Here is a 57,671-nt window from a genome sequence, read left to right on the forward strand (position 1 = left end):
TTCTTGCAAAAGTCTACTCAACTTTTAGCAAGAAGCTTTTTTTATTCGTTTGATTTCAAAGCATCAATCATATTGATGTGTTTTAGTTTGAAGTGGGTCACCACCATGACGATAACTGTAAAGACAATAGTCAAAACAGCAGAAAGAGCATATGCTTTCCAAGTGATCACTAATGGGAAGATCACCGTCTCCATTGAAGCCTGTTGTAAAATAAAGTCAGTTAGGACGTAGCCGATGCCAAATCCACCTACAATACCAACTAAAGTAAAAATAATATTCTCCCTCACAATATACATCGTTACTTCTTTATCAAAAAAGCCTAGTACTTTGATCGTTGATAATTCCCGCACTCGTTCAGAAATATTGATATTGGTTAAATTATACAACACGATAAACGCTAAGAGTCCTGATAAAACGACAAAAATCACAACGATTGAATCGAGGTTCGCAAGTGATTCTTCTTGGGTTTCCATTTGTTTCGAAACAAATGATGTATTTGTTACTGCATTGGTTCCCAATAGCTTTTCTGACAAAGCATTCTCTTGTTTTTTAGACATTGGGTCAGCTTGAACTAAATAAGCATTTGTAGAAGCTTCGTTTCCTGATACTTTTTGATAATAGGCAGGGCTCATATAAACAAAGTTTCCTAAATAGTTTTGAGCAATGGCTTTCACCGTAACCGATAACTCTTTTTGGTCATCCGTGTACAATGAAAGGCGGTCTCCTTCAGATACATCAAACAGTTCGGCAGCTTTTTGTGTGAGGACGATTCCTGAATCATTCAACTCCATGTTACGTCCTTTTAATGAGATCAAGTGAATAAACGGTGATAGACCTTTTGACGTTTCCGGTATGATCATCGTAACGCTTTGAGTCGCTTGTCCTTGTTGCCGAAGCTCGATCGTTTGCATGTTTACTGCTAGCAAATCAGTAATTTTCGGATCGGATTCTAACTGTTCCTTTGCTTTTGTTTCACTGTTTTCTGTTTCTCCATCTAAAGTGACAATTGCTTGGTAATTCGTAATTGGGCCAAATTGTTTATCAGAAACAGAGCTTAAAGAGTCTTTCAATCCTACGCCTGCTACCATTAAACCAGCACAACCAGCAATCCCAACGATTGCCATAAACATTCTGGATTTATAACGGAACAGATTTCGATAACTGATTTTCTGATTAAAGCTTAATCTTGACCACAGTGGTGTGATATATTCCAATAATATTCTTTTGCCTGGTTTTGGCGCTTTGGGTTGTAATAAAGCTGCCGGTCTTTCTCTTAAATCTTTGAATAAGACAATCATCGCTGCACCAAATGCAGCGATAAAAAACGCCACTGCCGCTTGTAAAATCGGAGACCAATCATAAAAAATGACTGCTGATCCGATGTCATAGCGTTCATTCGATAGTTCAAAAATAATTCTTGGTAATAGATTGGTTCCTAAGACGGTTCCTAAAATAATTCCTAGACCAGAAGCTAAACTTGCATAAATAGCATATTTTTTTGCAATTTCAAATTTAGTATAGCCTAATGCTTTCAACGTACCGATTTCTCGTCGGTTTTCTTCGACCATCCGTGTCATCGTCGTAAAAGTGATCAATGCTGCAATAAAGAAGAAGAAAACAGGAAAAACATTAGCAATGGCTGCGATCCGTTCAGCTAAATCACCAAATTCTTGAAAGCCCACATTATCGGAACGCTCTTGGAAACGATAGGTTGGTTTTTCCAAACGATTGATCTTTTCTTCATTTTCGGTAATTTGGGCCTGTGCATCATTCAGTTTTTCTTGTTGTTCAGCGACTTGCTTTTCTTGCTCAGCTAGCTGTGCTTCTTGCGTAGCTAGTTCATTAGTTGCTACTGTTCGTTGTACTTCAGGCAATTGTTCGATCATTGAACGTTGTTGCTCTAGTTGGGATCTGGCAGCTGCCAATTGACTTTGTGCCAGACTAATTTGTTCTTGACCAGCACTCACCTTTTCTTTTTCTGGTTGTAAAGACTCCTTAGCTTGTTCCCTTAGTTCAGTTAAACGTGCAGCTGGTCGATCTTGAAAAAGTTTCTCCACGCTTTTTTGGTTTTGTGCCATTTTGTCCCGATATTCTTTACTATAAGTATCAAAGGATGAAACATTTTTAAACGTTAAGTAAATAACCGATTGAATGTCTGTGTTAAATTCTGTTTCAGGTAAATAAACAAAATAATCGATCGTGCCGTTCCCGACATTGGCAAAACCACGTTCTAAATTATTGATGAAAAGTGGCGATCGTACAAATCCAACAATTTGATAGTCTTTCTTTTTCACGTTGTCAGAATCGATCGTATACGTTTCGCCTATTTTATAGCCTAGACTTTTTGCTTTTTCATCTAGTACGAGTTCGTCTTTATTCTTTGGTAAATGCCCATCTACTACTTCTAAAAGGTTTTGTTTATTTGATTTTTTATAAGAAAAAACTTGCACAACTTCGTTTTTACTTGAGCTGGAATAATAAAATTGTTTTCCCGTTTCCAGTTGTGCATCAGGGATTTTTTCGGCTCTAGTTACGTCTTGTTCCGTTAAACCACCAGTTGAAATGATTTGTAAATCCGATAGATTGCCTTTTTCAACATAGTGATCCATCGTTTTTTGCATAACCGGCCCCGCCGTTTTAACGCCTACGAATAACAAGGTCCCTAGCAAAATGATCAATACAATGGCAATAAATCTGCCTTTCGATTGTTTGATTTCTCTAGCACTTGCTTTAAGATATGTTTTTGTTTTCATAGCCCCTCCTTACCACACAATCTCATCAATGGTTGAAGGATGATCGTTTGTTTCAATCGAACGGACTTTCGCATCGTTGATATGGATGACACGATCAGCAATCGGTGCTAAGGCAGAATTATGAGTAATGATCAACACCGTATTTCCATGTTCTCTACTCGCATTTTGTAATAACTTCAACACCTGTTTCCCTGTTTCAAAATCCAACGCACCTGTTGGTTCATCACATAGAAGTAATTTCGGATTTTTTGCTAATGCTCGAGCAATGGAAACACGCTGCTGTTCTCCTCCTGAAAGCTGTGAAGGAAAATTGTCCAGCCGATGTGCCAGACCTACTTGTGTCAATACCTCCACTGGATCTAACGCATCTGGTGAAACTTCTGTTGCCAACTCGACATTTTCTTTTGCTGTTAAATTCGGTACCAAATTATAAAATTGAAATACAAATCCGACATCTGTTCGACGATAGGCGGTCAATTGTTTATCGTTGAACTGAGCGATGTCTGTCTGATCAATGATGATTTGCCCTTCATCTGGCTTATCCATCCCGCCTAATATATTAAGAACAGTTGACTTCCCTGCACCACTTGGACCAAGTATAATGACTAGTTCTCCTTTTTTGATCGCAAATGAAATATTATCATTTGCGGTAATCGTTGTTTCTCCCATTTTGTACCGTTTACATTCGTTGATTACTTCTACATAGCTCATCCTTCTTCTCTCATCTCCATCTCTTTACGAATAAAGTCGCTACTTTTTATTTTACCATTGAAATGAATCAGACTAAAGATTTGATAGACGATTCATTGACAAATACAGAAATTATGTTTTACTTACATGGAAAACGATCTATTTATTGAAAGAAGGAAAACCCATGACTACTACAAAATCACCTATTCCACTCGAATTAGCAAAAACAGCTTTTTTACCGATCGATCTCCAAAAAGGAATTGTGAATTCTGGGCAATTATTCCCTTATGATGCAACCACCATCCTCTCAAACAATCAACTGATTGCTGAGCAGTTAAAGCATACACCTGCTTGGAATATACTAGTCAATGTCGATATTACCAGCTTTCAGTATTTGAGTGCTAAAAATGACCGAGCACAAGCAGGTGCTTTTTATACCCCCCCTAAAGAATTTACTGATTTATTACTTGAACCTACCACCAAAGGAACACAAAACACACTCACGATCACTAAACATAATCCAAGTGCTTTTTTTGGAACGTCTTTAGATGCCCAACTTCGTCGAAGAAAGATTGATACGCTCATTCTTTCAGGTGTAGCAACTTCAAACGGTGTCTATGCCACCGCTTTAGATGCTTTTCAACATGGTTACCATGTTATTGTTATCGAAGATGGTTGTAGTGATCGAGATCTAGAACTTCATACGCTCTTTTTTGAAAAAATGTTTCCAAAAACAGCACGGGTGCGTACAACCAAAGAAATCCTTCAAGCAATCGAAGAAGCCAGATAAAGGAACCAAACACGCCTTGTTTTTCATTTACATTGCTGGTTTTCCATGGGAAAATAAAAGTAACCGTTAGATAGGAGTATCAGAATGAAGAAAAAGAAAATAACGATTAAAGACGTGGCAAAACATTCTGGTGTTTCCATTGCCACTGTTTCATTGATTTTAAATGGTAATGAAGAAAAATTCAGCGCTAAAACAGTTGAAAAAGTGCTTGCTTCAAAAGACATTCTCGGCTATCAACCTGACTATGTCGCTCGCCAAATGATTACGAAAGAAACAAAAACGATCGGTGTCCTCGTGCCGGATATCACCAACCCTTTTTTTAATACGCTAATGCGTGGAATTGAAGATGTGTTATACAAACAAAACTTCGTGACGATTTTATGTAACGCTGATTCTGACCATCAAAAAGAAATTGAGTATTTAGCCGAATTAGCACGACGAGGCGTCGATGGGTTTATCATAGCTACTTCCGCTGTTTCGACTACAGCAATCAATGAAAATCTCAAGAAACAAAATCGACCTTTTATTGTGTTGGATCAAAAAAAGGCTGAAGGATTTAGTGATGCGATCAGCACAGATGATTTTCGTGGAGGATACTTGGCTGGTACACACTTACTTCATTTAGGTCACCAATCCATTGCGCTCGTTTATCCACAAAATCCCCCTGAAAACGTCTATCGTAGGATCGAGGGTTTTAAACATGCACTAGATTTTTATCAGCTCTCGCACGACAATTTATTGTTACTACCTACTCATTTTTCTAAAAATGGTGGGTACCAGGTCGTTCCGACGATTCTTAATTCCTCTGCGACCGCAATCTTTGCCTTAAACGACGAGCTCGCTTTTGGTATTTATCGTGGGTTGGAAGAACATGGAAAGAAAATCCCCGAAGATTATAGCGTGATTGGATACGATAATGTGGATATGTGTGAATATGTCAAACCAAAATTAACGACGATCGCTCAACCAATTTTTGAATTAGGACAATCTGCTGCTCAATTATTATTAGCCCGTATCCAGTCGCCTGAAAAAGAATGGAGCGAAAAATTATTACCAGTAGAATTGAAAAAAAGAGCTTCAACTAAGCGTGTAAGTAGCATTTGTGAATAAATTATGAAGAAAAAAATAAAACATGATGAAGTATTTTTGTGTTTTATTTTTTTTTTTGTTTTTTACGGTCGTTATTTTTACAAATATTTTGTAGAAATCTATCTCCTTTGGTACAATTTAAGTAGTATGACCATTTCCCCCAAATTTGTTCTCCCCCAACAAATTAATGGCATGCAGAATAATTAAAATGTTAAAGCGAAGCGACTTATTAGAAAAAAGAATCGTAGCTTATTAATCAAAAAAATCAGATCTTTGTTATGTATTAACAACAGTTGCATGAGCATAGAGACTCGTCACAAGCAAAAAGAAAAGGAGTACCGTATATGAACAAAAATAAAGCAATACGCCTACTTGCTGCATCTTGGCTGATTGCTCCAACGATTTTATCGACTCAAGCTGTTTTTGCAACAGAAAACCAACCAACAACTACAAGTAGCTCACTTGTTTCGGGAAGTGATTCTGTAACTTCAACAGCCTCAAGTACAGACACAACTGAATCGTCCACCACAGATTCATCAGCCACAACTGGCTCAACGGGTGAATCATCAACCACTGATTCATCAACGACTGAAACAGGTGAATCAACTGAGAAACCTGCGGAAGAAGTTGCGACACATACACTGACGGTTAATCCCGAATTACTGGGAAAAATTAAGCTGTCTGTTATCAGTAACGCCCCTCGAGAAGAAAAAGAGTTGACCATTCAACCTAATGGCACGGTCAGTGGATTGAAAGAAGGAACGAAAGTGTTCTATGAAATCACCCCTCCTAAAGGTGAAAAATTACTTTCTTTCCAAGTAAATGGTGCCCAAGAAGTGAATTATCAAAAAAGATTCTTTGTCGTTGGTGTAATGGATCTATCATTGACTGCTTCATTCAACACACCAACTGTTCCATCTGAAGACTCTTCTACTCAGGATACGACTAATTCAGCTGGAAATACTCAAGATTCTTCTCAAACGACAAAACCTAATGATACAACGAAACCTAGCACAGATAAAAATAAACCAACTGATAGTTCAAAAGAACAATCGAAACCGTCAACGTCAACCAGTAACGATTCAGTTGTTTCAGCAAATACCAATAATTCTTCCAATCACCAAACAAATGACAAAAATAAAGGTCAACAGGCAGGAATTGAAAATCCTGTAGACGGGTCCTCCGATTTTGTCAGCAAAACACCGATTGAAACAACTTTACCAACAAACACGACAGCAGTTCAAAAAGAAATCGTGAAAGAAGCCTATAAATATTTAGGCAGACCCTACGTTTGGGGAGCAAAAGGACCAAGTACATTTGACTGTTCGGGTTTAGCTTATTATGTTTACATGAAAGCCACTGGTCATTATATCGGTGGATGGACAGGTGAACAACAATACGCTGGAACACAGATTCCAGTAGATCAAGCACAACCAGGTGACTTAGTATTCTGGGGACCTTCCTCAGGTGTCACTCACCACGTTGGGATTTATATTGGTAATGGACAATTTATTCATGCCCCTCAACCAGGTGACAAAGTTCGGATTACTTCAATTGCTGATTTCAGACCAGATTTTGCAGTACGTGTCAATATCGCAGGTCTACCAAGCGTGACTGACCAACTGAAAAACCAGTCGATTTTAGATGGTTTAAATGATTCATTCAACTTTACAAAAAATCAAACAACGGATCAGTTTTTGAAAAAAATTGCTACAAGCGCGCAAGAAATTGGTCAAAAAGAAGGCATTTACGCTTCTGTTATGATGGCTCAAGCGATTTTAGAAAGTGGTTCTGGCAATAGTTTGTTGGCAAGTGAACCAAACTATAATCTGTTTGGCATAAAAGGAACTTATGAAGGAAAAAGTGTTTTGTTCAATACTTTGGAACAAGACAGCAACGGTGCAAATTACCAAATCCATGCAACCTTCCGTAAATACCCTTCTTATAAAGAAAGCTTAGAAGACTATGCGAAATTGATCAAAGGCGGGTTGTCCAATAACAAAGATTTCTACAAACCAACTTGGAAATCTGAAGCCAAAAGTTATAAAGAGGCAACGAAGTATCTGGAAGGCCGCTATGCTACAGATAAACAATACGCCAAAAAATTGAATGCGATCATTGAATCGTATGATTTAACTAAATACGATGAACCGAAAAAAGAAGATAATAAAGAAACCAAAGTTAAAAATGTTTCAAAACCTTTGGTAGTACCTGTGTCTTGGGATAAAAATGAGATGTCGCTAGTTGATGTAGACACTTGGTCTTTAAAAACAATTACGAAAAAACCAGAATATCTTTCTACAATGAAAACACCAAATTACTGGGAATTGTACTTGCAACTATCTGCCAGAGAAATTCCAAAAACGACTGTCATTAAAGTCAAAGCCGACACCATTCCTTTATTGAAAAACTTAGCGATCATCCATCCATCATGGAGTAGATTAACTTAAAAAAAGCTATGACAGAGGTGTCTAGCTCTGAAAACAAGCCGGAGAAGAGGTTGAGACAAGTTTTGTCTCAGTCTCTTCTCCGGCTTATTCATGTTTAGAGTGAACGTGTGATGTCTCAGATGTTTCTTGTTTTAGCGTACACAAAAAGCACACAACCTTGTAAGATTCAAGTAACGAACAAAAATCAAAGGAGTGTGCCTTTTGTTTAACTATTGGATCGTCCATCAAACCACTTCAGTAATCCATATGGAACAATTTATTCCAGAAGCTGATATTACCTAGTCAATACCTCAGATGAACCAATGCTTCTTTTTCGTCTCTTTAACAAGTGCTATCGATGAAACCAACCAATTTCACCTATTTAGAGTATTTTTATTTCTCTCTTTTCAAAACAATACTTGTATATAACCAAACAGTCAATACATAGTAAATAAAGTACATGACAAAGAAAATTCCGAATGGTATCAACACATCTCGATATGGATCATTCATTAAAAATTCAAATAATCTTAAACCAAATAAGACATGGATCGCTCCTAAAATACCAGGCGCTAAGAATAAAACACCAATTTCTCGTCGAATCGATTGTCTTAATAAACCACGAGTCGCACCGATTTTTTCTAACATCGTATATCGACCAATATCGCTCTTACTACCTGAAAGAATCTTAAACATCAAGCAACTTGCTAACATCGCTAAGAACGCAATTCCTAGGAAGAAGCCCATAAATTCCATCCCTGAGAAAATACCATTCACTTGTTGATACATTTCATATTTTTGTCCACTCATGGCTTGGTAATCTTTCAACTCTGGATTGACTTGATTATTTTCTTTTACTAATGTTTCGATACCTGGTAAACTTGCTTCAAAATCTTTGACTGTAATTAATTGTAACGTTGTTTCTGGCAACGCTAATTGATCGAATTCACTCGCACGAACTAATTTTATTCCCTTCGCTTGTTGCGTAGGTAATTCGTTTTGTCTTAATGTCTCTTGCAACTCACTTGAATTTGCGATTTCTTCAGCAGTTGCTGTCTTTACTTTGTTATCCGCAAAATTGTTCCCACTATATGCAATATATCTAAGCGGCTCTTTTTCCCATTCATCATAATTGTAATAAACGTATTGTTCATCTTCTTTTTGAGCATAGATGTTATTTGACGTTGGATTTAGTTCTCTGACTTTTCCTTGGTCAATCTTTTGTGCATTGTTTAGAACTAAATCATAAGCGTTTGATGAATTGGTCAATGCGGAGATTTGATTTCTGAATCCTAAACCAACTGTTAACGCTCCTAAAGCTAAAGCAAATAAGATCGCTACCATTGAAAGCATTTGCGTATAGTCCCGAATCCTAAAGCTTAATTGTGATAAGGTAAAGTTGTTCAACTTTTTCAATGAGATACCTTCTGATTTTTTCAGTAAAGACAAGAAGAAAATAATCACTGAATGGAAAATGAAATAGGTTCCCAGACAAATCGTTACGAGGGAAATCCCTAAACCAGACAATCCGATACGTACAATTTCTGATAGAACGTAATAACCAACGCCTAATAAAACAACCCCTAATACAACTTCAAGTAAAAATAAAAATTTATTTTGTTTCATTCGTGTTGGTGTAGCTTCCGCACGAATCAATGTAAGAATTGGCTTTTTCACAATTGAAAAAGCATTGGTGATTGCTGCTAATAAAAACAAAACAGCAAAAAAGAAAAGAGTGATCAGAATACCCTTTATACTAAATGGTGTAAAATGCGTAATTGAAATGTTTAATTGTTCAACGAGTACTCGTTCCACAATACTTGTTAGCCCTACACCAATCGCAGAGCCGACGACGGTCGCCGTTGCACCCACAACAAATGTTTCGGTAAAAATCATTTGTGCAATTTTTCTGCCCTTAGCCCCTAACATCATAAACATTGCATAATCTTTCTGACGCATCGCCATTAAAAATGAATTAGCATAAAGGATGTACACAAAAGTAATGATTGCTAATAATACCGAGCCAAAATGAAAAATTAAAACAGTTGCGCCAACGGTAGAATTACTTTCTAAAAACGCTTCATTGCTTGCAATTGACTCGAACATATAAAAAATAGCTGAAGTCATAACCAAACCTGAAAATAATACAATATAATCTCTTAAACGCCCTTTAATCCCAGTAAGCGATAATTTCCAAAGCATGTTTTTTCCTCCCCTTACTGTTCTAGATTTCCTAAGATCGTTAGAATATGACGATAAAACTCATCACGGCTTTGCTCGCCACGTTTGACTTCTTCGTGGATACCGCCATCTTTGATAAATAAGATTCGTTCACAGTAGCTGGCAGAAAACGGATCATGTGTTACTAATAGAATTGAAACATCATCTTTTTGATTCAATTCTTTCATCGTATCTAGCAAATCACGCGCACTCTTAGAATCTAAAGCTCCAGTCGGTTCATCACCTAATAAAATCGTTGGTTGTGTAACCAAGGCACGAGCTGCTGCTACCCGTTGTTTTTGACCACCTGAAATTTCAGAAGGATAACTTCCCATGATATGAGAAATCGATAAACGTTCTGCTACTGCTTTGACCCGTCGCTTGATTTCTTTAGGTTTAACGCCTTGTAAGGAAAGTGGTACTGCAATGTTTTCTTGTGCAGTTAAGTTTTCTAGTAAATTAAAATCTTGGAAAATAAAGCCAATCTCTTTCGCACGAAAGTCTGCTAATTGGTTTCCTTTTAACTTTGTTACATCGTTTTGATTGATTCGGATATTTCCGTCTGTGGGTTTGTCTAATGTAGATAAAATATTTAACAACGTTGATTTACCAGATCCAGAAGCCCCCATGATTCCGATAAATTCTCCTTTTTCTACTGTAAAGCTAATCCCACTTAAGGCTTGTGTCTTCTTCTCATTATTCTTACCGTAGATTTTTGTTACATTTTGAACCTCAACAATTTTTTCCATTTTCATCTATCCTTTACTTAGTTTTTCTTGTGCTAACTTAGGTATATCGTTTTGTTTGACTTCTTCATAAGAAGTGACACCTTTACTTTTATTCCATGTAATCTCTAAATAGGCTCCTTTTCTTAAAGGACGCGGTTTTTGTCCATTAAATGTTAATATTTTTTCACTTCCCTTTTCATCATATCCGGGAAGAGTATATTTATATTGGATGGTTATTTCATTACGATTATCTTTTATTTCCTCTTTTTCTCCATCTGTCGTAATTTTGACATAGTAGCTATCGCCACCCATGATCATTCGATCCGCAATTTTTAGGCCCCCAAAGATAAAAACTACCGAACCTAATACCAACGCTGCAATGGAAATGCCAATCCCGACCAGTAGTTTCTTCATTTCCTCTCCTTCTTTCACATATGATAGGGCAATTATAAAAAAAAAGACCGTATTTTACCTTTGATTTAACTGTCAAATATCTTTCAATATTGTCATTTATCTATCACAAAGCAAAAGAGTGATTCGCAAGCTTGAATCGAATTGTTTTTTATTTAGATGATAGTTTGATGAATTTTATAAAAAGAAGTTGAGATAAAAGTGTTTAGCATCAAGAAATAAGAAGGAATTTCCGAAAACTGCTTCTCAAATTTTTTTAAGATGCTGCTTTGATTTTACCGTGAACAAGAGGTCAGCTCTTTGAACGCCGTGAATCAGAGGTCGTGAAAACATCGGGTAGCTCTGATGACAATAAGAAAGAATTTTTTGAAACAGCTTCTCATGTTTTGAAAAATTCAGGCTTATTTCAAGGAGCTGATGTTTGAACACCGTTTAAAGCAAGAGGCTGTGAAAGAAGCGTTCAACTCCGAGCGAATAAGAGAGGATTTTTTAAAATAGCTCCTCATATTTTAGAAAATCATCGCTTATTGTTGAGGAGTTGCTTCTTGAACGCCGTTTAGCAAGAGGTCGTGAAAAGAGTGACTTGACCTGAGCGTTAAGGATGAAAATCTTGAAACAGCTCCCCATGTTTTGAGATTTTTGACTTATCGCCGAAGGTCAGCTCTTTGAACACCGTTTATTCGTTTTTAGAAATACTAAAAAAGACTGAGTTTTGGCTCAGTCTCTGACTACTCTACTGTTCTATTATAGAAAAAATACAGTTGAAAAATTCGTTACAATCATACGATATTTACTCAATAATAGCTATTTTTCTTTCACTGTCCCTGTATTAATGACTGGTTGTGTTCCTTTATCTGTAATAATCGAAACAAGTAGGTTATTGATCAATTGGACTTTCCGATCATCTGTGAAATTGATTTCTTGTCCTGTTTCAATTTGTTCCAATGCCATTTGTGTCATCGTAACTGCTCCTTCAACGATCGTTTGCCGAGCAGATAAAATAGCTTTTGCTTGTTGTCTTTGTAACATTGCACTAGCAATTTCAGTCGCATACGCTAGATGATTCAATCTCGTTTCAATCACCTCGACCCCAGCAACAGATAACCGCTCTTGTAGCTCGTTGGCTAATTCATCAGAGATGGCAGTCGTATTGCCTCGCAAAGTCAAATCTTCTTCATTGAAAGTATCATAAGGGTATTGGCTGGCAATATGACGAATCGCTGTCTCACTTTGAATCTCAACAAAGTCTTGGTAATACGCCACATCGAACAACGCCTTAGCCGTATCAACAACTTTAAAAACTACGACGGCAGATATTTCGATGGGATTGCCATCTAGATCGTTCACCTTTAAAACCGAACTGTTAAAATTTCGTACTTTTAAAGATAAGTTGATTTTTTGTGCAAAAGGAACCGTTAAGAAAAAACCACTTTCTCGTATCGTCCCAATGTACTGTCCAAAAAACAAAATAACTTTTGCTTGGTTGGGACTAACAACCGTTGCGGAGCTTAGTAGTGCAATAGCAATCAACCAACAAACGAAACCCATGACCGTCTGGAAGATCGCTCCACTTGTCATGCCAAAATAGAATAAGAAGCCGCCGATACCAACTAATAACACCAAACCGATCAATCCAATATACCCATTTACATAAACCGCTTTCTTTTCACTCATCACTTAGTTCCTTTCTTAGACCATTCCTACATGATTGGTTTCTTTCTAATCCGTGCCATCACTCCCTCTAATTCTAATTCCTTATCTTCTGTGATATACCAACCGCTCACTTGTGGTCCCCCGGAAGTTTGGGGTAGATATTCTAATCTTGTGCGTACCCAATGTTTTTCTTCGGTAAAATAATCTTCCACTAAAATCTCTAAATCAATTCCTGCAGAAAGAATCAAATTCTCTCGAACCGATTTGAAAACAAAACGCTCTTTTTCTTCGTCGTACTTTAAGATCCCTGTATCTAAAATCGGCAAAGAGTAATAGTCTAATTCCCTCTTTACTTTCAATAAATGATGGAATACTTCATTGTAAACTTGTTCTAATTGCCGACCTTCTGAGTTATTCGGGTAATCGATCATCACACGTTCTTTTTTTGTATCATAATATTTATGATTAAGTTCCGTGAGATAATTATGTAATTTTGTTATTTCTAACTGTAGCTCTTCTCGTTTCGCTTCATCTATTCTCATCTATTTTTCCACCTTATTATCTCAGCTGTGTTTTCTCTATTTTCTCTTATTTTACTACAGATTTGTAAGTTAAGCGATGAAAAAAATCGTTCTTCCCCATGATACTCCCGATGTCTTAGCTAATATAACAGTCATGTCTGTTATATTAGCTAACCTATCTGAGAAACTATCTATCAAACACCTATCCGAGATAAAAGATGTAAAATCGTTATCTAAATGTGAATAAACCGTTATTCGAAAAAAACTTTTACGTGGATCATCATCCATAATCAACGTCCGTCATTCAAAATCTTTTGAAAAAAATCACTTAATCAAAAAATCGAAAAGTTCCAAAAATAGTTGCACCTATCTTTGAACCTCTTCGATTTATTTCTCTTTACTTACTCTTAATGAAAGACTTTATCCTTTTTAAACATCATATTGATGGTTTTCGTCAGCTATCACCACACTGCTATCATAACCAGTGATTTTTATATTGTTTTCTCCTTTGATCACTGTTTTGATTGGTAATTCTTCATTATTTTTTGTGACAGTTGACATCCCTAATAGATCAATATCTAATCCAATCTCTTCATTATCAAGAAAGTCTACATAGCAATTTTCTAACATAACTGTTCCTTGGGTATTTTTGAATCCATTTAAGAATAGATTCCCATACTTGGCATTCAATTCGATGTTTGAAATATCTGAATTATCAATATTTACATAACTTTGCACAGAATTTACTTTGACTTTTTTTCCATCAACTTTATTAAATGTAATGTATCCACCATTATTTGTAACGGAAACATTCTCACTCACTACGTCATTTAATAACAGTTGTCCTTGCTCTCCTTCTAACACAAGTTGATCTAAAGGAAGTTCGCTAGGAACTGTCAGAGTGATTTTGGATGTGTTATTCATTACATGAAACAAGACGTTTTGTTCACGACCATTTCCGTTAATCGTCAAAGTATCTCCTTTAGTAGTGACTTGAGGTTTACTTGCTTTTTCATACGTAGAGTTAACTTCAAAATTTTTGCCACGTTTGATCTCAACTTGTTGGTATTGTGCATTGACCACTATTTTGTTGATTTTTTCTTTTGTCGATATCACTTGTGAGTCATGGTTCATTTCGACCAATTGAGGGCCATTTTCCCAAGCAAGGCTTCGGTGCGTCCCAAACGCATAGGTTGTCCCAGCAAGTAAGCCACCACTAACCATCAAGCCTAGACCAGCCATTAAAAAATATTTTAATTTCATCTTCACACCTCTTTTTCTTATAACTTCGACGAATGAATCGCACGTCTCGTTACAAAACGACGTCCAACCCACTTCACAAAATTCATCATCATTTTAAATATCCATTTTGTCATTTTCAGAAGGAGCGGCGCACAGAAGACGACGGTTCCAGTAGCGAATAGCCCTAATCCAACGTAAAATAATCCACTTTCTATCGACTGCCCCAACACACCAATACCCGAAACAACTGAAAATAATCCAAGCCCTAAAACAGTAATACAACCGACATAACCACCTACCAGCAAAGCGACTAATAGACATAATAACCCCACGATCACTGCAACAAAACCAATCGCCAAAGGAATCAACAGAGGGGAGGCACATAAGCCAATCACGATCATCCAAATCAATCGAATTTGTCGTTTAGAACTTCTTGGGTTGACTTCATCTGTTGCTGAATCATCTTGTTCAGAGAAATAATTGATTTTCAATTTAAGCGCAAACTGTTTAGGCGTACCATATTCTTCAATGATTTGATCAATTGTTTTGCCAGAATCTAAAAAATATTCTTCATAATATTGAATCAAATCGAATCGGTCATCTTCAGGAATCTCTTGGATTTCCTCTATTACCTCATCTAAATATTCATTCATGTTTATTATCCTCCAATAATCGATTTAAGGAATCTCGAAAGACGATCCACTCATCAATAATATCTTCTAACCGATTATACCCCGCTGGTGTTAATTGATAATATCGACGATTTCTTCCTTCAAAGGGTTCATCATAAGTATCTAAAAATCCTTCTTTTTTTAACCTTCTTAAGACGGGATACATCGTTGACTCACTTACCGACAGGCTTTCCTGTACGATTTTAGTCAACGCATAGCCATACATATCTTCTTTACTCAATGCAGCTAATACCGTGCCATCAAGTAATATCGTTGGAACTTGGATGTGCATTCCTTCACCTTCTTTTATACAATATCTTCTTTCACAACATATTATACTACATATAATATTGTTTTAAAATATAAATGTTGATTATTTTTAAATAAAACAGCATAATACTTAGATCTAAAATCTATAAATAACGCTCCGAAATCAATTGCTGCTTCAGATTATTAGAGTTGAGCCATTTGAGAAAGACAAAAACATACTAAGATGAGTGAGCAAGATATTCGACGGAATACCTTACCCACTCATCTTAGTATGTTTCTTTTATCACGTAATTGATCTGGTTTTAGTTCATAATAAAACAATTGAACAGAACAACTACTTCATCATTAAAGTTTAGCTTTTTATTTTTTCAAGCTGATCACAGCTGTGGTTCCTACCTCAGGAATGCTGTTATAGCGTATCGTACCCTCATGCAATTCAAGGATTTTTTTTACCAAAGACAATCCCAAGCCATTGCCAGCCATCTGACGGCTTGTGTCTCCTTGATAAAATTTTTCAAAAATGCGATTTTGAGTTTCTTCGTTCATCCCTACACCTGAATCCGTTACTTCCAATAAAATATCTGTAGCATTTTGAGTCAAACGAATTTCGATCTTGCCATCAGGTTGATTATACTTGATCGCATTATCCATGATATTCAACCACACCTGGTATAAAAATTCTTCGTTTCCCTCATAAAAGACCGTATCCAAATCGATATGCAACTTCAACCCTTCCCATTTAGGTTGCAAAAACACGATGACTTCTCGTATTTGTTCATCTAAACGAAATTTATGCTTTTCGATTTTGACACTTTGGTTTTCTAACTTATTTAGTTTCAAGATATTTTCAGTCAACTGTGAGAGCTGAGTAATATTTTCAATCAATCGTTGCAAAAACACTTGCTTCTCTTCTTCTGGAATATCTGGTGCTTGTAACAATTGGACATAGCCTTGGATCGTCGCTAGTGGTGTTTTAAACTCGTGTGAAACACTCGAAACAAAATCATTTCTTAGCGTTTCGATGCTATTGAGTTCTTGGACCATCACGTTGAAATCTTTATATAACTGTTGGACTTCTGCGACTTTGGGAGGTTCCTCCATTCGAATAGAAAAATCACCTGTAGCTACTTTACTCATATTTTTACGTAGTTCACTGATTGGCTTCAAGATCCTATGACCGACAAAGCCAGAGATTACCGTGCCGACGATCATGCTAAAAAAAGCAAAAACGAATAACGGATAGAGTGTTGGTCGTTCAGATGGCGTAACGTTTTGATGAGAAAGCAAAAAAATAAAGCCTAAGAAGCACAGTAGAGTCACTAATATTGAAACAAACACAATGCTAGCAAAGTAGATCCACAGTTGAGAGTATAATTTCTTTTTCATCTTTTGACCTCCGCTTTATACCCGAGTCCTCTAACGGTGATGAGCTGAAAATCTTCACTTGCTTCAAAACGTGTCCTTAATCGTTTGATATGTACATCGATCGTTCGTTCTTCTGTATTTGTATCCAACCCCCAAATATCGTCCATCAATTGTTGTCTCGTAAAAATCTTATTCGGATAAGCTAACAGTTTGTAAAGCAAAAGAAATTCTTTCTGGGGTAGCACACTGACCTTTTCATTTTGTCTTACTTCATACGTTTCCTGATCTAAGGTAGTATTTCCAATATTCAATTGATTACTATGATTGATTTTTGCTCGCCTTAATAACGCTTCCACACGTAAAACCATTTCATTGACATCTACGGGTTTCGTCATGTAATCATCCGTTCCTAACTGGAAACCGCGTTTTTTATCTTCAAAATCGGCTTTAGCCGTGATCATCAGCACAGGAAGCTCTATTTTTCCATCTCGTAAACTTTCCAACAATTCATAACCATCCATCTCAGGCATCATGATATCGGTAATAATCAATTCTACATGAAAATTTTCCAATCGTGCTAGTGCTTCTGTTCCACTACTAGCTGTGACTACCGAAAAACCAGCATGTTCTAATACTGAACGATAAAGCAATTGTAAATTTTCATCATCTTCTACTACTAATATACGGTTCATTTTATTCCCTCGATTTTTTGAAAAATTTCTTGTTTCTTTCTGATTGTTCATATTGAGTTAACATTCATTGATTATACTGCGTTTATTGTTCTGATATACTTTTAAGTATACCGAATATTCTAATAAGAAAGAAGGACGAATATGCTACAACTTAAAGATATAAAGAAATATTATAAAGTTGGCGAAACAACGACTAAAGCATTAGATGGCGTATCTGTTGCCTTTAGAAAAAAAGAATTTGTTGCCATTCTTGGTCCAAGTGGTTCAGGAAAAACAACGATGTTGAATGTCATCGGTGGCTTAGACAACTATGATTCCGGAGATATGGTGATCAACGGAAAGTCCACAAAAGACTTTAAAGATAGCGATTGGGATGCTTACCGAAACAATTCGATTGGTTTTATTTTTCAAAGTTATAACTTGATTGGACATTTAGGAATCATCGAAAATGTTGAATTAGGGATGACACTTAGCGGTGTGGCAAAAGAAGAAAAACGCCAAAAGGCTGAGGAAGCCTTACGCCGTGTCGGTTTAACGGATCATATGCACAAAAAACCAAACCAATTATCTGGCGGACAAATGCAACGGGTCGCAATTGCTCGTGCTTTAGCCAACGATCCAGATATCCTCTTATGCGATGAACCAACTGGAGCTCTAGATACCGAAACAAGTATCCAAATCATGGAATTGATCCAAGAACTATCTAATGAGAAGCTAGTAATCATGGTTACCCATAACCCTGATCTTGCTCATCAATATGCAGATCGAATCATTGAATTTTCAGATGGTAAAATCTTGGCAGATTCACATCCTCATATCGAACGGCCAAAAGATGATCAATTCAATTTACGTCGGACAAAAATGAGTTTCTGGACAGCCTTGAAACTTTCATTTAATAATATCCGCACGAAAAAGGGGCGAACATTTTTGACGTCCTTTGCTTCAAGTATTGGGATCATCGGGATTGCAATCGTCTTGGCATTATCTTCAGGCTTCCAAAAACAAATTGATAAAACACAGTCTGAAACGATGGCAAAATTCCCGATCACTATCTCCAAAGTGACAACTAATCGTTCAACAGATTCTGCTTCATTGGGTACTAGTAAAGCGGATTATCCAAATACAAAGCAGGTAACTGCTAAAATCAGTGATGAAGATAAAGCACAGCACACCAATAAAATCGACCAATCTTATGTAGATTATGTCAAAGATATCGATCCTAATTTAAGTAATAATATTGGCTTTACTCGTGCTACTGGTATCAATATGCTTCGCCAAGTTGATGGTAAAGTGCAACCAGTAAGTTTCTCTAACCAAAACCCTGAAAACGAATCATTATCAAGCACGATGTCTGCTATGACGGGTGTCGGTGTTTCCAGTTTTCCAACACAGTTAGACAATCAAAAAGAAAACTTTTTAAAAGCGAACTATTCACTGCTTTCAGGCAGTTATCCTGCTTCTGCAAATGACGTGGTCTTAATCGTAGATGGTAACAACAATACAAATATCAATGCTTTGAAAAACCTAGGATTTGACGTAAAAGACGGTCAAAAACTAGACTTTGATCGCATTGTTGGGACAACTTTCAAAGTGATCAACAACAATGATTACTACACGAAATTACCTACTGGCAACTTTATTCCAAATACTGATTACGATACGATGTATGCTAATTCAACGAGTGAAGTAAAGATTGCAGGGATTTTACGAGTAAAATCTTCTTCAACAATGAATCTTCTTTCCCCTGGAATCGCATATAGTGATCAATTAACGACACAAATCGTTAACGAAAATAAAGATTCTGAGATTGTAAAAGCGCAAAAAGATAGTGATACGAATGTGATGTCCAACGAAAAAGTGGATGAAACAGCTAAACAATCACTGATCAGCTATTTAGGCGGTGACAGCATTCCAACTAGCATCATGATCTATCCAAATAACTTTGGTGACAAAGAAAAAATCCTTGATTACTTAGATGCTTACAACAAAGGAAAAGCAGAAGAAGATAAAATCATTTACTCTGACTTAGCAGGAACAATGACTGAATTGACTGGTGGTTTGATGGATGCCATCACTTATGTATTGGTTGCTTTTGCTGGTATCTCACTAGTGACAAGTATGATCATGATCAGTATTATCACGTATACTTCAGTCATCGAACGTACCAAAGAAATCGGGGTGTTAAAAGCATTAGGGGCTCGTAAAAAAGATATCACTCGTGTCTTTGATGCAGAAACTTGTATCTTAGGAATCTCTTCGGGCTTATTAGGTGTTTTGATTGCTTGGTTAGCAACGTTCCCAATCAATCATTTACTCTATCAAATGACTGATCTAAAAAATGTGGCTCAACTGAACCCACTCCATGCACTGATCCTCGTGATCGTCTCTACGATCTTAACGATGTTAGGTGGACACATCCCAGCAAGAATGGCTGCTAAAAAAGATGCAGCGATTGCTCTGCGTGCAGAATAAACGATTGATATTGTTTGAAGAGGGGGGACTTGTGCCTCTCTCTTTTTTCTACTATCTACTAATTTAAGATTTTGTTTTCTTCTATTTTAATTCTTTTAAAAAAAATAATTTTCTTATTATTTCAATCAACATCTTTCTCTTATTAATTACAAAAAATGGGCTGCTAATTAATTATTCCAAAAGTGAAGTTGTTTCTTGTTTAATTTTTTGGAATCACTTCTACAGAAACGATATCACCGATGTCTTTCTCAATTTTTTTACGAATATCTTTACGTATCCCTAAGATGTAGCAAATTGTTCCATCTTCGTTTTTCACCCCCATATTCACAATACTTCCCTCATATGCTACTCCATCAAATGTCGCTTGAACTTTGACTCGGCCTACACCAAACTCTTCTCTGAGATCATAAGGAAAAATGATATATGCGCCACCCTTTCCTATTTCAGAAGCATAAATTTTTGACTGGAAAGAATATTTTTTTTGCATTTCCCCACCCCTTTTTTGTTCAGTATAACAAAAAAAAGGACCCTCCACAGCTGATCGTTCAACTGTAGGGAGGAGCCCTTTTTGAAATTAACTGATTCTTGCACTTACTTGATTAGCTGACTATTTATTTGCTTTGACTTCTTCAACTAATTTCGTTAATGCTTGTTGTTGGAATTGCGTTGCTAATTCTTTTGACAATGTTGCTTGTTCTTCTGGCGTCATGGCTGGATTTTCAGTCATAGCTTTCATCAGACCTTCTTGTACAAAAGCCTTTGCGTCGCTTTCCATCGTACTTTGTTGTTCTTTTACTCGTTGCGCTAATGTTTTTGCTTGATCCGTACTTAATTCGATCCAATCAGCTGGAATTTTAAAGGTGTTCACACGACTGGCATACTCGTGGTTATTGTCCGCTAGATTGAACCAGAATTTATACATATCATTTTTATAGACCCAATAAGTTGTTTTTGCTACTTTTTGCGCTTGACCAGTCGTACGTTCTACTTTATTGGTTTCATTATCAGTACCGGTAGCTTTTGGTTTCTTTTGGTCTTCATTCGTACGGTAAAGGTAGACTTTTTCAGTCCCGTCACCTAACGCTTGATATAAAAGCATATTTGCACTATCTGAATCAGCACTTGATACGATGTTAGTGGTTTTCGTTTCAGTTACTTTTTCCATACCAAAATGGTTGGATAAATTAGCCACGATCAACCCTAAGGATGCCACAAAGACTAACCCAAAAAGTAATGATACAACTGTTTGCCAAGCTTTTTTTGCAAAGATATTCATTAGGGCAAAAGCCACTAAACTAATGATCAATACGAAAATAATCATGCTTTATCCCCCGCTTTCGCTAGAACAGGTTCTTTTCTCTTCAATAAGAAGGCAATCACAAAACCAATCACACCAAAGACGATCGCCACAAAGAATGCTGCGTGGTAACCAGATAGTGTCGCATTGATCGCTTGGTCTTTATAAGTTAAAGGCGTGCTTTCTAAGACTGATTTTGCAGGTAGATTATCTTTTGTTACATTGGTCAATACACTGATCAAAATAGCTGTCCCAATCGAACTAGCAATTTGTCGGAAGGTATTGTTTACTGCAGTCCCATGACTGATCAGTTTGTTTGGTAAAGCATTCATACCAGATGTTGTTACTGGCATCATAACCATAGAGATCCCAAACATCCGAATCGCATAAAGAACAACAATATATAAAACAGGCGTTGTTTTTGTTAAGAAAGCAAATGGTGCTGTTGCAGCGGTTAGCACGAACATCCCGACAATCGCTAAACGTTTTGCACCGTGTTTATCAAAGATCGCACCTGTAATCGGCATCATCGCCCCCATAATCAAGGCACCGGGTAGTAACATCAAGCCAGAATGAAAAGCTGATTCACCACGGATATTTTGGATATATAGAGGAACAACCATTTCAGCACCGACCATCGCCATATTCGTCACACCAGCTAAAACTGCTGCAATCGTAAAGGTTGATGATTTAAATACACGCAGTTCCAAGAATGGATTTTCCAAACGAAGTTGGCGCCATGCAAATAAGGCAATAAATATTACCCCTACGATCAAGAAGCCGATCACTTTCGCACTGCCCCATCCAGCATCACCGACACTTGAAAAGCCATAAAGCAAACTACCAAATCCAATTGTTGAAAGGATAGCAGATAGAATATCGATACTTGGATTTGATAACGGAATAACGCTTCGCATCAAGAAAAAGGCTAAGACCAAAACTAAGACGACAATTGGTAAGACCATACCAAATAGATCACGCCAATGATAGTTATCAATAATATAACCTGATAATGTTGGTCCTAAAGCTGGAGCCAATCCAATAACGATCCCTGACATCCCCATGGCAGATCCTCTTTTTTCTGGTGGGAAAATCGATAACATAATATTTTGTAATAAAGGCATTGAAACACCCACACCACAGGCTTGGATCAAACGTCCAATCAATAAAGTACTAAAGTTAGGGGCAACAAAACAGGTAATTGTTCCGATTAAAAAGACTGACATTGCTGATAAATATAAACTTCTTGAACTAAATTTATTGATCAGCCAAGCAGTAATCGGGATCATGATTCCGTTAACCAATAAGAACCCTGTTGTTAGCCATTGAACACTTGATGCAGAGATATCAAAATCTTTCATCAGCGTAGGAAAAGCTGTAGTTAATAAGGTTTGATTTAATACCGTACAAAAGGTACCAATCAATAAAACGACAACTAATAGTGTCCGATTATATGGTTTGCCGTAAATATCTACGGGTTGATTTTTATTCATATTTCTCCTTCTTTCTGAATTCTTTCTGAAACCACTTGAATACTTTAGTCCTATTTCGTTCATTTGTCAACCTACTTGACACATAAGTTATCCCAAGTATAATTAAGGAAAGTTAGACAACAAAAGGAGGGACAAAAATGGTAGGAGCATCCCTGAAACGTTTATTAGAAAATGATCATTTACTGGTAGGAATCAGTGAACTAAGTGAAATTGTCGGTGTGTCTCCACGTCAGTTACGATATTGGGAACAAAAAGAATTCATTCGTTCCGTTTCTACTGGTGTGAATTGTCCTCGAAAATATCAATTACCTACTGTTATCAAGGTTGAGATTATCAAAAAATATTTAGATGAAGGCTATACGTTGAACAAATCAGCTGAAAAAGCCGAAGAACGTCTAAAAAAAATGAAGCATGTCCGCAAAGTTTTTTCCAAAGCAATCAAAGAAATCGAATTGATTGATGAAAGATATACTGTTTTATTGATCGGTGATTTCAAAGAGACAACTGAAGACTCAAAACTTTATATCATCCACGATGAAGCAACAGACGAACTCACGTATAAAATTGTCCCCGTAAGCGAAAAAATTGATTTCGAACAATTATTGAAAAATCTTTAAGTAATGAAAAATAAAATGTAGTCAATTATCCCAATTTCTCATGTGTTTTACCAAAACAGTTTAAGAAATTGACGATAATCGACTACATTTTTTGCTTCTTTTCTATCTTTTTCAGTTTGCTACTATCAATAAAATAAAAAATAAAATTTATTTTCTATTCTCTATTCCATTTATTATTTCTGTCTTTTTTGCTCTTCTAATACGCTCGTCAACCAATTCGCATATTCTGTTTCTCGATTGATCGCATGGGATAAAATCAAATAGTGCCCATAATTTTCTTCTTGTTCTTTTCTTGTTGGAAATATCCTCTCTTGGCGTGCCAATAGATGCGCTCGCTTTTCTTCATGGAGATCCCGTTGCTGCTCAATGATCTCTCTCAACATCGGATCATTCACATCTTTCACAAAATATAATTTCAACACAAACTCATCTCGATTGACTGGTAATTCATTCGTTGGCGTCCGAATCCATTCGTTTAACAATGCCTTTCCTTCATCCGTTAATTGATAGACTTTCTTCTCCAATTTCATCCCTGTAATTTCAACTTCATGTTTGATGATCCCTCGTTCTTCCATTCTTGCTAATTCAGGATAAATTTGACTATGCTTCGCTTGCCAAAACTCACCGATTTCATTTTTGAACGATTGGTTTAATTCATAGCCTGTCATCTTTTTTTTACTCAACAATCCTAACAAAATATAGCGTAGCGTATTTTTTCTCGCCATGCTCTCTCCTCCTTGACAAATCCTTTTATTCATTCTATCATAATCACGTAATCAAAAACATGTACTTTATTACATGTTTTAATTTAAAAGGAGCTGTTGATTCATGAAAGAATTTAAAGAACTAGAAGATTTTATCGGTACACACTTTATTTATACGTACGATAATGGTTGGGAATATGAATGGTATGCTAAAAATGACCATACTGTCGACTATCGAATTCACGGCGGAATGGTCAAAGGCCGTTGGGTCAAAGATCAAGAAGCAGATATCGTTAAGTTAACAGATGGCGTCTTCAAAATTACTTGGACTGAACCAACTGGTACTGACGTGGCCTTGGATTTCATGCCCAATGAAAAAAAATTACATGGAACGATTTTCTTTCCTAAATGGGTTGAAGAACATCCTGAGATCACAGTTACTTTCCAAAATGAACATATAGCTGAGATGGAAGCAGCACATGAAAAATATGAAACTTATCCAAAATTGTTAGTACCAGAGTTCGCTAACATTACTTATATGGGCGATGCTGGTCTCAATAATGAAGATGTCATTAGTGAAGCTCCTTATGAAGGAATGCCTAGTGATATCCGAGAAGGTCGTTATTTTGATAAAAACTATAAACGGATAAAATAAGAATCATTCGTAGATTTGACTATTAGTCTTATACGAATAGGGAAAAACAACCATAGCATCTTATACTATGGCTGTTTTTTTAATTAACTATTGATCTAAATAAAGCGAGCAACAAAGGATGTATTTTGAAAATTTCCTGTAATAATGATAATTTTTTTCATATTTTTTCGAATTTCTTGCCACTCTTTTAGGTAAGCTTTATGATTAAATAAGTTACACTATCAAAAAAGGAGTATGACAATTGAAAAAATATGTTCCGTATTTGACAATTTTACTATTTGCATTCTTATTTGTTATGCCAAATATCCTAACACATGACCTTATCATTGGAGCAGATGCACCATTTCATTATAACCGTTTTTACGATGCCGCTGAACAATTCGCTAATTGGGATTTCCATTATTTCCCTTCCATGTATGGATTTCAGCAAAGCGGGCGTATCGTCAATGCGATCTATGGTCCGTTGTTTGCTTATTTTCAAGGCTTGATCGTTTTAGTTTCAGGCAGTTGGTTCCACTATCAAATCTTATCAAACTTTATTCTCTTTGTGATTTCTGGTTGGTCGATGTTGACACTATTGAATTATGTACAGGTGAAAAAATGGGTCAGCATACCAATCTCGGTATTATTTATGACGACTTATTCCATTCAATATTGGGCAATCAATCAGGGCTTTACCAGTTGGGGCACCTGTTTTTATCCCTTATGCATGATTCCATTAGTGGACTTTGTTGTTCATAAAAAATTTCCTGTCTTGAAAGTTACCTTTTCAATTGCACTGATGACTCAGATCCACTTACTGTCCACCGTTATGTTGGTACTGATGTATATCCCTTTTTATCTTTATTATTTCTTTACTCAGACAGAAAAAGGCAAAGCAATCGGGCAACTGATCAAATCTGTCCTCTTTTATTTTGTACTAACAGCAAATATTTGGGCAGGATTAGCTATCGTCTATGGTGGAAATAAGATTTTGCCACCTTTTGTCAACCGAGAAATGAGCCAAAAAGCAATCAATCTGGATGGCAGCTATTGGCTAGCGTATCCCAAGATTTTCCCAATTTTTTTATTGATCGGACTGATACTGTATCTTCTTTTCCGCCGTCACTACGACATTTTTACAAAGTTACTTTTACGCACAAGTCTTGGATTCTTCCTACTTTCAACCAGTTTGATCCCTTGGACAACACTAGTGGAAAAAGAGGTACCTTTCGTAAGCTTGATCCAGTTTCCTTTTCGTTTCTTTGTCCCATTTACCTTGCTCTTTCTACTCTTTTTAGCGCTTGCGCTAAATCAATGGGAAAAGAAAAATTGGTATCGTGCGTTGAGTGTCCTATTTCTCTTTGTCGCTTCTGCACAAACGATCCAAAACCTCTATCAGCATCTGGATAAATGGCAAGACGAAACATTTGTCAGCCGTCACACGTATCTCTTTGATACACCAGCAGAGGCAAGAAAAACATTTTATGACCATGATATGTCTACTAGTTTATTCGTTTTTCAAAAGACAACACCCGATTATCTACCAATCTATCATGAAACTAAAGCAAATAAATATGATCGCTATAATGAAGAAATCTTGGAAGGAGAAACCACGTTCATTAAATCTCATCCTGGAGGACGTTTAACGATCAAATGGAAAAACACTGGGGAAGAAACTGTCCATTTACCAGTCATTGTCTATGACCGCACAGTGTTACTGCAACACGGCAAAAAATTGACAGATTATCAATTAACAGATATCGGTACTCCTATCGTCAAACAGCACAATGGAATCAATGAGATCACTCTCTATTATAATTTACCAATTTTCTTTTACTTTGTGATGGCATTCTTCCTGATTGGTTGGTTCGTTTTGATCGGACTCTTTGTCAAAAATCGTTACCAGGTTGGGAGGATAACTAAAAAATAAGGGACTTGCTTCTGTGGATCAAAAAGAGAATATCTCAACACGGAAGCTGTCTCTTTTTTATACCTTTTTATAAAATAGCAAACAAATCGTCAAATATAGTAGTCCTAATAAACGAATCGTGTTAGTAGCTACTTTTTTTTCTAAACATAAGAAAAAATATTTATTTACTCTCTTCTTTTATAAACTATACTAGAATACAGAAAAGAAGGAGTGATACATATGCCTCAAACAACGAATCGACAATTGACTTTGAAAAAAAAAAATCGGACATGCTTTTGTTCATCAATCTACGAATACTACCCTTAATACTGAGTCTCACCTTGAAATGATACTTAAAGATCTACCTGAGGATTCGCTATCAATTAAAGAATCAACTAATGAACAGCTGTATGAGCTGCCAAATAGTAAGACTGAGCCGCTATATGTAACTGTAATTGGTGATCGATCACCTACGCCCATTTCAAATGTTCGGTCAACGAGTGAATCAACTTGTATTAATGACCAAGATTATTCTAAAAGAAATACCATTTTAGACATTTTAAAAAAAAACTGCAAACTCTCCTGAAGAGGTAAAAGAGCTGACAAGTATCATAGAGCAGTTAATTAATGAACTGCCACATCGTGAGCCTAGCGGTGAAGATCTGCAACCTCATGAGCCTAAAATCAAAGATTCCCTCGTTGTACTTTTGAATCTTTTAGATAACTTGCCAATTCTAACCGATTCCGATAAAGATCGATTTATAGACCATTTTGATATTTTACATGAGGAAGTACTACATAGTACCAATTTACAAAAAAATACACCGGTAACTAAAGAGTCCAACTCCTTGAAAAAAGTTCGAGACCTCATTTCTGCCCCGCGGAAAAAAAGTCCAGCCGAGTTAAAAAAACAATGCAGAGGCCAAAGAAACAGAGAATTTTATTGCCTTCCTCCTTGGTGCTTCCCATCGCACTAACAGTCATTTCATTATCTAATCAAATTTCTGCACGTAGCTGAAGCTGTTGCAATCAAAAAGACCCATGGAAAGAAAGGATTTATCCATTTTTCTTTCCACGGGTCTTTTTGATCATTTTTATTGAATGGGGCTGACCGTTATCTCTACTCCATAATGGTCACTTACAATGATTTCTTGTTTTCCATCAAAAATACTACGATAAGAAGGAACTGAGAATTCCTGTGGTACATAGATATAATCGATTCGTAACTGCTCCGTATTTGTTTCCCATCCATCGATTTTCTGTTCAATGGTTGCCTGACCATGAATTTCTTGGGCAACAGTATAGGAATCGACAATCGCAAGAGGGCTTTTTTCAACCAAGCGATAGCCTGCCTCTCCTGCTGGATTGTTAAAATCTCCCATTAAAAACAGTGGATTTGAGAGATTAGCTAAGTGTTCCATCAAGCGATGCCATTCAAAAGCAAAGCCCTTCGTTTCATCTATCCACCAAGAAAAATGACAGCTTGCTAGAGTGATTGTTTGGTCATCGATCATCGTCTGACTGATCAAAATTTTCCGAGTGTGGTAATCCTCTTTTTGCTTTGTTTCAGAAACATAGATTGCTTCACTGGTTAGCGGTGTCTTAGAAAGCAGCGCGTTCCCCTCTTCATAAATCCCATAACCGACATGACTCATTTCCCAACTCCAATAATAGTCTTTCCCTTGTTTGGCTAAGTAGCGCACCAAGCAATAAGCAAAATTATCGACATGGACCGGTGTTTGTTCTATGACGGGACAAAATTTATTTAATTCTTCATTCATAACACTTTCGGAAGTGATTAATTGATTGACTTCTTGTAAAGTAATTACATCATAATTTGCTTGACAGATTTTATCTACGATCTGGCGCATCTTTTCTTCCGGTGATTCTTCTAACCAGCTATGTGTATTCAAAGTCATCATCTTCATCTTCAATTCTCCTTATTTGTTAAAAATCACTTATTTTTCTCTCCAGATAGGATAGCCATGGATTATTAGCTGTGATTGTTTACCTGCTTGCAAACATTTAAAAATAAGTCTGAGAACTCAAAAACGAAGTATAGCGTTTTCGTGTTTTCAGACTTATTTGAGAAACAGAAAAACTGACTATCGGAAACCAAATAAGGAATTAAAATTGGTACTGGTCATCTTACTCATTATTGTTGTGTGTCTTTTATAATGATCACAGTTTTATTTCGCCAATTACTGTTCCTAATTCCGTTGGTCCTAAATGTTTGAGAATCATTTCATTGACTTTCCCATCCGTAAATACCACCATAATCGTTATATCTTTTCCTTCATTTTTGATTTCGATTAGATTCATTTGTGCCAGTTTTGCTCCTGCTTCAACGGTTTGACCTTCTGTTACCAGGATTTCAAAAGCTGGTTGATCCATTTGGACTGTGTCGATTCCCATATGGATTAGTACTTCTGCACCTTCTTCTGTTTCCATTCCAATAGCATGTTTGGTTGGAAAAATACTAACTACTTTCCCAGTAATAGGTGCCACAACTTCACCAGTCGTTGGAATAACAGCAAAGCCATCCCCCATCATTTTCTTTGAAAAAACAGGATCATTGACTGTTGCCAAGTCTATCACTTCACCAGCTGCTACAGTCTGCAACTCTTTTCGTATACCTAACGTTTGGTTATTAACTGTGTCTTTTTCAACGACCACTTCTTCTACTGGAGCTGGGATAGGCGCCCCCGATTGAAGCAAATCTTCGATATCCGATTTTAATACATCGGCTTTTGGACCATAGACAGCTTGTACACCATTATCTTTGACGATTAGCCCCATAGCGCCTGCACGTTTCCATTCTTCTTCTGAACCTACTTTCTCACGATCAGTTACACTCACACGTAAACGTGTCATACACGCATCTACATCTTTGATATTATCTTTCCCGCCTAATAAGTGAATGATTTTGATGATTTGTGGGTCTGACGTGCCAGCTTGAACTGTCGTTTGTTCTCCATTCCCACTGCTATCGTTACTGTCACTATCATAATTACCATTACGCCCTGGTGTAGCAAAATTGAATTTTTTGATCATGAAGTTTGCCACAAAGTACGTAACAACTCCAAACAAAATGACGCAAATGACGAAGTTAAGCAAATCGCCACCAAGTCCAGCTTTCATCGCTAGAGGAGTTCTAGTTAACAATTCGATGTTTCCAAAGGAATGAACACGTAACGGTAATAAATCTGCCATTGCAAATGCTGCCCCTTGGATCACAGAATAAACAATATAAAGTGGAACTGCAGCAAACATAAACATAAATTCTAATGGTTCAGTAACCCCTGTTAGAAAAACAGCTAATGCAGCTGAGAAATACATGGAACGATAGCGCGCTTTTTTATCAAGATCAACATTTCGATACATGGCTAAAGCTAACCCCATCAAAATACCAGAAGAACCAATCATTTGCCCCACTTTAAAACGAGCTGGTGTCCAGTTGTTCAACACAAATTCATACTGTGACAAATCCCCCGCACCTTTTAAATTGACCAAATCAGTAGCCCAAGCTAACCATAAAGGATCTTGCCCAAAGACTTGCGTTCCTGCTTGTGCACCAGATAAGATTTCATACGTGCCCCCTAATTGCGTATAATTGATCGGAATCGTCAACATATGATGCAAACCAAAAGGTAACAATAATCTTTCTAAGGTACCATAAAGAAATGGCGCTAAAACCGGTGCACTTTCTTGTGACTGAGCGATCCAAAGACCAAAATTATTAATACCTGCTTGGACATTTGGCCAGACAACAGCCAATACTAAAGCTACAATCGTTGACCAAAGAATCACTACAAAAGGAACAAATCGTTTTCCATTAAAGAAAGATAACGCATCAGGTAATTTACGATAATTGTAATATTTATTATAGGCCATTGCACCAACAAAACCAGCAATAATCCCTACAAACACGCCCATATTCAACGCAGGCGCCTCTAATACACTAGTAAAAAATCCTTTGACCATGATCTTCGTGCCAAATAATGTATGGGTAAAGGCATCTTCATTTGCTAGCATCTCACTCGTCACTCCGAAAATCGCTCCCGTGATTCGGTTAATCAAAACAAATGAAATTCCTGCTGCAAAAGCACCACCCGCACGCTCTTTTGCCCAACTTCCACCTATTGCTAAAGCAAACAACAGATGTAAATTCCCGATGATCGCCCAACCAATATTTTCAATGACACCACCCGTTGTTACTAAAAAAGCTAAGTTAGGGTCAATCAACGGGATAGATTTCCCGATACTGATCATCAAACCCGCAGCTGGCATCACTGCCACAACAACCATTAAAGCTTTCCCAAATTTTTGCCAAAACTCAAAATTAAATAATTTCTTCATAACTCCTACTCTCCTTTATGCAATCGGTTTCGTTGTTAGTTATTATAGCCTTTGTTTCTTTTTTTGTAAATGCTTTATTTTTGATTTTATTCACTTTCTACCCAAACAGTCGCTATCAGAAGAATCATTTTCTTTTCGCATTTAGTAGTAACTTATTATCAAAACAGTTAATGTTTTCCAGGAAAATTATCTTTTCCTTTCTTTGTTTTAAATCCCCGCTAAAAAATTCTGCTTTATTTATATTGACTTACGCAATCGGTTGCGTTTATTATAAACGTATCAATGAAATTATCTAGGAGGAGTACAATGAAACAAATCAAGCGCCTATTTCAAATTGATCCTTGGAAGATCAGCACCAACACATTAGATCGGGAAAATCTCCGTTTACAGGAATCTTTAACTAGTATTGGTAACGGATACATGGGCATGCGAGGGAATTTTGAAGAAGCCTATTCAGGTGATCATCATCAAGGAACTTATTTAGCTGGGGTTTGGTACCCCGATAAGACTCGTGTTGGCTGGTGGAAAAATGGCTATCCCGAATATTTTGGCAAAGTGATTAATGCAATCAATTTTATTGCCATGGATATCTATATCGATGAGCAATTATTAGACCTTGCTACAATCGAACCAGAAGACTTTTATTGGGAATTGAATATGAAAAACGGTGTGTTATCACGTAGTTACACAGTAACGACTGCAACTAACAAACTAAAGATCACCTTTGAACGTTTTTTAAGTATCGTCAAAAGCGAAGCTGCTTATATTCGTTTAACAGTTACGATGCTCGAAGGAAATGGCACGGTCAAAGTCATCTCTAAATTGGATAGTAACGTTCAAAATGAAGATAGTAACTATGATGAACATTTTTGGAATGAAATCGGTCGAGGTACTTCTGATGAAACAGCCTACTTAATGACCAAAACGATTCCGAATAATTTTGCGATCGAACAATTTACCGTAACAGCTGCCATGAGACATTTCGTGAATGAAGAATTAGCGCAACCAATTTACCACGAAGATACATTAGCTGTCCTTGGGGAATTTTCTTTCGACTTAACAACGAATCAATCCGTGACACTTGATAAAGAAGTACTTGTGTTGACGAGCCGTGACATCCCCGAAGCACAGCAAGTTCAACAGATTCTCCAAGAATTTAGTGACTTACAAAGTCATTATCTGCAAGCAAAAGCAGAACAAACCAATGCTTGGAGCAAACGCTGGGCACTGGCTGATGTGGTGATCGAAGGTGACGAGGAAGCACAGCAAGGGATTCGTTTCAATCTTTTCCAACTATTTTCTACTTATTACGGCGAAGATGAACGTTTGAATATTGGACCCAAAGGCTTTACAGGAGAAAAATACGGTGGTGCTACTTATTGGGATACGGAAGCTTACGCTGTCCCCTTATATCTTGCTTTAGCAAAACCTGAAGTGACAAAAAATCTCCTTAAATATCGCCATAATCAATTGCCTCAAGCTATTCATAATGCCCAACAACAAGGGTTAAAAGGCGCCTTGTACCCAATGGTTACTTTTACAGGGGTCGAATGCCACAACGAATGGGAAATTACCTTTGAAGAGATCCATCGTAACGGTGCGATCGCTTATGCGATTTACAACTATACGAACTATACAGGTGACACCGCTTATTTGAAAAAAGAAGGATTAGAAGTATTAGTTGAGATTGCTCGTTTTTGGGCAGATCGGGTTCATTTTTCAAAACGTCATAACAAATATATGATCCATGGCGTGACTGGTCCGAATGAATATGAAAACAACATCAATAACAACTGGTATACCAATACGATAGCTTGCTGGGTATTAACGTATACTAGGGAAAACTATTTAAAATTCCAAACAGAAACTGCTGTAACGGTCACTGACGAAGAACTAACGAATTGGCAAACCATTGCAGAAAATATGTATTTTCCTAAAGATGAAGAATTAGGCATTTTTGTCCAACATGATACATTTTTAGATAAAGAATTATTGCCGGTATCAGAGCTATCTCCTAGAGAGCTTCCATTAAACCAACATTGGTCTTGGGACAAAATTTTGCGTTCTTGTTTCATTAAGCAGGCGGATGTGCTACAAGGAATCTATTTCTTCAACGACTCGTTTAGTAAAGAAGAAAAACAACGAAACTTTGATTTTTACGAACCAATGACCGTTCATGAGTCTTCCCTTTCACCAAGCATCCATGCCATTTTAGCTGCTGAATTAGGTATGGAGGATAAGGCAGTGGAAATGTATCAACGGACAGCCCGCCTTGATTTAGATAATTATAATAACGATACCGAAGACGGCTTACACATCACGTCGATGACTGGTAGTTGGCTCGCAATCGTCCAAGGATTCGCTCAAATGAAAACAGATCATGAACAGTTACGCTTTGCTCCTTTCTTACCAAACACGTGGACAGCCTACTCCTTCCATGTGAATTATCGTGGTCGTTTATTATTTGTTTCGGTGTCTAGTGAACAGGTGCAATTGACCTTAGTATCAGGCGAAAGTTGCCCATTAAAGGTGTACGAAAAAACGTATCTTTTAGAAGACCAGTTAAAGGTACCTTTGCGTAAGGAGGAATTAGATGTTTAAAGGAGTTTTGTTTGACTTAGATGGGGTGATTACAGATACTGCGGAGTTTCATTATCGCGCTTGGAAAAAATTAGGTCAGGAAATCGGTGTTCCCATTGATCGAACATTCAACGAACAATTGAAAGGGGTTAGTCGAGAAGATTCACTTCGCTTATTGCTTTCCTACGGACAAAAAGAAAGTGAGTTTTCCCCACAAGAATTTCAAGAATTAGCGCACAGAAAAAATGAGTACTATCTTGAAATGATTCAAGCGATCACGCCTACAGATATTTTTCCAGGGATATTGCCATTACTTGAAGAATTGAGAGCAAACAAGATCAAGATTGCCCTTGCTTCAGCTAGTAAAAACGGACCTTTCCTCCTTGCTAAAATGGCATTAACGCCATTTTTCGATGCAATTGCCGATCCTGCAACGATCAAACTGGGTAAGCCGGCTCCCGATATTTTCTTATTGGCCGCAAAAGAAATTGGCTTATCCCCACAAGAATGCATCGGGATCGAAGATGCACAATCTGGGATCAAAGCAATCCGTGCTAGCGGGGCATTTCCAATTGGTGTTGGACGAATAGAAGATCTTGGAAAAGATATCCCAGTCGTACCTGATACGACTTGCCTTACACTAGACTATTTAAAAAATGAGTGGACACAGTATGTCTAAACCTTCCATCACTGTGATCCCCATTCCCAACACCAACTTGAAGCAAATCACATTGAAGAACGACGAACTCACAGTCGTTCTTCTCAACTACGGGGCAAGACTTCATCAAATTCTAGCTCCAGATAAAAATGGTCACTTAGAAAATGTCTTATTATCTTATGATTCCTTAGAAGACGTTTTAAAAGATCAAAGCTATTTTGGGGCAACGATTGGACCAGTCGCTGGCAGAATTAAAAATGGTTCTTGGGCTGATCACCAACTAGAAAAAAACGAAGGAAATCACCATATCCATGGTGGTTCAAACGGCTGGGCATTTCAGTATTGGGAGGTAGAAGTTTTTGAGACTCCTACAGCGATCGGTGTTGTTTTTTATTTGCAGGATACTTTTTCCGATTATCCCGGTCCGATCACCGCAACCGTTACGTATCAGATAACCCAAAATAAATTAGAAATGATCACCAAGACAAGCAGCTCGACTGAAACCATCTGCAACCCAACGAATCATGCGTATTTCAATCTTTCTGGCAATGGCAAACGAGATATCTACGATCATGAACTAACGATCCAAACAGATGGAATATTAGCCTTAGATCACGAAAAAATACCAACTGGTGAAGTGATCTCTCTCAGCGACTTACCGCTTAATTTTAAACACCCACATTCGCTAATGGAAATTTTAACGAATGATCCAAACGGACTAGATGATGCTTTTGTTTTAAGTACGCCTAAACGAACGAAGAAAATACTTACCTTGACCGAAAAGCAAGCTGGTCGCCAGTTGTCTATAGCAACGACGAGCAAAAGTATGGTATTATTTTCTACGACTGGATTTGAAGCAGATTTTTTAATCAATGGCCAAAAAATGCACTCAAATTATGGGTTGGCAATTGAACCACAAGAACTTCCTGATGCCGTTCATTTCCCTGAATTTGGGTCAATCGCATTATATCCGGGACAAGAAAAAGTTTGCTCTACCACTTATCAATTTCATCGTTTAAATGAAAAGCAAGTCTAGAAAAGAGGTGTATCGTTTATGGCGATCACAGTGAAGGATGTAGCCAAAAAAGCTGGTGTTGCGACCTCGACCGTTTCACGGGTCATCAATGACCATCCAAGCATCTCAGAGGCAACCAAAAAGAAAGTACGAAAAGTCATGGATGAACTAGGCTATGTACCAAATATCACTGCTAGAAATCTAGGGAAAAGAATTTCTAGCGCAATTGGCGTCATTCTCCCACCCCTTGATTCAAAAGAACGGATTGGGAATCCTTTTTATCTTGAGATCATGGAAGCAATCAATGAAGAAGCACGCCGTTATGATCTGACAACTGCTATAGCAACAGCCAAAAATTTTGATACTTTATTAGAAAACGTGCAACGGATGCATCTGCAAAAACAAGTCGATGGGTTTATTTTAGTTTATTCCGACAGTGAAGATCCTGTCATAGATTATCTCTATACGAATGAGATTCCTTTCACTTTGATTGGTCAGCCTTACCGACATGAGAATGAAATCATTTATGTCGATAATGATAACCAATTATTAGGTAAACAAGCCACGGATTTCTTGATTCAAAACGGTCATGAAAACATTCTTTTCGTAACCAATACAACCCACGAGAGCCTTTACTTCGAACGTTATTTTGGCTACCAAAAAGCCTTGATGCTAGCTGGACTTACAGTTCATCCTAGTGTAGTGATCGAACAACCCGAAGATTATTTAGCTTTTGATGCCACTTTGAAAAAGTCACAATCAACAGCGCTGGTAGTCATTGACGATATTTTTGCCTTACGAACGATGCAACTAGCACAGATGTATGGCTATCGAATTCCTGATACCCTATCGATCATCAGCTTCAATAACTCTATTTTTGCTACATTGACTCACCCTTATTTAACCAGTATCGATATCGATATTTCTGAATTAGGAAGGGTTGCGATGCAAAAATTATACGAATTGATCCATGATGAAATCAGCAGCGGTGTTCGTTTAGTCATTCCTCATCAACTCGTCAAACGAGAAACCGTCGTACCTCGCTTACAAGAAAAAAAATAAAACAACTGTTGAACACACAAATAAACTATTTGTAGTGTCTTCAGTTGTTTTTTACTATACAGGTTCATTTTTTAAGAATCTACACTCTTCAAATAACTTTTTCATGAAAAAGAAACTGAGTATAAAAAGCTATTTCGATTCTCGTTCTCAAACCTTGATGGTGCCTAGACTATTCACTGGTACGTTTTTTCATCTTTTGATTAAGCCAGAAACCACTCAAAATCGTAAAAATCGGTGCTAAGATCGAGAAGAAAGTAAATGGTAGATATTGTAATGCACTGACTTTCATCGTGCCCATAATAAAGGTACCACTAACTCCCCACGGAACGAGTGAATTAACGGTTGCTCCAGCATCTGCCAAAGTTCTGGTAAGATACTTTTTATTAACGCCCGCACGATCGAACGATCGCTTAAAGGTTTCGCCTGGTAAAATGATCGACAAGTACTGTTCGCCTACGATCAAATTGATCCCGATACAGCTTAATGCTGTAAAGCCAACCAAGCGAGAAGGCCGATCCATTTTTTCTCGCAATTCCTGAACAATCGTTTCCACAATCGTATATTTGATCAACAAGCCACCCAAAGCTAAAGCTAGAAGAATCAAGCTTGCTGAACCAAGCATACTAACAATCCCCCCTCTTGAAAGCAATTCATTGATCTTAGGGTCTGCTGTATGGGCAACATAGCCGTTCATTAAAATATTAGCTACTTTTGACATCGTTAAATGTGGTTGATTGATGAAGGAAAGAATAATCGCAGCAGTTGAACCAACTAGTAGTGTTGGAATCGCTGGAATTTTTTTAATCGCTCCACCAAATAAGATCACTAATGGGATCAACGTCCATGGAGAGATCCAGAAACCTGCTTTCATGTTTTGGATCATATCCGTGATCGCATGTAGATCCGCTGTGTGACTCCCATTCCCAAGAAAAACATAAAATAACATAGCAATTAAAAATGCTGGCAAATCAGTGTAACGCATTTGAGCGATATGCTCAAATAAGTTTACTTCTCCGATCCCGGCCGCCAGGTTCGTAGTATCAGATAACGGCGAACAATTATTTCCTAAAAAAGCCCCCGAAACAACTGCTCCTGTCGTCATCGCATCACTAAAACCTAAAATATGACCGATTCCTAAAAAAGCAATACCGATCGTCGAAATCGTTGTAAATGAGCTTCCCACCGTAATCCCGACGATTGCACAAACAAGAAAAGCAGTCGGTAAGAAAAAGCGAACCGAGATCAATTGGAAACCATAAACCATGATCGTTGGAATCGTTCCAGATAAAATCCACGAAGCTACCAAAACACCAATCAATAGAAAAATCAAAATCGGGATGATCCCTGGAGTAATTCCTTTGACAATCCCATCATGAATCTCATCCCATGAGAAACCTCTAAATCGTCCGTAAAATAACAAACACATGAAAGCGATTAGTATAGGAATATGCGGAGAAAATTGAAATCCAATAATCAGTATTCCTAATATCGCCAACAATATGAATAAAACTGCCATACTTTCTTTCACAGATATTTTTTTATTCATCGTATCTTCTCCTATTTTTTTTACAAAAAAAGCCCTACCTAAAAAAAGCGTTCTTTTGGTAGGACAACTGGTCATAGCATCATTTTTTTGTTTTAGCGGATAGACGATGCTAATGACGATTATTTTCTCAAATCCGCTGAACCTTATGATTAGCGTTATTTTCGCAAAGGTTCCCTGATTAAAAAGCATACATTTGGCAAACCATGCTGTAACAGACATGAGCTACTTCTGGAACACCGTTTGTTAGGAATAAGGGACTGTGACAAGATTTTTGTCATAGCCCCCTTCCCTATTTCCATTTTTTACTTGCTTCTTATTTATTCTATTCTTTTAAACTCTTTTCTACTTCGCTTCCCCAAGAATCATTTTTAAAACGATTGATAATCAAAGGAATGACAAACATAACGATTGCAATAACTGCTACCAATAATGCATCCGTCAAGGTAGATGTTCCTAAAGTGGATACAACTACTGCAATGATAGAGAAAATCAACATGCAGCTAACTACCCAAGCCATTCCATTTCCTTTTTTACCAATTCGATAAGGACGTTCTAAATCTGGATGGCTTTTTCTCATTTTGATCAATGAAACAGCAATCAAAATATAGACGATACAATAAATAACAGTTGTAGCATTTGTTAATGTTAAGAATACAGCACTGACGTCATCCATTACGCCGTAAAGTAAAGCGAATAATGAAATAACGATTGATTGAGTTAATACGACATTACGAGAAACACCATATTCATTTTCTTTATGGAATCCAAATTTAGGTGGTAAGAAACCTTCACGTGCTACTTGGATAATCGTTTTAGATGGTCCAGTTACCCATGCAGATAATTGAAGTAACACACCGATAAACACCATAAAGCTGAAGATGTTCCCAATAATTGTTGGTAAGCCAAGGATTTGGCAATAAATCAAGATTGGTTGCGTAATGTTTGCTAATTCCATTTTTCCATTTGGTACAACATTGGCAACTAACATTGCATTGATCACGTTCAATAAAACAAGACCAATCAACGCAATAAAGACCCCTTTAGTGTAGTTTTTCGTTGCATCTTTTAAACGAGGCATGTAAACAGAACTCATTTCGATACCAACAAAAATAAATGTGATACCTGCAAGATATTTCAATGATTCACTATGTTGTAAATCTGGGAAAGCTTTTGACCAAGAAAAATCTCCTAAGTAACCATTAGATACTAGCCCCACTTTGAATGCGGCGAATAAACCAAGGACAAACATGATAACCACTGGGATATACACACCTAACCAAACGCCGATGTTCCCACCAACTTTGGCCATATCAAATTTCAAGTTCAAAATTGTAATGATCCAATAAATAACTAAAATACAACCTAATACAAATAAATGATTATTGCCTAATTCTACGTTCCCGAATGTATTTCCTAATAATGGACCTAATGTTGATGCAACCATAACCATCCCTGGGAACATTTGAACCCAAAGCAACCAGGCAACAACAAATCCCCATTTACTTCCTAAGGCAGTTTTGACCCATAATTGTGGTCCACCTTCTTGTGGAAGCATCGTAGAAAGCTCACCAGAAACCATCGAAATAGGACCGGCAAAAAACAGTACGGCAAAAATTGAATAAAAAATCAATGTCCAACCAACGGCTGCTAAAGTCGGAATACTCCGAACTGTCGCACACAAAGCCATCGTCAGACCGACAAAGGTCCCAAGACCCATTTTACTTACTTGTGATTTACTCACTGTTGACACGCTCCTTGTTTTTTTTTGAATAAAAAAACGTTGTCTTCAAAGTAATCCCAAGTCGCAAGACAAAAGCCAAGAGGTTGTTCCCCACAACTTTTTTAGTATAAAAACGATGCTTAGTGACTGGATTTTATTAGTTATTATTTGCTAAAAAAGAAAAATCTGAAATAGTCTTGTGTTCCATTCGCTGTATTTGTATTGAAGCTTTTCGATCTTTCTCTTCATTCATACCAAATACCTAAAAGAGCGCAAGCTATTTCATTACAACCTCGGCTGTTTTGAACGGATTACTTGTATCGCTTCAAAGACAACCTGTAAAACAAAAAACACCTGAGCAGATAACAGAAGTGCTGAGCTCAGAAAAACCAGCAGAAGAATCTAAAAAATAACTTTTTGTATTTTAAAGATCCTTCAACTGTATTTTTCGATTGAGCTACCACCGTTTATTCGGTTTTATAGCATACAATAAAAGTGACTTCTACTTCTTATACTCAGAATGTTTTTTATTTTATTATTTTTCTTCGCTTGCTAGTAATTGATTTGCGTAGATTTTTTCTAATTTTTCTTGAAGAGCTGCTTTGATTTTTCCAGCATATTCTTCGAAGTTTTCTGCTTTATTCATGTATGGTGTCATTACACTTGCACGTAAAACAGTTACTTTTCCTGCACGGTTCCATTCTTCATCTGAGAAACCTAATTGGTTCACAAATTGTAATGGGCTGTTGCCATAATCTGGAATAGCAAAGTCAGTGTGTGATGTCAAGAATTCATTACCATAGATGCTACCTTTAACGTATGAAGAGTAGTCATAAACGTCATGATTCAATTTGTTCATTGCAACTAGATCGTCGTTGCCTTTTTCTTTAAATACATAGTCAACCATATTGAAATCTGGGTAAGTTAATGGATGTACTTCGATTTCTTTATCGCCAACTTTAAATGATAAATCTTGTAAGAAGTTATAGAAACGATGTGCTCCTTCGATTGAAGCTCCCATCAATTTACCATAACCAGTTACATTAAGTGGTAAGACATGATGTGCAGCCCAAACACTAGCAGCAGTTGCTCCTGCTTTTGAACCTTCTAAAATGTATGCACCAAGTAATGCTGGGATATCTGCGCCTTTTTCAAACACGTAAGTAGCAAAGTAAGAAATAACGTCGCGCATACGTACGTCTTTGATGACGATCCCACCAGCTGAGTAAGGAACATAACCCATTTTATGTGGATCAATTGTTACAGATTCTGCTTCTTCAATTGCTTTGAAGGCACTGTGTACATCTTCTAAGATATAATCTTTGTTTTCTGTAAATACATGATGTTTTGCATGAACATCTTTTAATTCTTCAAATGGAATAAAATTATTTTCTTCGTCTAAGAAAATGGAACGACCATAACCGCCGTAAGCAGCATCAACATGCAAGTAGAAGTAAATACCATCTTTTTCTAATACTCGACGTAATGCAACGATTTTATCGATACCGTCAATGGCTCCTTCTTCTGTCGAACCAACAACACCGACTACACCCAAGATTGGTGTTTTTTCAGCTGCTAGTTGACGAACGATTTTTTCAAGTTCGTTGATATCCATTCGATAGTTGTGATCAACTGGTACAGGGATTACTTGATCTAACCCGATACCGATGATATCAGCTGCTTTTAGCCATGAGTAATGTTTCGTTTGTGGTACTAACCATTTTCCTAATTGTTGTAAATGTTTTCCGCTACGTGCAGAATTTGCTTTGATGTCATCAATTTTTTCTGGAACACTATCTAACAAGTCCATGATTTCTTTTGTAGACATGTTCATCAATTCCCAGTCACTTTTTCCTGAGACTAATTCAGGTGCAACTTCTTTCATTGCAAGTGGAAGTGATTTGATGTTACGTGCATACCAAAGACCTTCTAAGTTAGCTAAAGAACCATCAGCAACGATGTGTCCCCAGCCATCTTTATAGCCCATTAATTTCGCAAACTCTAGTCCTACTTCTTCTTCCATTTGACTTGTTGCTGGAGAAGATTCGTAAGCAACGTTGTTACCATTCCATAGCATTGCGAAATTATATGCTAGTAAAGATGGCATTAATGTTTCAGAGTTCATATGACCCCAATAACGTCCAGCTGTATGCCATGGTACTGAGTGAGTACGCATACGAGCTGAGATTTCAGATAAAACATCTTTTGTTTTATTGACTGTGTGCTCAAAACTTGCACTACTTTGTTCTTCTGGTGTAATAACTGGCATGTCTTGTGGCATGTAGTTTTGTCGCCAGCCTAAATGTTCATCTACTAAATCGTTCAACAAATCTTTATAGAGTTGGCCGTTCTCCGCTTTGTCTCCGATAAATAGTGCATTTAGGTTTAATTCATTTGACAATGATTCCATGTGAAACCCTCCTAAAAAATATTTAAATTTTGTCGAGCCCTACATTACACCTGTTTTTTATTTCTGTAAACTAAATCACAAGTGATTTTTTAATCATTTTGTAATAATTATCAATTGTGCGAATTGTTTACACATTTAAAAAAATTAAAAAAAACGAGGGAATTTACAAAAGTAAATTCCCTCGTAAAGATTGTATTAACGAGATCCCACGTCACCCTTTTAGGTTGGGTTTCAAAATTGGAATCTTGTAATAGAGTTGACCATTTTCAAGCCAAAAAATTACTAAATTCTAATCAACTACTTTGGCCAAAAAGTAATTTTTCTTACCCTTTCGAATAACCACAAACTTACCATCAAATTCCTTCGATGGATCTATGACAAAATTTAAATCGGTAACACGGTCACCGTTAATACTTATAGCTCCGTTTGAAACATCTTCACGCGCTTGGCGTTTTGATGGTTCAATTTTTGTGGAAACCAATAATTCCACGATATTTTCAGGTTTGCTTGAAATTTCAACGTTTGGCATTTTACCAAATCCTTGAGCGATCTCAGCTGCATTTAATTCTTTGATGTTTCCAGAGAACAATGCTTCTGTTATTTTTTGTGCTTCTTTCAAGTCTTCTTCACTATGAACGAATCTCGTCACTTCTTCTGCTAAACGTCGTTGTGCTTCACGTTTTTCAGGTTCAGTTTCAACTTTTTTCGCTAAATCTTCAATTTCTTCTTGCGATAAGAAAGTAAAGAATTTCAAGTATTTCACAACATCTCGGTCATCTTGGTTCAACCAGAATTGGTAGAACTCAAATGGTGATGTTTTCTCAGGATCTAACCAGATAGCTCCACCAGCAGTTTTACCAAATTTTGTCCCATCCGCTTTTAACATCAATGGGATCGTTAAACCGAATGCTTCTGCTTCTGGTCCTTCTAATTTACGGATTAAGTCTAATCCAGCTGTGATGTTCCCCCATTGATCAGCACCACCGATTTGTAGTTGAACATCATATGTTTTGTGTAAGTGTAAAAAGTCAATTGATTGCAAGATTTGGTAAGTAAATTCTGTAAATGAGATACCGACTTCCAAACGACTTGCTACGATATCTTTCGCTAACATCGTGTTAATATTGAAGTTTTTACCGTAATCACGTAAAAATTCAAGTAATGAGATTTTTGATAACCAATCATAGTTATTCACAAACGTGATGTTTGCATCTTTCCCAAATAATTTTCTCATTTGGTTAGATAAAGCATCAACATTATGTTGGACTTGTTCCATTGTTTGTAAGACACGTTCTGTCTTACGACCACTTGGGTCTCCAATTGTACCTGTTCCGCCACCGATCAGAATGTATGGATGATGTCCTGCCAATTGAAATCTTTTCATCATCATAAATGGAATCAAATGTCCGATGTGCATAGAATCCCCAGTTGGGTCAACTCCGCAATATAGTGAAATACTCTTTTCGTCAACAAGTTCACGAAGTCTTTCTTCATTCGTTTGTTGGTTAATGGCGTCACGCCAAGTTAATTCGTCGATAATATTCATGTTAAATCCCTCCGTATCATTTTATTGTGAAAGCAGGAATCTGCTATCATTCATACTAATTAAAATCAATAAAAAAAATCCCTTGGTTAACTAACCAAGGGACGAAATCTCGCGGTACCACCCATTTTATATGTTTCATTCAAAACATATCACTCAAACATTTAACGCTGTCACGTGACAAATCAATGCCAAAGGCTCCTAAAATGTAATTCGTCTTAAAGCTTGTACTAGTTCTCAGCAACCACTAGCTCTCTGAAACATTGGCTTTAATAACTACTGCGTTTTGATCATTGCCTGTTATCAAGTTAATATGTGTCTATCATAGAACGCTATTTTTTCTTTGTCAATAAAAAAGATAAAAATTTCTTTCTATACTTCTTCAACAATGGAATAAAACAGTAAAATCCGAACATTCTTTTTTTAAAACTATTTGCATCCAATTACCTAAAATAACTCATTGATCCCTTTATTTCATCCGTTTTTTCTAAGATGAATGATCCATTCAATTGCGCTCATTTGACCATCAAATGAAAATTTTAAAAATTTTTGAAGCTTAAGAAAATTTTATAAACTAGTATTTATCAACGACAAATTTACTTCTTTTATTGTATTATTTTAACGTTTTCGATCATCTAAGCGATCAAATACCTCTTTCTCTCACCCTAATTAATGTTATTATTTCCCATTCAATCGAAGGTATAAAGGCATCAATTCCTGCATACCATCTAAAATCAACTTTTCAGCATCTTTTAATTCATTCGGATAAAAATAAAGCTTACCAAGTTGGAAGGTTTTATCCTCCATTGCTTTTTTTAATTCGATTTGTTTTTGCTTATCCGTCAAATAGGTGGCTAACGGCAGGTGATCCACCAGTTCATGTTCTGGTTGCGGCCAAATATAATACTCTTCAACTGAGATGTGCTTACTCCATTCCTTTAAAACCGTTAGTAGATGATTGAAGGACGAAATACTTCCTTGGCGTTCTTCACTTTTATAATGTTGAAACATCAAATAGATTTGAAATTGTTTTTTATTTAGCAAAGTAGCTAAACAAGCATTTTCCTGTTGGTGTCCTTCACTACGGTACGCACACCAAAAATGGCTTCTGAGATTCCAACCATTCGTCCAACTTTCGATTTTTGGTTTTCTCATCTGCCATTGCAAGGGGGTTGCTTTTGCCACTTGTTCATTCATTTTTTTCCACTTTTGCCAGTGTGTTTGATACCTCACCTTAAGCTGTACTAATTCTTCAGTAGTATAACTTTCTTTTAGCTGCTTAAAGGTATACATCGAACGATCAAACAATTCATAATCACTAGTTAATAAATCCATTCCGCCACTTCTTTCTTAACGATTTCCCTATCCTACATTGTAAAGACTATCAATGAGAGAAACAATAAAAATAGCAAGAAAAGAGTGAGCATGGAATTATTTCGGTGAAAATACTCGATAATCATCTTCCTTTATCATTTAGATCTTGTTTTGCTTGTGTAATTGGTTGTCTATTAACTGGATTCTGCTTTGTTGTCCCATTTTTCTGTACTTTGTCTTTTAATTGAGCTTTTTGTCGCTGTCCATTCCCTTGTTCTAATTCCATATGCTTTTCCAGAGAGGCGATCAGCTTATCTGTATATTCTATATCTTGTTTTACCAATCCTTTAAAACTATTAATCAAAGGCATCATTTTGGCAACCAGAAGTTGTGATTGACTCTGAGTAGTGTTTTCCAGTTGAACATTCAAATTTAAAAAACGCTCTCTTTCCTTGCTCACATCTTTCTTTAACTTTTCAAGACTTTTTGTTCCTAGAAGTTTTTTCCCTAATGCTAACTCAGCTTTTTGAGCGTCAATTTCTTTTTTCAACATATATTTTTGTAACCAATTCACACCTTTTGCTAATTTTTCTTCGTTTTTGTTCATACTATCCTGCAATTTATCGATTCGTTGAGTCAAATGAACCTTCATATTTTCCTGATCTCGTGGTTCTACGTCTAATTTTTTTGCATGATTTAAATAATTTAATCGATTCATCCGTTCTTTTTTCAAATAAGAAACTCGAGCATACTGCTTCTGTCTTTGCTTATCTAACTCTAGGATCGTTTTATATGTATGTAAAAATTCCTTATCCAATAGCATGGGGATTTCCATCTTTATACTCTTTTTTTTATTTCCATTTACCTCAGTTAATTGGTAAATCTTGGCATTTTTTTTAGATACTACTTCTTGTTCAACAAGCTGATAAATTTTTTCTTTTGTTTTAACCTCTTTTGCTTTGGTAGTATTGACATTTTTTTACTCCTTATCATTTAATAATCGAGATATTTCGAAAACGAATGCGTTGTGCCTAAACTTAGACGAAACGCATTTGGACAAACGAAACTTTCCAAACATATTACTAATTACGTGAATCGTGTTCAGGCGTTGATCTTTGTTGTTTCTCTGGTTGGCTTTGTTGTTTCCCTGGTTGGCTTTGTGGCTGCGTAACTCCTTCTATCAGAGTATATAATTCACGTGGACCATTTGTTTTTTGCACATCATTTATTTTTATTGTTTCATGCACTTCATTTGTTTTTTGTTCACCATTTATTTTTATTGTTTCATGCACTTCATTTGTTTTTTGTTCACCATTTATTTTTATTGTTTCATGCACTTCATTTGTTTCTTGCTCATCATTTCTTTCCATTTCAGCTTGTACTTTATTCTGATATTCATGTAACTCCGCATTTAGTACTTGTGGGCGATGATTCTTGATATTTTCAAATCTCTGCTGTGTCTCTAAGAAATTTTTTTCGGTCGTATAAATTGAGCGAGCAAGTTCGCCTAATAGCGGTGCCACGTACGGAAATAGACTGGCTGATACTTTATTATTTAAATCTATAAAACCTTTCTTCACCATACTAAATTGTTCATTCATATTCAAATCAGAATATTCTTTCGTTATTTTATTTATCCATTTCTTCTTTATCTTTTTACTATCAACCTCCCCACTCAAACTATAGCCTTTCCCATAAAGTGATGATAGATCAGACTCCAGTTTACCTTTTATAAGCTTTTGTTCATTTTCCAATGAACGCTTCTCTTTTTCCAATGCTCCTATTTCACCTGTAAAATAACTTAAAAATCTTCTAAACGGTGAAGCTTTGATCTTATCGATTTCATCAGTCTTCTCCTTGATTAGTACTGGTATTGCATTTAACCGATTCAATTTGTTATCCATGTTGTTTTTTTCACTAGTGTAGCTAGTCAATTCTACGCCTATCTCTTCTTCCAACGACTGAATTTTTATTTTCATGTCGTCTTCATCACGCTCTAACTTATTTTGCATACTAATTACTGAACTCATGTCTTTATTTAGTTCAAGACACTTTTGTACTTCTTTTTTAGGAACAACTAATGATTCCTTATATGAACCAAAAGAATATTCGCTCATTAGACGTAGATCTGATTTTTCGTGTTTTTTCAACAGGTTTTGTTTGTTTTGTTCAATTGACGCAATTTTAGCTTGGTCGTTAGTGACATACGCTGCTATACATTCCTTTTTATATTTCTTAAATTTATCTTCCTGTTCCATTTCTAAACTAGATACTGTCACATTTTTATTTTTGTTATTTAAATCCCCCATATCTGCTTATCTCCTTTATTACTTTAGTGTGTTAAGAATAACACGCGCGACAACTGTTATTTTTCCGACATTTTCTCAGTTTGGAAATTTTTGTTTTAAAATTGTTTATCCTTTGTTTTTTTGATTTGAAAGCATATTCTCATAAGTGTTCTGGAATAGAAAAAAACTGACTTTTGTTCCCATTTTTACTGGTCAAAAAGTCAGCTATATAAATATTTTGTTATTTATGATTCTATATTAGTTAATAAAGTTTCAAAGAAAATAGCACTAGAAGCTGCTCCGGGATCGATATGGCCAATGGCTCTTTCCCCTAGATAAGAGGCACGTCCTTTTTTGGCTACTAAATCTTTTGTATGTTCCTTCGCTTCTTCAATCACTTCTTCTGTTAATCGATTATTCTTCAAGGCTTCAGTAACAGGTAACCAGACATCTAGCATCGTTTTCTCTTCTGCTTCTGCTTTCCCCCTAGCTTGAATCCCATTTTTTCCTTCTTCAATGATTTTCCCTAATTGTTCTTGTGATGTAATCACATCAATGTCTTTTGTAGCCTTCATCATATTCATAAAGGCAGAACCATATAATGGTCCAGAAGCACCTCCAACTTTTGAGATCATTGCCATCGAAAGAACCTTGAACGTGTCACTGATCGTTTTCGGTTGTTCTTTTTGAAACGCTTCTTGATAAGCCGTCATCCCTCGCCCCATATTATTGCCATGATCGCCATCACCGATCGGCGTGTCGAGCTCACTCAGATAACTTTTATTTTCATCGATTTTCTCTGTAAAATCCGTTAACCACGCTTGAATTTCTTTGACCGTTAGTTCCATTATTCTCCCACCTTCTACCACGAAATTGTGTGAACTTCACTTTCCAATGCTTCCTGCCATTTCTTAGTTGTTAGGTCAATCATCGTCAGAGATAATCCTTGCATGTCTAAAGAAGTCATAAAATCACCGACTTTATGAAATGTCACTTTGACTGCTTCTTGATCGAGTAATGATTGGACATCATTCATAAAAACAAAGAGTTCCATCAATGGCGTGCCACCCATCCCATTAACTAGCACTCCAACTTCTTTTGGTTTCTCTGGGTAGTCAGCTAAAATTTTTGTTACTAATTCTTCAGCTAATACTTTAGCAGGTTGCAACTTTTCTCTACGATAACCAGGCTCGCCATGGATCCCTACTCCGTATTCGATCTCATCTTCGGCTAATTCAAATCCTGGCTTTCCTACTTCAGGAACCGTGGCCGCACGCAATGCCACACCAATCGTCTTGATCGCTGGAACTAGTCTATCTCCTAGTTCCTTCAATTCTTGCAAGGATGCACCTTTCCTAGCGGCATCCCCTAAGATTTTATGCACAAGAACTGTTCCAGCCACTCCACGTTTTCCAGCAGTATATGTGCTATTTTCCACCGCAATGTCATCATCCACTACAACACTTTCTACTTCAATCCCTTCCATAGCCGCCATTTCTTTAGCCATGTCAAAATTGAGTACATCTCCTGTATAATTCTTGATGATCAATAAAACGCCTTTTCCTTGATCCGCTTCTTTGATAGCTATCTGAATCTGATCAGGTGTCGGCGAAGTAAAAACATCTCCTAAAACTGCGGCACTCAACATCCCAGCACCAACAAAACCTGCATGCGCTGGTTCATGACCACTTCCTCCGCCAGAAACCAAGCCAACTTGTTCTACTTGATCATTTTTTGCTACTACTCGAGAATCAGCTACTTGGTGAATCATTTCTGGATAACTTATCACTAAACCAGACAACATTTCTTCTACGATCGTACTAGGATTATTCATGATTTTTTTCATTTCACGTCCACCCTTTCTTTCCCGCATTCTGTGCTTCCGTTAGTATTTGTTGAGGATCATCCGTGATACCTGCTGTGATGGCTCCAGCAAAAGCTCCTTCAACAAGTGGCGCATCCACAAGGTAGTATTTCTTTTGTTGGTCTTCATCCAGCATTTCCTTCGCCATTTCAGCGTTCAAAACCGCACTCCCGATATCCGCAAACACAAAATACATATCGGAATCAGCTGATTGGTTGATCGCATCGATGATTTTCATCGGATCAGAACCAATTCTTCCCTCTACCCCTCCTAAGGAAAAAAGTAACACATCTTCTGATTGTTGCATCTGTTCAATCATTTCTTTGAGTCCATCCGTTAACTGTTGACTATGGGAGACAAGTAAGATACTTTTTTTCATGCCATTTCTCCTTCTTCCTTTTGTGGTCACACCAAGTTTGCGCTTTCATTCTTTTGATCATCAACTATATTCTTTTGCATAGTTCCAGTATATAATAGAATGTCCATTTTTTGGAAATGATGCGCTGTAATTGACTAGCTAATTCCAATTGCGACTTAAGAAATAAATTTTGATATACTATTTTTAAAGAAAGGAGTGATCGAATGATCATTACAACAACAAACAACGTGGAAAATAAAGAAGTAACAGCATATAAAGGCATTGTTTTTGGTGAAGTCATTACTGGAATCAACGTATTAAAAGATATCGGGGCAGGATTTCGCAATGTTTTTGGCGGACGTTCAAAAAGCTACGAGGATGAATTGCTTGCTGCACGTGAAGAGGCCTTAGCAGAAATGCAAGAGCGTGCTCGATCATTAGGTGCAGATGCAGTCATTGGGATGAAAATGGATTATGAAGTATTGGGGAGCGATAACGGAATGCTAATGGTCACCTGTAGTGGGACAGCGGTGACATTAAACTAGTTCAGACATGAGGTTGTGAAAAGAGTGTCTTGACCTGAGCGCTCACCAAGTAAAAACTGCGACGAGTAATCGCAGGAGCATTAAGGATGAAAATCTCGAAACAGCTCCTCATGTTTTGAAAAATTCAGGCTTATTTCAAGGAGCTGATGTTTGAACACCGTTTAGCAAGAGGCTGTGAAAGAAGCGTTTAGCTCCGAGCAAATAAGAGAGGATTTTTTAAAATAGCTCCTCATATTTTAGAAAATCATCGCTTATTGTTGAGGAGTTGCTTCTTGAACGCCGTTTAGCAAGAGGCTGTGAAAAGAGCGTCTTGACCTAAGCGTTAAGGATGAAAATCTCGAAACAGCTCCTCATGTTTTGAGATTTTTTGACTTATCGCCGAAGGTCAGCTCTTTGAACGCCGTTTATTCGTTTTTAGAGATACTAGAAGAGACTGAGATAGAACTCTCACTTAAAAAATATTCCGAACCTGTTCTACCAATACACCGATTCAAAAAACAGATGGATATAAAATAAGGTGTTTCCTAAAAAATATACGTAAAAACATTAAATTTTAGGGAACACCTATGCTCTTTTTTCCTAAATTTAATTGATTATCCAAGTAAGATACTGCTATCTAATTATTTATGTACGTTGCTCTTTTCATCAATGGATTATTTTCTGTTTTACTATCTATGATTGCTGGCATTTCACCATCCGATTATCCTCTTGAAGTTCGATTCGTTTTATTGCTATTTTGCATTTGATCTTTTTTATCACCTCGGTTGTTGAGCTTTTCTGCCCGCTGTTTAGCATTCTCTTTCAGTTGGTGTATCTCTTGCTTTCTCACTGGAAGCTCTTCTTTAAATTTTTCATGTTTTCCTATTCAACCTTGTACATTTCTTTCCAGGTCCTCAACCTTTTGCTCCATGACGTTTAATTTCCCACTAATTTTTTCAAGTTGTTCTCTTCTGTGTTTATTAACATCTCGTAGTTCCTTTGTCTTATCTTCAATAACGTCATACTCTGCTGACAGTTCACTAAGTTTCGCTTTAGGAACGTTAATTTCACTTTTCACCTGATCACAGACAGCTATATTCTTATCTAAATTCGAAGTAACCATTTTTTCTAAGTTACCCTTCTGATTAATATCTTCAATCAGTTGATTATTCGCATTTATAATATCCTCAGTAACTGTTTTTACATCCTGTGTTAATTTAGTTTTTCTCCTGTAAAGACGTTAAACAACTTCCGTACAAAAGAATTGTTGAAATCAGTGACGGCTTGGTTCTTAGTAACGAGTTCCGTATCTTGTTTTTTTAATCTCGTATTTACCTCCCCAATAGATGTATCTACCTCACCTATTTCAGCTATTTGTTGATCGTCATTTTGAACAGGCGATAGCTTTTGCTCTATTTGGCTAATCTTATCTTTAAATTGGGATTCAAAATTATTTACCTTTTCCTCTAAATCATCAATTAGAGGATTATCGAGTTGTTCTGATGCTGCAGCCATTCTCTCCAGAGTTTTTTGTTGTGCTGATTTTATATTGTCTACTTTTTTTATGTCTTTAGAAACTTTTTCTTTAATTCTTTTATTGTTCTCTAATGCATTATTGTATTGTTTTTGTGAACCTTCAAAAGCTTTTTGATTCGGTATAGTTTTCTCATCTGTAAACTTTTTTTGCTTCTTTAAAATTTCCCTTTAGAGTTTCTAACTCCTGATCGCTGTACCGTGCGGTTGATGGTACTTGAGTAACTTTTTTTATCGTGACTTTCCATATTTCATTCCACTCCTCTGTTTTTCGTACTAACATATGTAATACAAGCGTATTATGAGTTTATTCATGTTATTTACTAATAATTCTTTTGTTTGAGAATTTTTGACGATGCCTTGCTAAGTTACTATGCCCTTGAATGTTTTTTACTATTAAGCTTCTGACCATTTTGCATGTTTAGTGAGTCCGGTTGATCCAAGTATATAGTAGCTTTTTGTTGTGCTTGATTAATCTTTTTACGGATTTTTTGAGGTTTCTTCGAGTTGTCGTTAATTAGTTTTCGGGCTTCAAGTTGTAGTGGTTCTATTCCATCCTTTAGCGTTGTCACCTTACTAATGATTTCAGCATATACTTTCATTGCATAAGGTTTAACTGCTTTTACTTTTTCCCTTTCTACTTTATCTAACTCTTTTTTGAACATTTTTATTTCTTTTTCTAAGCCTTTTTTTACTTGTTTTGCAATTTCATCTGTAGATTCTATTGTCTTAAAACGTTCCTTAAGATCTTTCGGAAAGCGTGCCTTAAGTTCTTCTGGAAAACGTTCCCCAAGTTTTTCCTGAAAGCGTTCCTCAAGTTTTGCCTCAAAGCGTTTCTCAAATTCTGCCTCCCAATCCTTAGTTTTCAAGGTTGTTTGCTGTATGGGGTTCCTTGGTTGCTCTTTTTTTCCAGTAAAAAAATTAAGCAAGCGTTTGAAGAATGACGGTTTCTCACCAACTTTACTACTTAAGCTATCTACTAGATTGTTATTTACGGGTTCTAAGGAAGATGTCTTCAATTTACTAAGCTGATTCTTTCTTTCTTTTTTTATTTCTTTTTTTATTCCTTCTTTTATTTCTTTTATTTCTTCGATTTCTTCTTCTACTTCTTCTTCGATTTCTTCTTTTATGTCTTCTTCTGTTTCTTTTTTTATTTCTTTTAGTTCCTTAATAACATCCCTATTTGGAAACAAGTCTTTTATAATATTTTTTACTCTAGTCTCTGATTCCTTGATTTGTTGATCTATTTCCTCCTTTTGCTTCCGTGCGTTAGGACCGAACTCCTCGACTTCTGGATCTCGCTTACTATCGTCAATTTCACTTTTTGGTTTTGTTTCCTGTTTTATTTCCTGTTTCTTTGGTTTGGAAGGCATCACTTTATATTCTTTTAAAAATTTATCCACCAATTCAGCGTGTTTATTTTCTGCAGCTACATGGATACTCTTCGCAACCTTAAACTCATCTGAAAAAGGTTGATATGTTTCCATATGATCCAATACCTGCCATGCATCATTAACTTTATTTTGTTGTCGGTCAATTTCGTTTATAGCTTTATCCATCGCTTTTTTCTTTTCAGCTTCTGCGTCTACTTCTGCAGCTGATTGCTGAGTTATTCCTTCCTGAAAAACTGGCCTTCCCATTCTTATTTCACTCCTTCGTTATATTGATAAATTAAGCGTAACATGACAATAAAAACTTTATTTTTTAATAATTTCTTTGTTTGGAAATTTTTAAAAAAGTTTCATTCTTCTAGAATAAAAAGACACTTCATCGCACCCTTAAAAATTCTGCGAGATCAAACTAACGTTTTTTGAAACAAGTAGTATTTAGTATCCTCTATCTGTACTTACTCGTCAGCATTTACCAATCGTTGACTTCACCTCCGAAAGCAAACAAAAAAATCAAGAAGATCAAAAGCAATTTTTGCTTTTCCATTCTTGATTTTAATGCCAATCCTATATTTTTCTTATTTACAGATTCAAAAGATGCTCCTTCAATAACAGACCACTTTTTTCTTCAGAAATCTCTTGTATCACTTGATACGTATATCATATCTTAGTAAAACATCAGGCAAGATACCGCCACATATTAGAGAGTACAAAATTTTATTCTCTATAATGTATGTACTTCTCTGCCAATTGATTGATTCGTTTGGTTATGTACTTGTTGAGATTGCCGGTTGCGATTTTTGTTATTTTTTAACAACTCCTTATTCCAAGCATTCGTTACCAATATTCTATACTTTTGATAATCAACAGATTTTTTCGGTGACTGATCCACTTTTTCTGAAGGTTCCTTATCTTTAAGTTCCAGCATCACCCAAAAACCCAATTGTTCTTTTATCTTTGGTTGTTGCTCCTTAATAAATTTTAAACTTTTCTTTATTTGAGCAGCTAGTTCATTATTAATCTTTGGATGTTCTTCTCCTGTTGGATATTTATTTTCCAGCTGTTTCAACTGGCTTTTTAAATCTGCCAATTCATTGTTAACATGATCAACTTCCTTTCTCGCCTTGATAAAAATTCTCTCAGCCTGCTCATTCTTTTCTGTTTCAATCCTTTTTCGCTCAATGAGTTCCTTTATTTTATCCTTAAAAGTTGTCGATAACCCGCTTTTTTTGGCAGTGTACTTTTCTCTAGCTTTTATATGTTTTTTAGTAAATCGACTAAGAAATCGTTTTACTCTCGGCTGATCGCTATTAATTATTTTTTTCGTTGATTTTTCCCAATCCTTATGTATCTTCGTAATTTCTTGGGTAATATTTTTCACAGAATGAGTTGCCTTATCACGCTCTTGTATCGTTAAGTCATATAATTGTTTAAAGTCACTGGAAAAGATATTTTGAACTTTCATATCTAATTCGGTGCTTTTATGGACTAAATATTGATACAAACCAGGAGCATTTAATTCTTCAATACGTACATTTTTATTTCCCAATTCAGCCGAAAGTTGATTGGTAAAGATATTTTCTCTTTCATTCAAATGTTTGCTTTTAGCATTTTGTTCCCTTCTTTCATTTGTTTGATTTACTGTTTCGATTACTGTTTGATCTATCGCTTTGCTTATCAGACGAATAAATCCTTGTTGATCTTTACTTTGTTCTTGCTTACGGTATTCGTCTATTTTTTGCAGATTTTGTGTTATACCTCCCACGGTACCTTTAACTTCTTCTAAATTCTTCTGTAAATTTTCTATTTTTTTCGTTAAAGCTTCCCTATTTACCTCTTTTGGTATATTTTCCTTTACTATTTCATAATTCTGATTTAAATCATTCAAAGTGGATCCTATATTTGCACACTTTTCTTTCCACCCCTCAAATATTTCATTACTAGAGAAAACTTCATTAAGGATATTCTCATTTCTTGTGTAAACTGTTTGTGCTTCTTCTATTTTAGAAATCATAGTATTAATTGTAGCTTTTTTTGTATCTAACTCTGTTCGTAATTCAGCCTGTTCCTTAGTAAAAAAATTAATGATTTTTCTAAAGAACGACTGATCAATCGCTTTAATTTTCGAGTCTATTTTTTCAGCATCTGATTGTAGAGATAACTTTTCAAAATAGCTATCCAAAAAATTTTCTTTGGCTTCATCACGTTCTCTTATACTATTTAAGATATTTTTAATTTCTTCGTCTAGTTTAGATAACTTTGTATGTACTTCTTCCTTTTTACTTTCTAACGGGCTTAATTTGTCGATAACTTCAGTTTCTACTATCTCATAAAGAGAAGAATCTTTTTGTTTAAAAAATTCTCGTTCTTCATCTACTGATAATCTACCTTCTTGGACTATTGATTGAGTTTCTTGCTTACTTTCTGGTATCCTCGCTTCTTCATTATTAGGAGAATGTTTTATTTTTGCACGTTCTCTTTTATCTTGAATTTCTCTATTTGTTTCTTCCATAATATGTAAATCCCACTTTGCTTTTAAGTAGTCATTCTCTGCTTTTCTTGCTTTATCATTATGAGGATGGATGGAATAAGCATCATAAGTTGAGAAGAGCTGTGCTACCAATTTTTTTTGCGCCTTCAATTCTTCACGACTATATTCCATATCTGTTGCTTTAATTGGGTGTCTTAGCATCGTTGCTAACTTTTCCTCTTCTTTTTCATGAATATGAGCTGCTTTTTTATAATTTTCTCCGTGAGGATAGGTAGCGTGACTATCCATTGTTTTATAGGCGTTCTCTACTATTTTTTTTTGCTTATCAATCACTGCTTTTGTAAATCCTCTACCTTCTGCTATTTCTGTCATTAGATCCCCTTCTCTTATTTGATTAATAATCTGAATGTAACACAAATGTAGAGTTTTTTTAGCCAAAAATTTCTAAATAACAGATTTTTTGTTCTATGCTAATGATATTTATTTCTAGCGTCTTTCTTTATTGATGAGAATCGCTGAACCAATAGCTATTTTTTTGTCTTTATCACCTCATCCTTAACTACGGGCATTGTTTCTCAGCTTCATAAAAAACATCATTCTTTTTTTGGAACAATCTTCGATACCGAATCTTTAGAATATTATTTAGCAAGTAAAAAGGATGTGATTTTTCGCCTCATCAAGCAAAAAATCACATCCATATCATGTTAGAACATCTTTTTCATTCACTTTTCCAACGATCCTTTTCAAAAACTATCTTTTAGAACAAGGATAGCCGATGAATCAGCATGAGTTTCGTTCACTATTACTTCGCCAAACGGTAGATGGCATCTGCATAAATGGCAGTTGCTCTGAAAAGATCATCCAGACTCATAAATTCGTTGGCTTGGTGCATTGTATCTGTATAGCCTGGGAACATTGCGCCATAAGCTACACCACGTTTCAATAGTCGGCCATAGGTTCCGCCACCAATGATTTGTTCATAGCCTTTTTCGCCTGTATGGTCTTCATAAACTTGCAATAAAGTTGCTACCAATGGATCTTCCATTGGTACATAGTGAGGTTCCATGACACGTGTGCCACGAGTAACTGTTGCTCCTTCTGCTTTCATCGTTGTTGCAATGTCATTTTCTAAGCCGTCAACGGTAACCCCTTTTGGAAAACGGAAGTTCATGTTGATATAGTTATCTTCTTCTGACCCATTTTCTTTAAAGGCAAACAATCCAGCGTTCATGGTCAATTTACCCATTTTTTCGTCTTCATGGGCAACCCCTAATTTTTCTCCATAAAAATCTTCATGGACATAGGCTGCTGCTACATGGATGAATTGTTTAGCAGAACCGATAAATTCATAATCGTCTAAGAATAATGCTAAGAATGAACCGGCATTGATCCCTGATTGAGGACTTGCACCATGTGCGCCCTTTCCGATCAATTCGATTTTCACATAGGTATTATCCGCTTCGATCGAACCACTTACTGGGTTTGCTTCAACAAAACGATAAAAAGCTTCTTCCATTTGGATCGCAGCTTCCGCACTTGGTACTTCAAGAGTCGCTGTTGCTGTTCCAGGCACCATGTTTTCACGTAAACCTGAAGTAAATGTCTTCAAGACATAATCTCCTGCGTTATCTCCTTGGAAACGTAGTGCGAAAGAAACATTTCCTTTTTCACCATTGATGATTGGAAATTCTGCATCTGGAGAAAATCCAAAGTCAGGTTCTTCTTCATGTTCAAAGTAGTAAGCCATGTCTGCCCAACCACTTTCTTCATCACTACCAACTACAAAACGAACTTTTTTGGATAATTCCAAGTCAAGATCTTTGATGATCTTCATGGCATAGTAAGCAGCCATGCTTGGTCCTTTATCATCACTAGAACCACGAGCAAAGATTTTCCCATCTTTGATTACTGGTTCATAAGGATCTGTATCCCAACCATCCCCTGCTGGTACTACGTCCATATGACCAAAAATACCTAAAGTTTCATCGCCTTCGCCAAGATCAATATGTCCTGCATAGTTATCAACATTTTTTACGACAAACCCATCACGTTCGCCATAAGCCAACATATGTTTTAGCGCATCTCGAGGTCCAGGTCCAAAAGGTGCATCAGGAGTTACTTTTGAATCATCCCGTTCACTGTTCACACGTAAAAGATTTTTTAGATCTTCAAGTAGTTCTTCTTTACGTGCTTCTACTTCTTTTTGCCAATCGATTGTCATAAAATCAATCCTCCACTCATTAAGTCTACCTGTCCATCATACCATAAATCCTGCCAAAAAAACGTGCAAAAAAATTTGTGGTTCCTTAGCCAAACGGTATTTTATTTAAAAATACTCAGTTATAATACAAGAAAGGAGGCGGAG

General features: G+C 36.5%; 45 protein-coding genes and 1 other annotated feature. Of the genes, 12 read left to right on the forward strand and 33 right to left on the reverse strand.

From position 1 onward, the window contains the following. Nucleotides 1-41: 41 nt before the first annotated feature. Together AB3H93_RS10515 and AB3H93_RS10520 are read right to left on the reverse strand one after the other, a co-directional pair. Nucleotides 42-2,753: an ABC transporter permease gene (locus AB3H93_RS10515; protein ID WP_178306222.1), complete on the reverse strand. Its 2,712-nt coding sequence runs from the start codon at nucleotides 2,751-2,753 to the stop codon at nucleotides 42-44. A gap of 9 nt (nucleotides 2,754-2,762) precedes the next feature. After that, nucleotides 2,763-3,464, reverse strand: coding sequence for an ABC transporter ATP-binding protein (locus tag AB3H93_RS10520; RefSeq protein ID WP_010720230.1), 702 nt, complete (start codon nucleotides 3,462-3,464; stop codon nucleotides 2,763-2,765). 163 nt (nucleotides 3,465-3,627) lie between these two features. Here AB3H93_RS10520 and AB3H93_RS10525 point away from each other — a divergent pair, with 163 nt between their 5' ends. From AB3H93_RS10525 to AB3H93_RS10535, 3 genes are all read left to right on the forward strand, one after another. Next, nucleotides 3,628-4,233 carry a cysteine hydrolase gene (locus tag AB3H93_RS10525; protein ID WP_034867134.1) on the forward strand — a complete coding sequence of 202 codons (606 nt, stop codon included), beginning with the start codon at nucleotides 3,628-3,630 and terminating at the stop codon, nucleotides 4,231-4,233. Nucleotides 4,234-4,317: 84 nt separating this feature from the next. Further along, nucleotides 4,318-5,343: a ribose utilization transcriptional repressor RbsR gene (locus AB3H93_RS10530; protein ID WP_010720232.1), complete on the forward strand. Its 1,026-nt coding sequence runs from the start codon at nucleotides 4,318-4,320 to the stop codon at nucleotides 5,341-5,343. A 323-nt stretch (nucleotides 5,344-5,666) separates the two neighbouring features. Then, the gene (locus tag AB3H93_RS10535; protein ID WP_034699243.1) at nucleotides 5,667-7,772 is read left to right on the forward strand and encodes a glucosaminidase domain-containing protein; all 2,106 of its coding nucleotides are present in this window, start codon (nucleotides 5,667-5,669) and stop codon (nucleotides 7,770-7,772) included. Nucleotides 7,773-8,144: 372 nt separating this feature from the next. Here the strand turns inward: AB3H93_RS10535 and AB3H93_RS10540 are convergent, their stop codons facing one another. The 10 genes from AB3H93_RS10540 to AB3H93_RS10585 all read right to left on the reverse strand — a co-directional run bounded on the left by AB3H93_RS10540 (nucleotide 8,145) and on the right by AB3H93_RS10585 (nucleotide 17,524). Continuing rightward, complete coding sequence (locus AB3H93_RS10540; protein WP_228197202.1) at nucleotides 8,145-9,953, reverse strand: FtsX-like permease family protein; 1,809 nt, start codon at nucleotides 9,951-9,953, stop codon at nucleotides 8,145-8,147. Between the two features lie 14 nt (nucleotides 9,954-9,967). Then, a complete protein-coding gene (locus AB3H93_RS10545) occupies nucleotides 9,968-10,720 on the reverse strand; it encodes an ABC transporter ATP-binding protein (protein WP_010720235.1) in 753 nt (250 codons plus the stop codon). 6 nt (nucleotides 10,721-10,726) lie between these two features. Beyond that, nucleotides 10,727-11,113 (reverse strand): YxeA family protein, encoded by a 387-nt coding sequence (locus AB3H93_RS10550; RefSeq protein ID WP_034699252.1) that lies wholly within the window; start codon nucleotides 11,111-11,113, stop codon nucleotides 10,727-10,729. Between the two features lie 801 nt (nucleotides 11,114-11,914). Beyond that, entirely contained in the window at nucleotides 11,915-12,784 is an 870-nt protein-coding gene (locus AB3H93_RS10555) for an SPFH domain-containing protein (protein ID WP_034699254.1), read from the reverse strand. Between the two features lie 26 nt (nucleotides 12,785-12,810). Further along, nucleotides 12,811-13,305: a DUF5348 domain-containing protein gene (locus tag AB3H93_RS10560; protein WP_010720238.1), complete on the reverse strand. Its 495-nt coding sequence runs from the start codon at nucleotides 13,303-13,305 to the stop codon at nucleotides 12,811-12,813. Between the two features lie 408 nt (nucleotides 13,306-13,713). Then, nucleotides 13,714-14,547 carry a DUF4097 family beta strand repeat-containing protein gene (locus AB3H93_RS10565; protein WP_368020543.1) on the reverse strand — a complete coding sequence of 278 codons (834 nt, stop codon included), beginning with the start codon at nucleotides 14,545-14,547 and terminating at the stop codon, nucleotides 13,714-13,716. Nucleotides 14,548-14,564: 17 nt separating this feature from the next. Beyond that, complete coding sequence (locus AB3H93_RS10570) at nucleotides 14,565-15,179, reverse strand: DUF1700 domain-containing protein (RefSeq protein WP_010720241.1); 615 nt, start codon at nucleotides 15,177-15,179, stop codon at nucleotides 14,565-14,567. Continuing rightward, entirely contained in the window at nucleotides 15,172-15,489 is a 318-nt protein-coding gene (locus AB3H93_RS10575; RefSeq protein ID WP_010736935.1) for a PadR family transcriptional regulator, read from the reverse strand. The genes AB3H93_RS10570 and AB3H93_RS10575 overlap by 8 nt, the downstream gene beginning before the upstream one ends. A 338-nt stretch (nucleotides 15,490-15,827) precedes the next feature. Next, on the reverse strand, nucleotides 15,828-16,853 hold the full coding sequence (locus AB3H93_RS10580) for a HAMP domain-containing sensor histidine kinase (protein WP_010736934.1): 1,026 nt from the start codon (nucleotides 16,851-16,853) through the stop codon (nucleotides 15,828-15,830). Beyond that, on the reverse strand, nucleotides 16,850-17,524 hold the full coding sequence (locus AB3H93_RS10585; protein ID WP_010720244.1) for a response regulator transcription factor: 675 nt from the start codon (nucleotides 17,522-17,524) through the stop codon (nucleotides 16,850-16,852). The genes AB3H93_RS10580 and AB3H93_RS10585 overlap by 4 nt, the downstream gene beginning before the upstream one ends. Nucleotides 17,525-17,665: 141 nt before the next feature. On the opposite strand from AB3H93_RS10585, the gene AB3H93_RS10590 reads away from it, so the two are divergent. Beyond that, on the forward strand, nucleotides 17,666-19,996 hold the full coding sequence (locus AB3H93_RS10590) for an ATP-binding cassette domain-containing protein (protein WP_368020544.1): 2,331 nt from the start codon (nucleotides 17,666-17,668) through the stop codon (nucleotides 19,994-19,996). Nucleotides 19,997-20,195: 199 nt separating this feature from the next. Here the strand turns inward: AB3H93_RS10590 and AB3H93_RS10595 are convergent, their stop codons facing one another. The 3 genes from AB3H93_RS10595 to AB3H93_RS10605 all read right to left on the reverse strand — a co-directional run bounded on the left by AB3H93_RS10595 (nucleotide 20,196) and on the right by AB3H93_RS10605 (nucleotide 22,786). After that, nucleotides 20,196-20,483, reverse strand: a complete 288-nt coding sequence (locus AB3H93_RS10595; protein WP_034699260.1) for a DUF1905 domain-containing protein — start codon at nucleotides 20,481-20,483, stop codon at nucleotides 20,196-20,198. 120 nt (nucleotides 20,484-20,603) lie between these two features. Next, complete coding sequence (locus tag AB3H93_RS10600; RefSeq protein ID WP_368020545.1) at nucleotides 20,604-21,317, reverse strand: DUF4811 domain-containing protein; 714 nt, start codon at nucleotides 21,315-21,317, stop codon at nucleotides 20,604-20,606. Beyond that, nucleotides 21,314-22,786, reverse strand: coding sequence for an MDR family MFS transporter (locus AB3H93_RS10605; protein ID WP_010736928.1), 1,473 nt, complete (start codon nucleotides 22,784-22,786; stop codon nucleotides 21,314-21,316). The genes AB3H93_RS10600 and AB3H93_RS10605 overlap by 4 nt, the downstream gene beginning before the upstream one ends. A gap of 137 nt (nucleotides 22,787-22,923) precedes the next feature. Between AB3H93_RS10605 and AB3H93_RS10610 the strand changes: the two genes are divergently transcribed. Then, nucleotides 22,924-23,403, forward strand: coding sequence for a MerR family transcriptional regulator (locus tag AB3H93_RS10610; RefSeq protein WP_010720251.1), 480 nt, complete (start codon nucleotides 22,924-22,926; stop codon nucleotides 23,401-23,403). A gap of 173 nt (nucleotides 23,404-23,576) precedes the next feature. On the opposite strand, the gene AB3H93_RS10615 is transcribed toward AB3H93_RS10610, so the two are convergent. Beyond that, a complete protein-coding gene (locus tag AB3H93_RS10615) occupies nucleotides 23,577-24,128 on the reverse strand; it encodes a PadR family transcriptional regulator (protein ID WP_010720252.1) in 552 nt (183 codons plus the stop codon). 103 nt (nucleotides 24,129-24,231) lie between these two features. On the opposite strand from AB3H93_RS10615, the gene AB3H93_RS10620 reads away from it, so the two are divergent. Beyond that, on the forward strand, nucleotides 24,232-24,762 hold the full coding sequence (locus tag AB3H93_RS10620) for a phenolic acid decarboxylase (protein ID WP_368020546.1): 531 nt from the start codon (nucleotides 24,232-24,234) through the stop codon (nucleotides 24,760-24,762). 241 nt (nucleotides 24,763-25,003) lie between these two features. After that, complete coding sequence (locus tag AB3H93_RS10625; RefSeq protein ID WP_368020547.1) at nucleotides 25,004-26,674, forward strand: hypothetical protein; 1,671 nt, start codon at nucleotides 25,004-25,006, stop codon at nucleotides 26,672-26,674. 1,073 nt (nucleotides 26,675-27,747) lie between these two features. Here the strand turns inward: AB3H93_RS10625 and AB3H93_RS10630 are convergent. Beyond that, nucleotides 27,748-28,581 (reverse strand): endonuclease/exonuclease/phosphatase family protein, encoded by an 834-nt coding sequence (locus AB3H93_RS10630; RefSeq protein WP_368020548.1) that lies wholly within the window; start codon nucleotides 28,579-28,581, stop codon nucleotides 27,748-27,750. 253 nt (nucleotides 28,582-28,834) lie between these two features. Beyond that, on the reverse strand, nucleotides 28,835-31,012 hold the full coding sequence (locus AB3H93_RS10635) for a PTS transporter subunit IIBC (protein ID WP_368020549.1): 2,178 nt from the start codon (nucleotides 31,010-31,012) through the stop codon (nucleotides 28,835-28,837). Nucleotides 31,013-31,318: 306 nt separating this feature from the next. Here AB3H93_RS10635 and AB3H93_RS10640 point away from each other — a divergent pair, with 306 nt between their 5' ends. Genes AB3H93_RS10640 through AB3H93_RS10655 form a run of 4 tightly spaced genes read left to right on the forward strand, consistent with a single transcriptional unit; the run spans nucleotide 31,319 to nucleotide 36,327 of the window. After that, a complete protein-coding gene (locus AB3H93_RS10640) occupies nucleotides 31,319-33,613 on the forward strand; it encodes a glycoside hydrolase family 65 protein (RefSeq protein ID WP_368020550.1) in 2,295 nt (764 codons plus the stop codon). Then, nucleotides 33,606-34,271 carry a beta-phosphoglucomutase gene (pgmB, locus tag AB3H93_RS10645; RefSeq protein ID WP_368020551.1) on the forward strand — a complete coding sequence of 222 codons (666 nt, stop codon included), beginning with the start codon at nucleotides 33,606-33,608 and terminating at the stop codon, nucleotides 34,269-34,271. Before AB3H93_RS10640 ends, pgmB begins: the two co-directional genes overlap by 8 nt. Next, nucleotides 34,264-35,286 carry an aldose epimerase family protein gene (locus AB3H93_RS10650; protein ID WP_368020552.1) on the forward strand — a complete coding sequence of 341 codons (1,023 nt, stop codon included), beginning with the start codon at nucleotides 34,264-34,266 and terminating at the stop codon, nucleotides 35,284-35,286. Before pgmB ends, AB3H93_RS10650 begins: the two co-directional genes overlap by 8 nt. An 18-nt stretch (nucleotides 35,287-35,304) precedes the next feature. After that, on the forward strand, nucleotides 35,305-36,327 hold the full coding sequence (locus AB3H93_RS10655; RefSeq protein WP_096709689.1) for a LacI family DNA-binding transcriptional regulator: 1,023 nt from the start codon (nucleotides 35,305-35,307) through the stop codon (nucleotides 36,325-36,327). Nucleotides 36,328-36,496: 169 nt separating this feature from the next. Here the strand turns inward: AB3H93_RS10655 and nhaC are convergent, their stop codons facing one another. The 10 genes from nhaC to dhaM form a co-directional block, all read right to left on the reverse strand. Then, nucleotides 36,497-37,873 (reverse strand): Na+/H+ antiporter NhaC, encoded by a 1,377-nt coding sequence (gene nhaC / locus AB3H93_RS10660; RefSeq protein WP_368020553.1) that lies wholly within the window; start codon nucleotides 37,871-37,873, stop codon nucleotides 36,497-36,499. A 322-nt stretch (nucleotides 37,874-38,195) separates the two neighbouring features. After that, a complete protein-coding gene (gene tyrP / locus AB3H93_RS10665; protein WP_010720263.1) occupies nucleotides 38,196-39,614 on the reverse strand; it encodes a tyrosine-tyramine antiporter in 1,419 nt (472 codons plus the stop codon). Nucleotides 39,615-40,128: 514 nt separating this feature from the next. Continuing rightward, a complete protein-coding gene (tdc, locus tag AB3H93_RS10670) occupies nucleotides 40,129-42,003 on the reverse strand; it encodes a tyrosine decarboxylase (RefSeq protein WP_368020554.1) in 1,875 nt (624 codons plus the stop codon). Nucleotides 42,004-42,292: 289 nt separating this feature from the next. Continuing rightward, nucleotides 42,293-43,549 carry a tyrosine--tRNA ligase gene (tyrS, locus tag AB3H93_RS10675; protein ID WP_010736915.1) on the reverse strand — a complete coding sequence of 419 codons (1,257 nt, stop codon included), beginning with the start codon at nucleotides 43,547-43,549 and terminating at the stop codon, nucleotides 42,293-42,295. A gap of 94 nt (nucleotides 43,550-43,643) precedes the next feature. After that, nucleotides 43,644-43,849: a binding site (T-box leader), on the reverse strand. A 375-nt stretch (nucleotides 43,850-44,224) separates the two neighbouring features. Then, the gene (locus AB3H93_RS10680; protein ID WP_368020555.1) at nucleotides 44,225-44,881 is read right to left on the reverse strand and encodes an HI_0552 family protein; all 657 of its coding nucleotides are present in this window, start codon (nucleotides 44,879-44,881) and stop codon (nucleotides 44,225-44,227) included. A gap of 121 nt (nucleotides 44,882-45,002) precedes the next feature. Continuing rightward, nucleotides 45,003-45,695, reverse strand: coding sequence for a hypothetical protein (locus AB3H93_RS10685; RefSeq protein ID WP_178306234.1), 693 nt, complete (start codon nucleotides 45,693-45,695; stop codon nucleotides 45,003-45,005). A gap of 247 nt (nucleotides 45,696-45,942) precedes the next feature. Next, on the reverse strand, nucleotides 45,943-47,169 hold the full coding sequence (locus AB3H93_RS10690; protein WP_368020556.1) for a hypothetical protein: 1,227 nt from the start codon (nucleotides 47,167-47,169) through the stop codon (nucleotides 45,943-45,945). A gap of 224 nt (nucleotides 47,170-47,393) precedes the next feature. Then, nucleotides 47,394-47,996: a dihydroxyacetone kinase subunit DhaL gene (gene dhaL / locus AB3H93_RS10695; RefSeq protein WP_010720270.1), complete on the reverse strand. Its 603-nt coding sequence runs from the start codon at nucleotides 47,994-47,996 to the stop codon at nucleotides 47,394-47,396. 14 nt (nucleotides 47,997-48,010) lie between these two features. After that, a complete protein-coding gene (gene dhaK / locus AB3H93_RS10700; RefSeq protein ID WP_010720271.1) occupies nucleotides 48,011-48,994 on the reverse strand; it encodes a dihydroxyacetone kinase subunit DhaK in 984 nt (327 codons plus the stop codon). 1 nt (nucleotide 48,995) lies between these two features. Further along, a complete protein-coding gene (gene dhaM / locus AB3H93_RS10705) occupies nucleotides 48,996-49,391 on the reverse strand; it encodes a dihydroxyacetone kinase phosphoryl donor subunit DhaM (RefSeq protein ID WP_178286909.1) in 396 nt (131 codons plus the stop codon). A gap of 203 nt (nucleotides 49,392-49,594) precedes the next feature. Between dhaM and AB3H93_RS10710 the strand changes: the two genes are divergently transcribed. Next, complete coding sequence (locus AB3H93_RS10710) at nucleotides 49,595-49,915, forward strand: putative heavy metal-binding protein (RefSeq protein WP_034699311.1); 321 nt, start codon at nucleotides 49,595-49,597, stop codon at nucleotides 49,913-49,915. An 865-nt stretch (nucleotides 49,916-50,780) separates the two neighbouring features. Here AB3H93_RS10710 and AB3H93_RS10715 read toward each other — a convergent pair. The 5 genes from AB3H93_RS10715 to pepV all read right to left on the reverse strand — a co-directional run bounded on the left by AB3H93_RS10715 (nucleotide 50,781) and on the right by pepV (nucleotide 57,527). Beyond that, nucleotides 50,781-51,017: a hypothetical protein gene (locus tag AB3H93_RS10715; protein ID WP_368020557.1), complete on the reverse strand. Its 237-nt coding sequence runs from the start codon at nucleotides 51,015-51,017 to the stop codon at nucleotides 50,781-50,783. A gap of 89 nt (nucleotides 51,018-51,106) precedes the next feature. Further along, nucleotides 51,107-51,409: a hypothetical protein gene (locus tag AB3H93_RS10720; protein ID WP_368020558.1), complete on the reverse strand. Its 303-nt coding sequence runs from the start codon at nucleotides 51,407-51,409 to the stop codon at nucleotides 51,107-51,109. Nucleotides 51,410-51,798: 389 nt separating this feature from the next. Beyond that, nucleotides 51,799-53,067, reverse strand: a complete 1,269-nt coding sequence (locus AB3H93_RS10725; RefSeq protein WP_368020559.1) for a hypothetical protein — start codon at nucleotides 53,065-53,067, stop codon at nucleotides 51,799-51,801. 472 nt (nucleotides 53,068-53,539) lie between these two features. Continuing rightward, nucleotides 53,540-55,678 carry a hypothetical protein gene (locus AB3H93_RS10730; RefSeq protein WP_368020560.1) on the reverse strand — a complete coding sequence of 713 codons (2,139 nt, stop codon included), beginning with the start codon at nucleotides 55,676-55,678 and terminating at the stop codon, nucleotides 53,540-53,542. Nucleotides 55,679-56,108: 430 nt separating this feature from the next. Further along, the gene (pepV, locus tag AB3H93_RS10735) at nucleotides 56,109-57,527 is read right to left on the reverse strand and encodes a dipeptidase PepV (RefSeq protein WP_010720277.1); all 1,419 of its coding nucleotides are present in this window, start codon (nucleotides 57,525-57,527) and stop codon (nucleotides 56,109-56,111) included. Nucleotides 57,528-57,671 lie beyond the last annotated feature (144 nt).

This window comes from Enterococcus sp. C74, assembly GCF_040887125.1.
Classification (GTDB): domain Bacteria; phylum Bacillota; class Bacilli; order Lactobacillales; family Enterococcaceae; genus Enterococcus_B; species Enterococcus_B hirae.

Bases quoted from the DNA above. Each gene is read 5' to 3' on its own strand.
- AB3H93_RS10515 (WP_178306222.1), bottom strand. From the start codon at position 2,753: ATGAAAACAAAAACATATCTTAAAGCAAGTGCTAGAGAAATCAAACAA.
- AB3H93_RS10520 (WP_010720230.1), bottom strand. From the start codon at position 3,464: ATGAGCTATGTAGAAGTAATCAACGAATGTAAACGGTACAAAATGGGA.
- AB3H93_RS10525 (WP_034867134.1), top strand. From the start codon at position 3,628: ATGACTACTACAAAATCACCTATTCCACTCGAATTAGCAAAAACAGCT.
- AB3H93_RS10530 (WP_010720232.1), top strand. From the start codon at position 4,318: ATGAAGAAAAAGAAAATAACGATTAAAGACGTGGCAAAACATTCTGGT.
- AB3H93_RS10535 (WP_034699243.1), top strand. From the start codon at position 5,667: ATGAACAAAAATAAAGCAATACGCCTACTTGCTGCATCTTGGCTGATT.
- AB3H93_RS10540 (WP_228197202.1), bottom strand. From the start codon at position 9,953: ATGCTTTGGAAATTATCGCTTACTGGGATTAAAGGGCGTTTAAGAGAT.
- AB3H93_RS10545 (WP_010720235.1), bottom strand. From the start codon at position 10,720: ATGGAAAAAATTGTTGAGGTTCAAAATGTAACAAAAATCTACGGTAAG.
- AB3H93_RS10550 (WP_034699252.1), bottom strand. From the start codon at position 11,113: ATGAAGAAACTACTGGTCGGGATTGGCATTTCCATTGCAGCGTTGGTA.
- AB3H93_RS10555 (WP_034699254.1), bottom strand. From the start codon at position 12,784: ATGAGTGAAAAGAAAGCGGTTTATGTAAATGGGTATATTGGATTGATC.
- AB3H93_RS10560 (WP_010720238.1), bottom strand. From the start codon at position 13,305: ATGAGAATAGATGAAGCGAAACGAGAAGAGCTACAGTTAGAAATAACA.
- AB3H93_RS10565 (WP_368020543.1), bottom strand. From the start codon at position 14,547: ATGAAATTAAAATATTTTTTAATGGCTGGTCTAGGCTTGATGGTTAGT.
- AB3H93_RS10570 (WP_010720241.1), bottom strand. From the start codon at position 15,179: ATGAATGAATATTTAGATGAGGTAATAGAGGAAATCCAAGAGATTCCT.
- AB3H93_RS10575 (WP_010736935.1), bottom strand. From the start codon at position 15,489: ATGCACATCCAAGTTCCAACGATATTACTTGATGGCACGGTATTAGCT.
- AB3H93_RS10580 (WP_010736934.1), bottom strand. From the start codon at position 16,853: ATGAAAAAGAAATTATACTCTCAACTGTGGATCTACTTTGCTAGCATT.
- AB3H93_RS10585 (WP_010720244.1), bottom strand. From the start codon at position 17,524: ATGAACCGTATATTAGTAGTAGAAGATGATGAAAATTTACAATTGCTT.
- AB3H93_RS10590 (WP_368020544.1), top strand. From the start codon at position 17,666: ATGCTACAACTTAAAGATATAAAGAAATATTATAAAGTTGGCGAAACA.
- AB3H93_RS10595 (WP_034699260.1), bottom strand. From the start codon at position 20,483: ATGCAAAAAAAATATTCTTTCCAGTCAAAAATTTATGCTTCTGAAATA.
- AB3H93_RS10600 (WP_368020545.1), bottom strand. From the start codon at position 21,317: ATGATTATTTTCGTATTGATCATTAGTTTAGTGGCTTTTGCCCTAATG.
- AB3H93_RS10605 (WP_010736928.1), bottom strand. From the start codon at position 22,786: ATGAATAAAAATCAACCCGTAGATATTTACGGCAAACCATATAATCGG.
- AB3H93_RS10610 (WP_010720251.1), top strand. From the start codon at position 22,924: ATGGTAGGAGCATCCCTGAAACGTTTATTAGAAAATGATCATTTACTG.
- AB3H93_RS10615 (WP_010720252.1), bottom strand. From the start codon at position 24,128: ATGGCGAGAAAAAATACGCTACGCTATATTTTGTTAGGATTGTTGAGT.
- AB3H93_RS10620 (WP_368020546.1), top strand. From the start codon at position 24,232: ATGAAAGAATTTAAAGAACTAGAAGATTTTATCGGTACACACTTTATT.
- AB3H93_RS10630 (WP_368020548.1), bottom strand. From the start codon at position 28,581: ATGAAGATGATGACTTTGAATACACATAGCTGGTTAGAAGAATCACCG.
- AB3H93_RS10635 (WP_368020549.1), bottom strand. From the start codon at position 31,012: ATGAAGAAATTATTTAATTTTGAGTTTTGGCAAAAATTTGGGAAAGCT.
- AB3H93_RS10640 (WP_368020550.1), top strand. From the start codon at position 31,319: ATGAAACAAATCAAGCGCCTATTTCAAATTGATCCTTGGAAGATCAGC.
- pgmB (WP_368020551.1), top strand. From the start codon at position 33,606: ATGTTTAAAGGAGTTTTGTTTGACTTAGATGGGGTGATTACAGATACT.
- AB3H93_RS10650 (WP_368020552.1), top strand. From the start codon at position 34,264: ATGTCTAAACCTTCCATCACTGTGATCCCCATTCCCAACACCAACTTG.
- AB3H93_RS10655 (WP_096709689.1), top strand. From the start codon at position 35,305: ATGGCGATCACAGTGAAGGATGTAGCCAAAAAAGCTGGTGTTGCGACC.
- nhaC (WP_368020553.1), bottom strand. From the start codon at position 37,873: ATGAATAAAAAAATATCTGTGAAAGAAAGTATGGCAGTTTTATTCATA.
- tdc (WP_368020554.1), bottom strand. From the start codon at position 42,003: ATGGAATCATTGTCAAATGAATTAAACCTAAATGCACTATTTATCGGA.
- tyrS (WP_010736915.1), bottom strand. From the start codon at position 43,549: ATGAATATTATCGACGAATTAACTTGGCGTGACGCCATTAACCAACAA.
- AB3H93_RS10680 (WP_368020555.1), bottom strand. From the start codon at position 44,881: ATGGATTTATTAACTAGTGATTATGAATTGTTTGATCGTTCGATGTAT.
- AB3H93_RS10685 (WP_178306234.1), bottom strand. From the start codon at position 45,695: ATGGAAATCCCCATGCTATTGGATAAGGAATTTTTACATACATATAAA.
- AB3H93_RS10690 (WP_368020556.1), bottom strand. From the start codon at position 47,169: ATGGGGGATTTAAATAACAAAAATAAAAATGTGACAGTATCTAGTTTA.
- dhaL (WP_010720270.1), bottom strand. From the start codon at position 47,996: ATGGAACTAACGGTCAAAGAAATTCAAGCGTGGTTAACGGATTTTACA.
- dhaK (WP_010720271.1), bottom strand. From the start codon at position 48,994: ATGAAAAAAATCATGAATAATCCTAGTACGATCGTAGAAGAAATGTTG.
- dhaM (WP_178286909.1), bottom strand. From the start codon at position 49,391: ATGAAAAAAAGTATCTTACTTGTCTCCCATAGTCAACAGTTAACGGAT.
- AB3H93_RS10710 (WP_034699311.1), top strand. From the start codon at position 49,595: ATGATCATTACAACAACAAACAACGTGGAAAATAAAGAAGTAACAGCA.
- AB3H93_RS10715 (WP_368020557.1), bottom strand. From the start codon at position 51,017: ATGGTTACTTCGAATTTAGATAAGAATATAGCTGTCTGTGATCAGGTG.
- AB3H93_RS10720 (WP_368020558.1), bottom strand. From the start codon at position 51,409: ATGGCTGCAGCATCAGAACAACTCGATAATCCTCTAATTGATGATTTA.
- AB3H93_RS10725 (WP_368020559.1), bottom strand. From the start codon at position 53,067: ATGGGAAGGCCAGTTTTTCAGGAAGGAATAACTCAGCAATCAGCTGCA.
- AB3H93_RS10730 (WP_368020560.1), bottom strand. From the start codon at position 55,678: ATGACAGAAATAGCAGAAGGTAGAGGATTTACAAAAGCAGTGATTGAT.
- pepV (WP_010720277.1), bottom strand. From the start codon at position 57,527: ATGACAATCGATTGGCAAAAAGAAGTAGAAGCACGTAAAGAAGAACTA.